Source organism: Streptomyces sp. NPDC018263, assembly GCF_055562575.1.
Genome location: NZ_JBVHFA010000001.1, coordinates 903516 through 958072 on the forward strand (window position 1 = coordinate 903516; position 54557 = coordinate 958072).

61 protein-coding genes and 4 tRNA genes (1 of these 65 only partly in view) are annotated in these 54557 nt (G+C 69.2%); 9 read left to right on the top strand and 56 right to left on the bottom strand.

Going from position 1 to position 54557, the window contains the following annotated elements; genetic code table 11:
* Nucleotides 1-117 precede the first annotated feature (117 nt).
* From rplO to ACZ3HQ_RS04370, 36 genes are all read right to left on the bottom strand, one after another.
* Nucleotides 118-573 (bottom strand): 50S ribosomal protein L15, encoded by a 456-nt coding sequence (gene rplO / locus ACZ3HQ_RS04195; RefSeq protein ID WP_031180865.1) that lies wholly within the window; start codon nt 571-573, stop codon nt 118-120.
* Nucleotides 574-575: 2 nt separating this feature from the next.
* A complete protein-coding gene (rpmD, locus tag ACZ3HQ_RS04200) occupies nt 576-758 on the bottom strand; it encodes a 50S ribosomal protein L30 (RefSeq protein ID WP_003974250.1) in 183 nt (60 codons plus the stop codon).
* Complete coding sequence (rpsE, locus tag ACZ3HQ_RS04205) at nt 758-1363, bottom strand: 30S ribosomal protein S5 (protein WP_007494753.1); 606 nt, start codon at nt 1361-1363, stop codon at nt 758-760. The genes rpmD and rpsE overlap by 1 nt, the downstream gene beginning before the upstream one ends.
* Before the next feature lie 68 nt (nt 1364-1431).
* Nucleotides 1432-1815 carry a 50S ribosomal protein L18 gene (gene rplR / locus ACZ3HQ_RS04210; RefSeq protein WP_030811697.1) on the bottom strand — a complete coding sequence of 128 codons (384 nt, stop codon included), beginning with the start codon at nt 1813-1815 and terminating at the stop codon, nt 1432-1434.
* A gap of 3 nt (nt 1816-1818) precedes the next feature.
* Nucleotides 1819-2358: a 50S ribosomal protein L6 gene (gene rplF, locus ACZ3HQ_RS04215; protein WP_030811694.1), complete on the bottom strand. Its 540-nt coding sequence runs from the start codon at nt 2356-2358 to the stop codon at nt 1819-1821.
* Nucleotides 2359-2382: 24 nt separating this feature from the next.
* Nucleotides 2383-2781 carry a 30S ribosomal protein S8 gene (rpsH, locus tag ACZ3HQ_RS04220; RefSeq protein WP_030811690.1) on the bottom strand — a complete coding sequence of 133 codons (399 nt, stop codon included), beginning with the start codon at nt 2779-2781 and terminating at the stop codon, nt 2383-2385.
* 212 nt (nt 2782-2993) lie between these two features.
* A complete protein-coding gene (locus ACZ3HQ_RS04225; protein ID WP_003948630.1) occupies nt 2994-3179 on the bottom strand; it encodes a type Z 30S ribosomal protein S14 in 186 nt (61 codons plus the stop codon).
* 5 nt (nt 3180-3184) lie between these two features.
* Nucleotides 3185-3742 (bottom strand): 50S ribosomal protein L5, encoded by a 558-nt coding sequence (gene rplE, locus ACZ3HQ_RS04230; RefSeq protein ID WP_007494758.1) that lies wholly within the window; start codon nt 3740-3742, stop codon nt 3185-3187.
* Nucleotides 3742-4065 carry a 50S ribosomal protein L24 gene (gene rplX / locus ACZ3HQ_RS04235; protein WP_018543913.1) on the bottom strand — a complete coding sequence of 108 codons (324 nt, stop codon included), beginning with the start codon at nt 4063-4065 and terminating at the stop codon, nt 3742-3744. The genes rplE and rplX overlap by 1 nt, the downstream gene beginning before the upstream one ends.
* A gap of 2 nt (nt 4066-4067) precedes the next feature.
* The gene (gene rplN / locus ACZ3HQ_RS04240; protein WP_003992364.1) at nt 4068-4436 is read right to left on the bottom strand and encodes a 50S ribosomal protein L14; all 369 of its coding nucleotides are present in this window, start codon (nt 4434-4436) and stop codon (nt 4068-4070) included.
* A gap of 113 nt (nt 4437-4549) precedes the next feature.
* A complete protein-coding gene (gene rpsQ / locus ACZ3HQ_RS04245) occupies nt 4550-4834 on the bottom strand; it encodes a 30S ribosomal protein S17 (RefSeq protein WP_030811683.1) in 285 nt (94 codons plus the stop codon).
* Nucleotides 4831-5055 (bottom strand): 50S ribosomal protein L29, encoded by a 225-nt coding sequence (gene rpmC, locus ACZ3HQ_RS04250; protein ID WP_007494763.1) that lies wholly within the window; start codon nt 5053-5055, stop codon nt 4831-4833. Before rpmC ends, rpsQ begins: the two co-directional genes overlap by 4 nt.
* Entirely contained in the window at nt 5055-5474 is a 420-nt protein-coding gene (gene rplP / locus ACZ3HQ_RS04255) for a 50S ribosomal protein L16 (RefSeq protein WP_030811678.1), read from the bottom strand. The genes rpmC and rplP overlap by 1 nt, the downstream gene beginning before the upstream one ends.
* Nucleotides 5475-5479: 5 nt before the next feature.
* Nucleotides 5480-6310 carry a 30S ribosomal protein S3 gene (rpsC, locus tag ACZ3HQ_RS04260; RefSeq protein ID WP_030811675.1) on the bottom strand — a complete coding sequence of 277 codons (831 nt, stop codon included), beginning with the start codon at nt 6308-6310 and terminating at the stop codon, nt 5480-5482.
* Entirely contained in the window at nt 6310-6657 is a 348-nt protein-coding gene (rplV, locus tag ACZ3HQ_RS04265; RefSeq protein ID WP_003974262.1) for a 50S ribosomal protein L22, read from the bottom strand. The genes rpsC and rplV overlap by 1 nt, the downstream gene beginning before the upstream one ends.
* Before the next feature lie 44 nt (nt 6658-6701).
* Entirely contained in the window at nt 6702-6983 is a 282-nt protein-coding gene (gene rpsS, locus ACZ3HQ_RS04270) for a 30S ribosomal protein S19 (RefSeq protein ID WP_003948639.1), read from the bottom strand.
* A 12-nt stretch (nt 6984-6995) separates the two neighbouring features.
* Nucleotides 6996-7832 (bottom strand): 50S ribosomal protein L2, encoded by an 837-nt coding sequence (gene rplB / locus ACZ3HQ_RS04275; protein WP_030811669.1) that lies wholly within the window; start codon nt 7830-7832, stop codon nt 6996-6998.
* Between the two features lie 40 nt (nt 7833-7872).
* Nucleotides 7873-8292: a 50S ribosomal protein L23 gene (gene rplW / locus ACZ3HQ_RS04280; protein WP_030811665.1), complete on the bottom strand. Its 420-nt coding sequence runs from the start codon at nt 8290-8292 to the stop codon at nt 7873-7875.
* Nucleotides 8292-8948 carry a 50S ribosomal protein L4 gene (rplD, locus tag ACZ3HQ_RS04285; RefSeq protein WP_467507823.1) on the bottom strand — a complete coding sequence of 219 codons (657 nt, stop codon included), beginning with the start codon at nt 8946-8948 and terminating at the stop codon, nt 8292-8294. Before rplD ends, rplW begins: the two co-directional genes overlap by 1 nt.
* Nucleotides 8949-8953: 5 nt before the next feature.
* The gene (gene rplC / locus ACZ3HQ_RS04290) at nt 8954-9598 is read right to left on the bottom strand and encodes a 50S ribosomal protein L3 (RefSeq protein WP_030811658.1); all 645 of its coding nucleotides are present in this window, start codon (nt 9596-9598) and stop codon (nt 8954-8956) included.
* Between the two features lie 17 nt (nt 9599-9615).
* Nucleotides 9616-9924, bottom strand: coding sequence for a 30S ribosomal protein S10 (gene rpsJ, locus ACZ3HQ_RS04295; RefSeq protein WP_003948644.1), 309 nt, complete (start codon nt 9922-9924; stop codon nt 9616-9618).
* Between the two features lie 905 nt (nt 9925-10829).
* Nucleotides 10830-12023 (bottom strand): elongation factor Tu, encoded by a 1194-nt coding sequence (tuf, locus tag ACZ3HQ_RS04300; RefSeq protein ID WP_030811655.1) that lies wholly within the window; start codon nt 12021-12023, stop codon nt 10830-10832.
* Between the two features lie 142 nt (nt 12024-12165).
* A complete protein-coding gene (fusA, locus tag ACZ3HQ_RS04305) occupies nt 12166-14292 on the bottom strand; it encodes an elongation factor G (protein ID WP_467507825.1) in 2127 nt (708 codons plus the stop codon).
* A 39-nt stretch (nt 14293-14331) separates the two neighbouring features.
* Nucleotides 14332-14802: a 30S ribosomal protein S7 gene (rpsG, locus tag ACZ3HQ_RS04310; protein ID WP_003992340.1), complete on the bottom strand. Its 471-nt coding sequence runs from the start codon at nt 14800-14802 to the stop codon at nt 14332-14334.
* 2 nt (nt 14803-14804) lie between these two features.
* The gene (gene rpsL, locus ACZ3HQ_RS04315) at nt 14805-15176 is read right to left on the bottom strand and encodes a 30S ribosomal protein S12 (protein ID WP_003948652.1); all 372 of its coding nucleotides are present in this window, start codon (nt 15174-15176) and stop codon (nt 14805-14807) included.
* A 338-nt stretch (nt 15177-15514) separates the two neighbouring features.
* Nucleotides 15515-15976, bottom strand: a complete 462-nt coding sequence (locus ACZ3HQ_RS04320; RefSeq protein ID WP_467507826.1) for a DUF1707 and DUF4190 domain-containing protein — start codon at nt 15974-15976, stop codon at nt 15515-15517.
* 245 nt (nt 15977-16221) lie between these two features.
* The gene (locus tag ACZ3HQ_RS04325) at nt 16222-20121 is read right to left on the bottom strand and encodes a DNA-directed RNA polymerase subunit beta' (protein WP_467507827.1); all 3900 of its coding nucleotides are present in this window, start codon (nt 20119-20121) and stop codon (nt 16222-16224) included.
* A gap of 97 nt (nt 20122-20218) precedes the next feature.
* A complete protein-coding gene (rpoB, locus tag ACZ3HQ_RS04330) occupies nt 20219-23704 on the bottom strand; it encodes a DNA-directed RNA polymerase subunit beta (protein ID WP_467507829.1) in 3486 nt (1161 codons plus the stop codon).
* A gap of 566 nt (nt 23705-24270) precedes the next feature.
* The gene (rplL, locus tag ACZ3HQ_RS04335; protein ID WP_031180872.1) at nt 24271-24654 is read right to left on the bottom strand and encodes a 50S ribosomal protein L7/L12; all 384 of its coding nucleotides are present in this window, start codon (nt 24652-24654) and stop codon (nt 24271-24273) included.
* A 116-nt stretch (nt 24655-24770) separates the two neighbouring features.
* Nucleotides 24771-25301, bottom strand: a complete 531-nt coding sequence (gene rplJ, locus ACZ3HQ_RS04340) for a 50S ribosomal protein L10 (RefSeq protein WP_366568353.1) — start codon at nt 25299-25301, stop codon at nt 24771-24773.
* Between the two features lie 283 nt (nt 25302-25584).
* Nucleotides 25585-26448: an SCO4651 family lipoprotein gene (locus ACZ3HQ_RS04345; protein ID WP_467507832.1), complete on the bottom strand. Its 864-nt coding sequence runs from the start codon at nt 26446-26448 to the stop codon at nt 25585-25587.
* 190 nt (nt 26449-26638) lie between these two features.
* Nucleotides 26639-27364, bottom strand: a complete 726-nt coding sequence (rplA, locus tag ACZ3HQ_RS04350; RefSeq protein ID WP_030811632.1) for a 50S ribosomal protein L1 — start codon at nt 27362-27364, stop codon at nt 26639-26641.
* Between the two features lie 108 nt (nt 27365-27472).
* Nucleotides 27473-27907, bottom strand: a complete 435-nt coding sequence (gene rplK / locus ACZ3HQ_RS04355) for a 50S ribosomal protein L11 (RefSeq protein WP_030811629.1) — start codon at nt 27905-27907, stop codon at nt 27473-27475.
* A 167-nt stretch (nt 27908-28074) separates the two neighbouring features.
* Entirely contained in the window at nt 28075-28932 is an 858-nt protein-coding gene (nusG, locus tag ACZ3HQ_RS04360; protein ID WP_467507834.1) for a transcription termination/antitermination protein NusG, read from the bottom strand.
* 80 nt (nt 28933-29012) lie between these two features.
* A complete protein-coding gene (secE, locus tag ACZ3HQ_RS04365) occupies nt 29013-29297 on the bottom strand; it encodes a preprotein translocase subunit SecE (protein ID WP_452743292.1) in 285 nt (94 codons plus the stop codon).
* 111 nt (nt 29298-29408) lie between these two features.
* A tRNA-Trp gene (locus ACZ3HQ_RS04370) sits at nt 29409-29481 on the bottom strand.
* Between the two features lie 259 nt (nt 29482-29740).
* Here ACZ3HQ_RS04370 and ACZ3HQ_RS04375 point away from each other — a divergent pair.
* The 3 genes from ACZ3HQ_RS04375 to ACZ3HQ_RS04385 all read left to right on the top strand — a co-directional run bounded on the left by ACZ3HQ_RS04375 (nt 29741) and on the right by ACZ3HQ_RS04385 (nt 32765).
* Nucleotides 29741-30967, top strand: coding sequence for a pyridoxal phosphate-dependent aminotransferase (locus tag ACZ3HQ_RS04375; RefSeq protein WP_350905676.1), 1227 nt, complete (start codon nt 29741-29743; stop codon nt 30965-30967).
* 125 nt (nt 30968-31092) lie between these two features.
* Nucleotides 31093-32136, top strand: a complete 1044-nt coding sequence (locus ACZ3HQ_RS04380) for an adenosine deaminase (protein ID WP_467507836.1) — start codon at nt 31093-31095, stop codon at nt 32134-32136.
* Entirely contained in the window at nt 32133-32765 is a 633-nt protein-coding gene (locus tag ACZ3HQ_RS04385; RefSeq protein ID WP_467507838.1) for an NAD(P)-dependent oxidoreductase, read from the top strand. The genes ACZ3HQ_RS04380 and ACZ3HQ_RS04385 overlap by 4 nt, the downstream gene beginning before the upstream one ends.
* Nucleotides 32766-32809: 44 nt before the next feature.
* On the opposite strand, the gene ACZ3HQ_RS04390 is transcribed toward ACZ3HQ_RS04385, so the two are convergent.
* The 6 genes from ACZ3HQ_RS04390 to ACZ3HQ_RS04415 all read right to left on the bottom strand — a co-directional run bounded on the left by ACZ3HQ_RS04390 (nt 32810) and on the right by ACZ3HQ_RS04415 (nt 35400).
* A complete protein-coding gene (locus ACZ3HQ_RS04390) occupies nt 32810-33865 on the bottom strand; it encodes a UDP-N-acetylmuramate dehydrogenase (protein WP_467507839.1) in 1056 nt (351 codons plus the stop codon).
* A gap of 91 nt (nt 33866-33956) precedes the next feature.
* Nucleotides 33957-34385, bottom strand: a complete 429-nt coding sequence (locus tag ACZ3HQ_RS04395) for a MaoC family dehydratase (RefSeq protein WP_467507841.1) — start codon at nt 34383-34385, stop codon at nt 33957-33959.
* A gap of 6 nt (nt 34386-34391) precedes the next feature.
* Nucleotides 34392-34844 (bottom strand): FAS1-like dehydratase domain-containing protein, encoded by a 453-nt coding sequence (locus tag ACZ3HQ_RS04400; protein ID WP_467507842.1) that lies wholly within the window; start codon nt 34842-34844, stop codon nt 34392-34394.
* A 109-nt stretch (nt 34845-34953) separates the two neighbouring features.
* A complete protein-coding gene (rpmG, locus tag ACZ3HQ_RS04405; protein ID WP_003948671.1) occupies nt 34954-35118 on the bottom strand; it encodes a 50S ribosomal protein L33 in 165 nt (54 codons plus the stop codon).
* A gap of 90 nt (nt 35119-35208) precedes the next feature.
* Nucleotides 35209-35281, bottom strand: a tRNA-Met gene (locus ACZ3HQ_RS04410).
* Between the two features lie 46 nt (nt 35282-35327).
* A tRNA-Thr gene (locus ACZ3HQ_RS04415) sits at nt 35328-35400 on the bottom strand.
* 211 nt (nt 35401-35611) lie between these two features.
* Here ACZ3HQ_RS04415 and ACZ3HQ_RS04420 point away from each other — a divergent pair.
* Both ACZ3HQ_RS04420 and ACZ3HQ_RS04425 read left to right on the top strand, forming a co-directional pair.
* Nucleotides 35612-36847, top strand: a complete 1236-nt coding sequence (locus ACZ3HQ_RS04420; protein ID WP_467507844.1) for an amidohydrolase family protein — start codon at nt 35612-35614, stop codon at nt 36845-36847.
* Between the two features lie 158 nt (nt 36848-37005).
* Entirely contained in the window at nt 37006-37662 is a 657-nt protein-coding gene (locus ACZ3HQ_RS04425) for an SDR family oxidoreductase (RefSeq protein ID WP_467507846.1), read from the top strand.
* Between the two features lie 83 nt (nt 37663-37745).
* Here the strand turns inward: ACZ3HQ_RS04425 and ACZ3HQ_RS04430 are convergent, their stop codons facing one another.
* On the bottom strand, nt 37746-37958 hold the full coding sequence (locus ACZ3HQ_RS04430; protein WP_130331399.1) for a hypothetical protein: 213 nt from the start codon (nt 37956-37958) through the stop codon (nt 37746-37748).
* A gap of 349 nt (nt 37959-38307) precedes the next feature.
* Between ACZ3HQ_RS04430 and ACZ3HQ_RS04435 the strand changes: the two genes are divergently transcribed.
* Nucleotides 38308-38820, top strand: coding sequence for a lamin tail domain-containing protein (locus tag ACZ3HQ_RS04435; protein WP_467507848.1), 513 nt, complete (start codon nt 38308-38310; stop codon nt 38818-38820).
* Nucleotides 38821-39033: 213 nt separating this feature from the next.
* A complete protein-coding gene (locus ACZ3HQ_RS04440) occupies nt 39034-42204 on the top strand; it encodes a tetratricopeptide repeat protein (RefSeq protein ID WP_467507849.1) in 3171 nt (1056 codons plus the stop codon).
* Nucleotides 42205-42235: 31 nt separating this feature from the next.
* Here ACZ3HQ_RS04440 and ACZ3HQ_RS04445 read toward each other — a convergent pair.
* Nucleotides 42236-42317: transfer RNA gene (locus ACZ3HQ_RS04445), tRNA-Tyr, on the bottom strand.
* 224 nt (nt 42318-42541) lie between these two features.
* Here ACZ3HQ_RS04445 and ACZ3HQ_RS04450 point away from each other — a divergent pair.
* Nucleotides 42542-43030 carry a YajQ family cyclic di-GMP-binding protein gene (locus ACZ3HQ_RS04450; protein WP_086693011.1) on the top strand — a complete coding sequence of 163 codons (489 nt, stop codon included), beginning with the start codon at nt 42542-42544 and terminating at the stop codon, nt 43028-43030.
* A gap of 70 nt (nt 43031-43100) precedes the next feature.
* A complete protein-coding gene (locus ACZ3HQ_RS04455; RefSeq protein ID WP_030811588.1) occupies nt 43101-43361 on the top strand; it encodes a hypothetical protein in 261 nt (86 codons plus the stop codon).
* A gap of 3 nt (nt 43362-43364) precedes the next feature.
* Here ACZ3HQ_RS04455 and ACZ3HQ_RS04460 read toward each other — a convergent pair whose 3' ends face one another.
* The 12 genes from ACZ3HQ_RS04460 to ACZ3HQ_RS04515 form a co-directional block, all read right to left on the bottom strand.
* Complete coding sequence (locus ACZ3HQ_RS04460; protein ID WP_467507852.1) at nt 43365-43631, bottom strand: GlsB/YeaQ/YmgE family stress response membrane protein; 267 nt, start codon at nt 43629-43631, stop codon at nt 43365-43367.
* 105 nt (nt 43632-43736) lie between these two features.
* Nucleotides 43737-44135, bottom strand: coding sequence for a YccF domain-containing protein (locus ACZ3HQ_RS04465; RefSeq protein ID WP_467507853.1), 399 nt, complete (start codon nt 44133-44135; stop codon nt 43737-43739).
* Nucleotides 44132-44995 carry a zinc metalloprotease HtpX gene (gene htpX / locus ACZ3HQ_RS04470; RefSeq protein ID WP_467507854.1) on the bottom strand — a complete coding sequence of 288 codons (864 nt, stop codon included), beginning with the start codon at nt 44993-44995 and terminating at the stop codon, nt 44132-44134. Before htpX ends, ACZ3HQ_RS04465 begins: the two co-directional genes overlap by 4 nt.
* Nucleotides 44996-45140: 145 nt before the next feature.
* Complete coding sequence (locus tag ACZ3HQ_RS04475; protein WP_467507856.1) at nt 45141-46664, bottom strand: NADH-quinone oxidoreductase subunit N; 1524 nt, start codon at nt 46662-46664, stop codon at nt 45141-45143.
* Nucleotides 46661-48235, bottom strand: coding sequence for a complex I subunit 4 family protein (locus ACZ3HQ_RS04480; protein ID WP_467507857.1), 1575 nt, complete (start codon nt 48233-48235; stop codon nt 46661-46663). The genes ACZ3HQ_RS04475 and ACZ3HQ_RS04480 overlap by 4 nt, the downstream gene beginning before the upstream one ends.
* A 6-nt stretch (nt 48236-48241) precedes the next feature.
* Nucleotides 48242-50236: an NADH-quinone oxidoreductase subunit 5 family protein gene (locus tag ACZ3HQ_RS04485; RefSeq protein WP_467507859.1), complete on the bottom strand. Its 1995-nt coding sequence runs from the start codon at nt 50234-50236 to the stop codon at nt 48242-48244.
* The gene (nuoK, locus tag ACZ3HQ_RS04490; protein WP_467507861.1) at nt 50233-50613 is read right to left on the bottom strand and encodes an NADH-quinone oxidoreductase subunit NuoK; all 381 of its coding nucleotides are present in this window, start codon (nt 50611-50613) and stop codon (nt 50233-50235) included. Before nuoK ends, ACZ3HQ_RS04485 begins: the two co-directional genes overlap by 4 nt.
* Nucleotides 50613-51209 (bottom strand): NADH-quinone oxidoreductase subunit J family protein, encoded by a 597-nt coding sequence (locus tag ACZ3HQ_RS04495; protein ID WP_467507862.1) that lies wholly within the window; start codon nt 51207-51209, stop codon nt 50613-50615. Before ACZ3HQ_RS04495 ends, nuoK begins: the two co-directional genes overlap by 1 nt.
* Nucleotides 51206-51859: a NuoI/complex I 23 kDa subunit family protein gene (locus tag ACZ3HQ_RS04500; protein WP_467507864.1), complete on the bottom strand. Its 654-nt coding sequence runs from the start codon at nt 51857-51859 to the stop codon at nt 51206-51208. The genes ACZ3HQ_RS04495 and ACZ3HQ_RS04500 overlap by 4 nt, the downstream gene beginning before the upstream one ends.
* Complete coding sequence (locus ACZ3HQ_RS04505) at nt 51859-52827, bottom strand: complex I subunit 1/NuoH family protein (protein ID WP_467507866.1); 969 nt, start codon at nt 52825-52827, stop codon at nt 51859-51861. Before ACZ3HQ_RS04505 ends, ACZ3HQ_RS04500 begins: the two co-directional genes overlap by 1 nt.
* Nucleotides 52824-54446 (bottom strand): NADH-quinone oxidoreductase subunit C, encoded by a 1623-nt coding sequence (locus ACZ3HQ_RS04510; protein WP_467507868.1) that lies wholly within the window; start codon nt 54444-54446, stop codon nt 52824-52826. The genes ACZ3HQ_RS04505 and ACZ3HQ_RS04510 overlap by 4 nt, the downstream gene beginning before the upstream one ends.
* Nucleotides 54443-54557, bottom strand: the 3' end of a protein-coding gene (locus ACZ3HQ_RS04515; protein ID WP_467507870.1) for an NADH-quinone oxidoreductase subunit B. It continues 503 nt past the right edge of the window; only the last 115 of its 618 coding nucleotides appear in the window; its start codon lies off the right edge, out of view; its stop codon occupies nt 54443-54445. Before ACZ3HQ_RS04515 ends, ACZ3HQ_RS04510 begins: the two co-directional genes overlap by 4 nt.

The following is a 54557-nucleotide window of genomic DNA, read 5'->3' on the forward strand; positions in this document are numbered from 1 at the left end:
CACCTTACCGGCGACACCGCTCCCCTAGGAACGACCAACCGGGGATACCCCATTGTGGGGTATCCCCGGTCGGGATCGTCTACGTCATCGAGAGACCTTGAGGGACCCTTGAGGGCCTCAGACCAGCTCGGTGACCGTACCGCCGGCAGCGGTGATCTTCTCCTTGGCGGAACCGGAGACGGCATCCACCGTCACCTGCAGCGCCACGGAGATCTCGCCCTGGCCCAGGACCTTGACGAGGCTGTTCTTGCGAACGGCACCCTTGGCCACCAGACCCTCGACGGTGACCTCGCCACCCTCGGGGTAGAGCGCGGCCAGCTTCTCGAGGTTCACGACCTGGAACTCGGTCTTGAACGGGTTCTTGAAGCCCTTCAGCTTCGGGAGACGCATGTGGAGGGGCATCTGGCCACCCTCGAAGCGCTCCGGAACCTGGTAACGGGCCTTCGTGCCCTTGGTACCACGACCGGCCGTCTTACCCTTCGACGCCTCACCACGACCCACACGGGTCTTGGCGGTCTTGGCGCCGGGGGCCGGACGGAGGTTGTGGATCTTGAGCGGGTTCTGCTCCGCCATGATCAGTCGACCTCCTCGACCGTCACGAGGTGGCGGACGGTGTGCACCATTCCGCGGAACTCGGGGCGGTCCTCCTTGACGACCTGCGTGTTGATCCCCTTGAGACCAAGGGAACGCAGGGTGTCACGGTGGTTCTGCTTGCTGCCGATGTAGGACTTGACCTGCGTGATCTTGAGCTGTGCCATTACGCACCAGCCCCGGCACGCGCACGCAGCAGAGCCGCGGGGGCGACGTCCTCGAGCGGCAGACCGCGGCGGGCCGCGACCTCCTCGGGACGCTGCAGGCCCTTGAGGGCCGCCACGGTCGCGTGCACGATGTTGATCGCGTTGTCGGAGCCCAGGGACTTCGACAGGATGTCGTGGATACCGGCGCACTCGAGCACCGCACGCACCGGACCACCGGCGATAACACCGGTACCCGGGGACGCGGGCTTGAGCAGCACGACGCCGGCAGCCTTCTCACCCTGGATGGGGTGAGGGATGGTGCCCTGGATACGGGGGACCTTGAAGAAGTGCTTCTTGGCCTCCTCAACACCCTTGGCGATGGCGGCCGGCACCTCCTTGGCCTTGCCGTAACCGACACCCACGGTGCCGTCACCGTCGCCCACCACGACCAGCGCGGTGAAGCTGAAGCGACGACCACCCTTCACAACCTTGGCGACACGGTTGATCGCGACAACGCGCTCAACGTAAGCGGTCTTCTCGGCGGCGGCTGCGCCGCCGTCACGGCCCTTCCGGTCCCGCCGCTCGCCGCCACCGGCACCGCCACCGCGGCGCTGGGGTCCAGCCATTGGAATTACCTCTCTCTGTTTCCGCTAGCTACGCGCCAACGATTTTGTCGCTGACGCGACGGGCGGCCCTAGAACTTCAGGCCGGCTTCGCGGGCGGCGTCCGCCAGGGCGGCGATGCGCCCGGCGTACTGGTTGCCACCACGGTCGAACACGACAGCCTCGACGCCTGCGGCCTTGGCACGCTCGGCGACCAGGGCGCCGACCTGCTTGGCCTGCGCGGACTTGTCGCCCTCGCCGCTCCGGACCGACGCGTCCAGCGTGGACGCCGAGGCCAGGGTGTGGCCCTTGAGGTCGTCGATCACCTGCGCCACGATGTGACGGTTGGAGCGGGTCACGACCAGACGCGGACGCTCCGCCGTACCGGAGATGTTCTTGCGAATCCGGATGTGGCGGCGCTTGATCGCGGCGCGCTTGTAGGCGTCGCCCTTGAGGATCTTCTGTCCGTATGCCATGGCTTACTTACCCGCCTTTCCGACCTTGCGGCGGATGACTTCGCCCTCGTACTTGACACCCTTGGCCTTGTACGGGTCGGGCTTGCGCAGCTTGCGGATGTTGGCCGCAACCTCGCCGACCTTCTGCTTGTCGATGCCCTCGACCTGGAAGCGGGTCGGGCTCTCCACCTTGAAGGTGATGCCCTCGGGCGCCTCGACGACGATCGGGTGGCTGTAGCCGAGCGCGAACTCGAGGTTCGAGCCCTTGGCCGTGACGCGGTAACCGACACCGCTGATCTCGAGCTTCTTCACGTAACCCTGGGTCACGCCGGTGATCATGTTCGCCACCAGCGTGCGGGACAGGCCGTGCAGGGCCTTGTTCTGACGCTCGTCGTTGGGACGGGTCACCGCGAGGGTGCCGTCCTCATCCCTGACGATGTCGATCGGCGCGACGACGGTGTGGGTCAGCGAGCCCTTGGGGCCCTTGACCGCGACCGTACGGCCGTCGATGGTGACGTCCACGCCGGCGGGAACCGTGATGGGGAGCTTGCCAATACGCGACATAGCTGTTTCCTCCGTTCCCTTCCGTTACCAGACGTAGGCGAGGACTTCCCCACCCACGCCCTTCTTGCCGGCCTGCTTGTCGGTGAGGAGACCGTGCGACGTGGAGATGATCGCCACGCCCAGGCCGCCGAGCACCTTCGGCAGGTTGGTGGACTTCGCGTAAACCCGGAGACCGGGCTTGGAGATGCGCTTGATCCCCGCGATGGAGCGCTCACGGTTGGGGCCGAACTTCAGCTCCAGGACGAGGTTCTTGCCGACTTCGGCGTCCTCGACCTTCCAGCCCGTGATGAAGCCCTCCTGCTGGAGGATCTCTGCGATGTGAGACTTGATCTTCGAGGACGGCATCGTCACGGAGTCGTGGTATGCCGAGTTCGCGTTCCGCAGACGCGTAAGCATGTCTGCGATCGGATCAGTCATGGTCATGAATTGGCCTTCGGCCTCTCTCGCCGGGGTTTCCTGGTGCGCCATCCCTCTCCCCGATCCGGGACGGGACGGGTGCGGCGCGGTGGACCTACGGCGTAGTAAGTCGTACGGGCGCGACAGACGCCCGACCCCGCAAGCCTACGGCATGTGGGGGCGGGCCCCTGTCGACCCAGTTGCTTACCGAGAGCTTCAGGAATCCCTGTTTAAGGGGATTACCAGGAGCTCTTGGTCACGCCCGGCAGCTCGCCACGGTGAGCCATCTCACGAAGGCACACGCGGCACAGGCCGAACTTGCGGTACACGGAGTGCGGACGGCCGCAGCGCTGGCAGCGCGTGTAGCCACGCACACCGAACTTGGGCTTGCGAGCAGCCTTAGCGATAAGAGCCTTCTTCGCCATCTCGCTCACGCCTCCTTGAACGGGAAGCCGAGGTGACGAAGGAGCGCGCGGCCCTCAGCGTCGTTGGTCGCCGTGGTGACCACGGTGATGTCCATACCCCGGACGCGGTCGATCTTGTCCTGGTCGATCTCGTGGAACATGACCTGCTCCGTGAGACCGAAGGTGTAGTTGCCACGGCCGTCGAACTGCTTGGGGGACAGGCCGCGGAAGTCGCGGATGCGCGGGAGCGCCAGCGACAGGGTGCGGTCCAGGAACTCCCACATGCGGTCGCCACGGAGCGTGACGTGGGCACCGATCGGCTGACCCTCGCGCAGCTTGAACTGCGCGATGGACTTGCGGGCCTTGGTGACGGCCGGCTTCTGACCGGTGATCGTGGTGAGGTCGCGGATGGCGCCCTCGATCAGCTTGGAGTCGCGGGCGGCGTCGCCCACACCCATGTTGACCACGATCTTGACGAGGCCGGGGATCTGCATGACGTTCTCGTACTTGAACTCGTCACGCAGCTTGCCCGCGATCTCCTCGCGGTACTTCGTCTTCAGACGCGGAGTGGTGGTGGTAGCCATCAGATGTCCTCACCCGTCCGCTTGGCAACGCGGATCTTGTTGCCTTCGTCGTCGAAGCGGTAGCCGACACGCGTGACGACCTTGTTGCCATCCTTCTCAACGACCAGCTGGACGTTGGAGACGTGGATGGGCGCCTCGGTCGTGACGATGCCGCCCGCCTGCGAACCGCTGGCGGTGGGGCCGGCCTTGGTGTGCTTCTTGACCCGGTTGACACCCTCGACCAGGACACGCTCGTCGCGCGGGTAAGCGGCAATGACCTTGCCCTGCTTGCCCTTGTCCTTACCGGTGATGACCTGGACCAGGTCGCCCTTCTTGATCTTCATGCTTACAGCACCTCCGGCGCGAGCGAGATGATCTTCATGAACTTCTTCTCGCGCAGCTCACGGCCGACGGGGCCGAAGATACGGGTGCCGCGAGGGTCGCCGTCGTTCTTGAGAATGACAGCGGCGTTCTCGTCGAAGCGGATGTACGAGCCGTCCGGACGGCGGCGCTCCTTGACGGTGCGAACGATGACCGCCTTGATGACGTCACCCTTCTTCACGTTGCCGCCGGGGATCGCGTCCTTGACGGTGGCGACGATGACGTCACCGATGCCCGCGTAGCGGCGACCGGAGCCACCGAGCACACGGATGCAAAGGATCTCCTTCGCACCAGTGTTGTCGGCGACACGCAGCCGCGACTCCTGCTGGATCACGTCTATCTCCTGTTTGTCTGCCGGTTCCCGGCCGGGGTCTCGTTCCTAGAAGGAACGGGAGCCCCGACCGAGCCTGGCGGAACTGTCCTGCGAGATTTTCCCCGCAGGAAGAATTACTTGGCCTTCTCGAGGATCTCGACGATGCGCCAGCGCTTCGTCGACGACAGCGGCCGGGTCTCCGCGAGGAGGACACGGTCGCCGACACCGGCGGCGTTCTGCTCGTCGTGAGCCTTGAGCTTGTTCGTACGGCGGATGACCTTGCCGTACAGCGCGTGCTTCACGCGGTCCTCGACGGCGACGACGACGGTCTTGTCCATCTTGTCGCTGACGACGAGACCCTCACGGGTCTTGCGGAAGCCGCGGGCCTCTGCGTTCTCAGTCACGTTCTTCTCGCTCATGCGTTCTCCACCGTCTCGATGCCCAGCTCACGCTCGCGCATCAGGGTGTAGATCCGCGCGATGTCCTTGCGGACCGCCTTCAGACGGCCGTGGTTCTCGAGCTGACCAGTCGCCGCCTGGAAGCGGAGATTGAACAGCTCTTCCTTGGCCTCGCGGAGCTTCGCAAGAAGCTCCTCGTTGCCCAGCTCGCGCAGCTCGGACGCCTTGGTACCGGCCGACATCACGCTTCACCTGCCTCGCGCTTGACGATCCGGCACTTCATCGGCAGCTTGTGGGCCGCACGAGTGAGGGCCTCACGCGCAATCTTCTCGTTGGGGTACGACAGCTCGAACATGACGCGTCCGGGCTTGACGTTGGCGATCCACCACTCCGGGGAACCCTTACCGGAACCCATGCGGGTCTCGGCAGGCTTCTTGGTGAGGGGACGGTCCGGGTAGATGTTGATCCAGACCTTGCCGCCACGCTTGATGTGGCGGGTCATGGCGATACGAGCCGCTTCGATCTGACGGTTCGTCACATACGCCGGGGTCAGCGCCTGGATGCCGTACTCGCCGAACGCGACCTGCGTGCCACCCTTGGCCATACCACTGCGCTTCGGGTGGTGCTGCTTGCGGTGCTTGACCCTACGGGGGATCAGCATGACGGTCAGGCCTCCGTTCCGGTGCTCTCAGCCGGAGCGGCGGCAGCGGGAGCCTCGGCCTTGGGGGCCTCGGCGCCGGCAGCCTGCTGCGGCTTGCGACCGCGCCCACCACGCTCGCCGCCACGGCCACCACGGGCCGGGCGGTCGGCGCCGCCACGGGCCGGGCGGTTACCCGCACGGGCCGCAGCGTTCTCGGCGCGGACCTCGGCGATGTTCTTGACGTCGCCCTTGTAGATCCAGACCTTCACGCCGATGCGGCCGAAGGTCGTCTTGGCCTCGAAGAAGCCGTAGTCCACGTTCGCGCGGAGCGTGTGCAGGGGCACACGGCCCTCGCGGTAGAACTCCGAGCGGGACATCTCGGCGCCGCCGAGGCGGCCACCGCACTGGATCTTGATGCCCTTGGCGCCGGCCTTCATCGCCGACTGCATGCTCTTACGCATGGCACGGCGGAAGGAGACACGCGAGGAAAGCTGCTCGGCGACGGCCTGGGCCACGAGCTGAGCATCCGTCTCGGGGTTCTTGACCTCGAGGATGTTGAGCTGGACCTGCTTGCCCGTCAGCTTCTCGAGCTGACCGCGGATCTTGTCGGCCTCCGCACCACGGCGGCCGATGACGATGCCCGGACGCGCGGTGTGGATGTCCACGCGGACACGGTCACGGGTGCGCTCGATCTCCACCTTGGAGATGCCCGCGCGCTCCATGCCCTGCGTCAGCATGCGACGGATGGCCACGTCTTCCTTGACGTAGTCCTTGTACAGCTTGTCGGCGTACCAACGCGACTTGAAGTCGGTCGTGACACCGAGCCGGAACCCGTGCGGGTTTACCTTCTGGCCCATTACCGGGTTCCTTCCTTGCTGCTGACGACCACGGTGATGTGGCTGGTCCGCTTGCGGATCCGGTAGGCACGGCCCTGGGCGCGCGGCCGGAACCGCTTCAGGGTCGGGCCCTCGTCGACGTAGGCCTCGGAAATGAAGAGGCTGTCGGCGTCGGTGTGGTCGTAGTTGTGCGCGGCGTTGGCGATGGCGCTGTCGAGCACCTTGCCGACCGGCACGGAGGCTGCCTGCGGAGCGAATCGCAGAACAGCCTGAGCCTCCGTGGCATCCATGCCACGGATAAGGTCCACCACGCGGCGGGCCTTCATGGGCGTAACGCGGATGTACCGCGCCTGGGCCCTGGCTTCCATGGTTGTCCCTCTCAGTTACTTACGTGTCTGAATGCGATCCGCTACTAGCGGCGCTTCGACTTCCGGTCGTCCTTGACGTGGCCGCGGAAGGTGCGAGTCGGCGAGAACTCGCCGAGCTTGTGGCCGACCATCGACTCGGTGACGAACACCGGGATGTGGGTCTTGCCGTTGTGCACCGCGATCGTGTGGCCGAGCATGGCCGGGACGATCATCGAGCGACGGGACCAGGTCTTGATGACGTTCTTGGTGCCGGCTTCGTTCTGGACATCCACCTTCTTGATCAGGTGGTCGTCGACGAAGGGCCCCTTCTTCAAGCTACGAGGCATCTCAACCCGTCCTTAGCGCTTCTTGTTCGTCTTGCGGCGGCGGACGATGTACTTGTTCGACGCCTTCTTGGGCGAACGAGTACGGCCTTCCTTCTTGCCCCACGGGGACACAGGGTGGCGACCACCGGAGGTCCGGCCCTCACCACCACCGTGCGGGTGGTCGACCGGGTTCATGACCACACCACGGACGGTCGGGCGAACGCCCAGCCACCGCTTACGGCCGGCCTTACCCCAGTTGATGTTGCTCTGCTCGGCGTTGCCGACCTCACCGACGGTGGCGCGGCAGCGCACGTCGACGAGACGGATCTCGCCGGACGGCATGCGGAGGTGGGCCATGGAGCCCTCCTTCGCAAGGAGCTGCACGGACGCACCGGCGGAGCGGGCGAACTTGGCACCGCCACCGGGACGGAGCTCGATCGCGTGGATCGTGGTACCGACCGGGATGTTGCGGAGCGCCAGGTTGTTGCCCGGCTTGATGTCGGCGCCCGGACCGTTCTCGACGCGGTCACCCTGCTGCAGGTTGCGCGGGGCGAGGATGTAGCGCTTCTCGCCGTCCGCGTAGTGCAGCAGCGCGATGCGCGCGGTGCGGTTGGGGTCGTACTCGATGTGCGCGACCTTCGCCGGCACGCCGTCCTTGTCGTGACGACGGAAGTCGATCACTCGGTAGGCGCGCTTGTGTCCGCCACCCTGGTGGCGAACGGTCACACGACCGGCGTTGTTACGGCCGCCCTTGCTGTGCAGCGGGCGGACCAGCGACTTCTCCGGCGTGGACCGCGTGACCTCGACGAAGTCGGCGACGCTGGCGCCACGACGGCCCGGCGTAGTCGGCTTGTACTTGCGGATTCCCATTTCTCAGTCCTCGTCCGATATCGGACGATCCAGACCGCCGTCAGGCGGTCGGACCGCCGAAGATGTCGATACGGTCGCCCTCGGCGAGGGTCACGATCGCACGCTTGCTGCCGGCACGCTGACCGAAACCGGTCTTCGTGCGCTTGCGCTTGCCCTGGCGGTTGATCGTGTTGACCCCGGTGACCTTGACGTCGAAGACCGCCTGGACGGCCTGCTTGATCTGGGTCTTGTTGGCGTTCGGGGCGACGATGAACGTGTACTTGCCCTCGTCGAGGAGCGCGTAGCTCTTCTCCGAGACGACCGGCTTGAGCAGCACGTCACGGGGGTCCGTGAAGGACTTGCTCAGCGGGGTCTCGACGGTGTTCTTGCCCTCGGTGGCGTGACGCTTCGCCTTGGCGACGCGCGCGGCCTTGGCGGCCTTGGCGGCCTTCGAGGCGATGCTCGGGTGGCGCGTAGCCATCAGGCTTCGCTCCCTTCGGTGTCATTGGCCTTCGGGCCGGACACGAAGGACTCGAAAGCGGCCTGGGTGAAGACCACGTCGTCCGAGACGAGAACGTCGTACGTGTTCAGCTGGCCCGGCTCCAGGATGTGGACCTGGGGCAGGTTGCGCGCGGAAAGCAGCGCGGCCTCGTCGGAACGCTCGATGACCAGGAGCACGTTCTTGCGCTCGCTGACCTTGCCGAGGAAGTTCTTCGCGGCCTTGGTGGAGGGGGTGTCGCCCTCGACCACGCCGGTGATGACGTGGATACGAGCGTTGCGGGCCCGGTCGGTGAGGGCGTGGCGCAGGGCCGCGGCCTTCATCTTCTTGGGGGTCCGCTGCGAGTAGTCACGCGGCGTGGGGCCGTGGACGACGCCACCGCCGGCGAACTGCGGCGCACGGGTCGAACCCTGGCGCGCGCGGCCGGTGCCCTTCTGGCGGTACGGCTTGCGGCCACCACCGCGGACCTCGCCACGACGCTTGACCTTGTGCGTGCCCTGACGGGCCGCGGCAAGCTGCGCGACGACGACCTGGTGAAGCAGCGGAACGCTGATCTTCTCGACGTCGAAGATCTCGGCCGGGAGCTCTACGGTCCCGGCGTTGTCGCCGGAGGGCGACAGAATGTCAATGGTGCTCATAGTCCTCAGGCCCCCTTGGCCGCGGTGCGGACCAGGACGAGGCCGCCGTTCGGACCAGGAACCGCGCCCTTGATGAGGAGCAGGCCCTTCTCCGCGTCAACGGCGTGAACGGTCAGGTTCTGGGTGGTGACCCGCTCGTTGCCCATGCGACCCGCCATGCGCATGCCCTTGAAGACACGACCGGGGGTGGCACAGCCACCGATGGAACCGGGCATGCGGTGCACACGGTGGGCACCGTGGGACGCCTTGCCACCCTTGAAGTTGTGGCGCTTCATGACACCCGCGAAGCCCTTGCCCTTGCTCTTCGCGGTGACGTCGACCTTGACGCCCGACTCGAAGACCTCGGCAGTGATCTCCTGGCCCAGCGTGTAGTCGCTGGCGTCGGAGGTGCGGAGCTCCACCAGGTGGCGGCGCGGGGTGACGTCGGCCTTGGCGAAGTGGCCCTTGAGGGGCTTGTTCACCTTGCGCGGGTCGATCTCGCCGAAGGCGATCTGGACCGACTCGTAGCCGTCGACGTCGTTCGTACGGACCTGGGTGACGACGTTGGGGCCGGCCTTGACGACGGTGACCGGAACAACACGGTTGTTCTCGTCCCACACCTGCGTCATGCCGAGCTTCTCGCCCAGGATGCCCTTGATCTGCTTAGCCATTCTCAGATCACCGACCCTTAGAGCTTGATCTCGATGTCGACACCGGCCGGGAGGTCGAGTCGCATCAGGGAGTCAACGGTCTTGGGCGTCGGGTCGAGGATGTCGATCAGGCGCTTGTGCGTGCGCATCTCGAAGTGCTCGCGCGAGTCCTTGTACTTGTGCGGCGACTTGATGACGCAGTACACGTTCTTCTCAGTGGGCAGCGGCACCGGGCCCGCGACCGACGCACCAGTGCGCGTCACCGTCTCGACGATCTTCTTCGCCGAGGAGTCGATGACCTCGTGGTCGTAGGCCTTGAGCCGGATGCGGATCTTCTGTCCCGCCATGGCTACTCAGTAGTCCTGTCTTCTCTCACGCTCTGGAACCCGGCGGTTTCACACTGCCTTCTCTCCGACCCACGCGGTCGGGCGTGTCGCACTGCCGCTGACGCGGATGCCCATCACTGGAACACCCCTTCAGGGAATGCACACGGCCCTGCCGGAACCGCGGGCCGGGGGCGGAAGGCCCACCGGGCGCCTGGTCGGTATTGCGCCCACGCTTCCCGGAAGATTCCCGTACGTCCAACCCCAGGGGGTTGACGAGTACTGTGGGACTCGCTTCCGGTCCTCCCGGCGGGAGGCGCGCAGCATCAACACTCGACCGAGCAACTCCGACAGTCTGCCATATGGCCCACCCCCCTGGCCAATCGAGCCGAGTAGATTACCCCGATAGTGACGCAGGTCAAACTCCCCCCGCCCCCGGCTCTTCCCCTCAACTCCCGTTGGACGAACCCGAACCAGCCACAAAGCAGGGCGAAGTGACGGAAATGGCTGCCAGCCCCTCACCCTTGGCCTTGTCCAGCAGACACCGGTGAGTTGATACCTGACCCGCACCCGCACCCGCCCGCCGGCACTGCGCTCGTCGGCCACACAGGCCCCCACCGGCCGGAGCCCGGTACGCCGGAGCGTTCGGCCGCGGCGTCATGCCATCCACCGCCTGATGCACGATCTGCTGCGCCCGGAGAGTCGCCGCGCGCTCGTCCAGCGCCCCGGCGGCCGCCGACGCCCCCGGCTCCCCTCCCCAGGCCTCCGACGCCCCCGGCTCCCCTCCCCCGGCCTCGCCCGCGCCGCAACGCCCCGCGGGGCGCCCGGGCGTGGCTGTGCGCCCCGCTCCCGCAACAGCAAAGAGGCCCGCGCGACCGAAGTCGTGCGGGCCTCTCTGGGTCAGTCAAGGACCCTCAAGCAAGGAGTACTTACTTGACGATCTTGGTGACCTGGCCGGCGCCCACCGTGCGGCCACCCTCGCGGATGGCGAACTTCAGGCCCTCTTCCATGGCGACGGGCTGGATGAGCGAAACGGTCATCTCAGTGTTGTCGCCCGGCATGACCATCTCGGTGCCCTCGGGGAGGGTCACGACGCCGGTCACGTCCGTGGTGCGGAAGTAGAACTGCGGGCGGTAGTTGTTGAAGAACGGCGTGTGGCGGCCACCCTCGTCCTTGGACAGGATGTAGGCCTGGGCCTCGAACTCGGTGTGCGGGGTGACCGAACCGGGCTTGATGATGACCTGGCCGCGCTCGACGTCCTCGCGCTTGATGCCGCGGAGCAGCAGACCGACGTTCTCACCGGCCTGGCCCTCGTCGAGCAGCTTGCGGAACATCTCGATGCCGGTGACCGTGGTGGTGGTCTTCTCCGGCTTGATGCCCACGATGTCGACGGTCTCGTTGACCTTGAGGACACCGCGCTCGATACGACCGGTGACGACGGTGCCACGACCGGTGATCGTGAAGACGTCCTCGATCGGCATCAGGAACGGCTTGTCGACGTCACGCTCGGGCTGCGGGATGTTCTCGTCCACGGCCTTCATGAGCTCGAGGACGGTGTTGCCCCACTCCTTGTCGCCCTCGAGCGCCTTGAGCGCCGAGACCTTGACGACCGGCAGGTCGTCGCCCGGGAACTCGTACTCGGAGAGGAGCTCACGGACCTCGAGCTCGACGAGCTCCAGGATCTCCTCGTCGTCCACCATGTCGGCCTTGTTCAGGGCGACGACGATGTACGGAACGCCGACCTGGCGGGCCAGGAGCACGTGCTCCTTGGTCTGCGGCATCGGGCCGTCGGTGGCGGCGACCACGAGGATCGCGCCGTCCATCTGCGCGGCACCGGTGATCATGTTCTTGATGTAGTCCGCGTGACCGGGGCAGTCGACGTGGGCGTAGTGACGCGTCTCGGTCTGGTACTCGACGTGCGCGATCGAGATCGTGATACCGCGCTGGCGCTCCTCGGGAGCCTTGTCGATCTGGTCGAAGGCCGAGGCCTCGTTCAGGTCCGGGTACGCGTCGTGCAGCACCTTGGTAATGGCGGCCGTGAGGGTCGTCTTACCGTGGTCGATGTGACCGATGGTGCCGATGTTGACGTGCGGCTTAGTCCGCTCGAACTTCGCCTTCGCCACTGGGTCCTCCTGTGGAGTGGTTCTGGTACGCCTTACTCATCGGCGCCAGGTGATCTTTGCTGGGATGCCGCCCGCCGGGATCCTTCCGAGTGGTCCGACCCCGGCGGTCGGTGTCAAGCCTAAAGCGTGTAAACGGGGTGCGTTACTCGCCCTTGGCCTTCGCGATGATCTCCTCGGCGACGTTCCGGGGAACCTCGGCGTAGGAGTCGAACTGCATCGAGTAGCTTGCGCGACCCGAGGTCTTGCTGCGGAGGTCTCCGACGTAGCCGAACATCTCCGAGAGGGGCACGAGGCCCTTCACGACGCGGGCACCGGCCCGCTCCTCCATGGCCTGGATCTGGCCACGGCGGGAGTTGATGTCGCCGATGACCTCACCCATGTAGTCCTCGGGCGTGGTGACCTCGACGGCCATCATCGGCTCGAGGAGCACGGGAGAAGCCTTGCGCGCGGCCTCCTTGAAGGCCTGCGAACCGGCGATCTTGAAGGCGAGCTCGGAGGAGTCGACCTCGTGGTAGCCACCGTCGAGAAGAATGACGCGGACGCCCGTCATCTCGTAGCCGGCCAGGATGCCGAACTGCATGGCCTCCTGCGCACCGGCGTCCACCGAAGGGATGTACTCCTTCGGGATGCGGCCACCGGTGACCTTGTTCACGAACTCGTACGAGGTGTCGCCACCCTCGATCGGCTCGATCGCGATCTGCACCTTGGCGAACTGACCGGTACCACCGGTCTGCTTCTTGTGGGTGTAGTCGAGCCGCTCGACGGCCTTGCGGATCGTCTCGCGGTAAGCCACCTGCGGCTTGCCGACGTTCGCCTCGACCTTGAACTCACGGCGCATGCGGTCGACCAGCACCTCGAGGTGCAGCTCGCCCATACCGCCGATGATGGTCTGGCCGGTCTCCTCGTCCGAGTGGACCTGGAAGGAGGGGTCCTCCTCCGCGAGACGCTGGATGGCGACACCCAGCTTCTCCTGGTCACCCTTGGACTTGGGCTCGATGGCGACCTGAATGACCGGCGCCGGGAAGTCCATGGACTCCAGGATCACCGGGTTCTTGTCGTCGGACAGCGTCTCACCGGTGGTGGTCTGCTTCAGGCCCATGACGGCGACGATGTCGCCGGCGCCCACCGACTCGATCTCCTCACGCTTGTTCGCGTGCATGCGGTAGATCTTGCCGATGCGCTCCTTCTTGCCCTTGACGGAGTTCAGCACCGAGGTGCCGGACTCCAGGCGGCCCGAGTAGACCCGGACGAAGGTGAGCTTGCCCAGGTGCGGGTCGCTCATGATCTTGAACGCGAGCGCGGACAGCGGCTCGTCGTCGGACGGCTTGCGCTTGACGACGACCTCGGCGTCCTTGACGTCGTGACCCTCGATGGCCTCGACGTCGAGCGGGGTCGGCAGGTAGCGCACGACCGCGTCGAGCAGGGGCTGGACGCCCTTGTTCTTGAACGCGGTGCCACAGAACACCGGGGTGACCGTGACGCCCTCGGACTTGCCGGACGCGATGGTGATGCGGCGGATCGCGGCGTAGAGCTGCTCCTCGGTGGGCTCCTGGCCCTCCAGGAAGAGCTCCATGATCTCGTCGTCGTGCTCGGCGACGGTCTCGACCAGCTTGCCGCGGTACTCCTCGGCAGCCTCGACGTGCGTGGCCGGGATGTCGACGACGTCGTACATCTCGCCCTTGGCCGCCTCGGCGGACCACACGAGCGCCTTCATGCGGACGAGGTCCACAACGCCCTGGAAGTCCATCTCGGCACCGATCGGGAGCTGCATGACGATCGGGACCGCGCCGAGGCGGTCCTTGATCATGTCCACGCAGCGGTGGAACTCGGCGCCGGTACGGTCCAGCTTGTTGACGAAGCAGATGCGCGGCACGCCGTAACGGTCGGCCTGACGCCACACCGTCTCGGACTGCGGCTCGACACCGGCCACACCGTCGAACACCGTCACGGCGCCGTCGAGGACGCGGAGCGAACGCTCCACCTCGACGGTGAAGTCGACGTGACCCGGGGTGTCGATGATGTTGATGGTGTAGTCACTGCCCTCGAGGGGCCAGTGGCAGGTGGTCGCAGCGGACGTGATCGTGATGCCACGCTCCTGCTCCTGCTCCATCCAGTCCATCGTGGCGGCGCCGTCGTGGACCTCACCGATCTTGTACGACACACCGGTGTAGAACAGGATCCGCTCGGTGGTGGTCGTCTTGCCCGCGTCGATGTGGGCCATGATCCCGATGTTGCGGACCTTGGCCAGGTCAAGTGAAGTGGTAGCCATAAGGCTTCGGTCTTCTCTCGGTCTCGATGTGGGTAGCGACTACCAGCGGTAGTGCGCGAAGGCCTTGTTGGACTCGGCCATCTTGTGCGTGTCCTCGCGCTTCTTGACGGCCGCACCGAGGCCGTTCGAAGCGTCGAGAAGCTCGTTGAGCAGACGCTCGGTCATCGTCTTCTCGCGACGGGCGCGGGAGTAACCGACGAGCCAGCGCAGCGCGAGCGTGTTGGCGCGACCGGGCTTGACCTCGATCGGCACCTGGTACGTCGCACCGCCGACGCGGCGGGACTTGACCTCGAGGGTCGGCTTGATGTTCTCCAGCGCGCGCTTCAGCGTGATGATCGGGTCGTTGCCCGTCTTCTCACGCAGACCCTCCATGGCGCCGTAGACGATGCGCTCGGCGGTGGAGCGCTTGCCGTTCAGCAGCACCTTGTTGATGAGGGAGGTCACCAGAGGAGAACCGTAGACCGGGTCGATGATGACCGGGCGCTTCGGGGCGGGGCCCTTACGAGGCATTCTTACTTCTCCTTCTTGGCGCCGTAGCGGCTGCGGGCCTGCTTGCGGTTCTTGACACCCTGGGTGTCGAGCGAGCCGCGGATGATCTTGTAGCGAACACCCGGCAGGTCCTTCACACGGCCGCCGCGCACGAGCACGATGGAGTGCTCCTGCAGGTTGTGTCCCTCACCCGGAATGTAGGCCGTGACCTCGATGCCGCTGGTCAGACGCACACGCGCGACCTTACGCAGGGCCGAGTTCGGCTTCTTCGGGGTGGTCGTGAACACACGCGTGCAGACGCCACGACGCTGGGGCGAACCCTCGAGTGCGGGCGTCTTGTTCTTCTCGACCTTGTCCTGCCGGCCCTTACGGACCAGCTGCTGGATCGTAGGCACTACTTCTCCGGTTTCTGTGTGCCGAATGGTGAAGCTAACCTGGAACGACTTCCGACCCACGCGGTCGGGTGTGTCGAACCCGCGGACTCCCGCCGCAAAGGGAAGAGCGCGGATTTCGGTGGCCACTGACGGCTCGCCGTGCGGTGAGTGGCACACACGGGAGCCAGGGCACACCCCAGGCACAAGGTCTGAGCGTACCTATCGCACGGACTTCGGTCAAAACAAATGCGAGGCGGCCCCCCGTGACGGACAGGGCATGTCAAGTCCCAACGCCGTCGACGATCTTCGATTTCACGTAGCGCACACACCGCGCCACGCCGCTGTCACCGGCCCGGCCGTCAGTCCAGCACGTCCACCGCGATCAGCAGCAGCCAGAACAGCGCCCACCCGCCGACGGACAGCCAGCCCAGAACGAGGCCGGTCAGGGCCAGTCCGTCACCGTCCTCGCCGGTGCGCCGGATCTCCGCGCGGGCGGTGTGCCCGAGCACCACGGCCGGGATTCCGGTGAGCCCCGCGGTCAGCAGGCACAGCAGCCCGCACACCGCGGACCCGACCGCCCTGCCGTTCTGCGCCGGCCGCGGTGTGGCCAGGAACACCTGCGGTACGGCCGCCACGGGCCCCGCATACGGCGCCGGGCCCTGCGGCAGGTCGGCCACCACCAGGGCCAGCTCCCCCACCGTACGGGCCGCGTGGACCCGGCTCACCCGGCGGTCGAACTCGTCCTTCTCCAGCCGCCCTTCGGCGAACCCGGCGCGCAGTACGTCCACCGCCCGGTCCCGGTCGGCGTACGAGGCGAGCATGAACGCCGCTCCCCCGCCGGGCCCCTGGGGGGGCGCCGGCCAGGGCACAGGGGGCCAGTTCTGCGGGCGCGGCGGCTGCCACGACGGCTGTGACGACGGATGCGACACGGAGCACCTCCCGAACCCCCGACCGGGGTTCTTCCATGATGCGCCCAAATGTCCGCCGGGCGGGCGGAAAACGCCGAAGGGCGGCACCCCCAGGGGGATGCCGCCCTTCAGTTCAAGCGTGCCTCACGGCTGCCCGCCTACTGGTTGTACGGACCGTAGTCGTAGTCCTCCAGCGGAACGGCCTGGCCGGAGCCGGCGCCGAACGGCGAGTAGTCGATGTCGTCGTAGCCGACGGCCGAGTACATCGCGGCCTTGGCCTCCTCGGTCGGCTCGACCCGGATGTTGCGGTAGCGGGACAGACCCGTACCGGCCGGGATGAGCTTACCGATGATGACGTTCTCCTTGAGGCCGATCAGGGAGTCGGACTTGGCGTTGATCGCCGCGTCCGTCAGAACCCTGGTCGTCTCCTGGAAGGAGGCCGCGGACAGCCACGACTCGGTCGCCAGCGACGCCTTGGTGATACCCATGAGCTGCGGACGGCCGGAGGCCGGGTGTCCGTTCTCCTGGACCACACGACGGTTCTCGGTCTCGAACTTCGAGCGCTCGACCAGCTCGCCGGGCAGCAGCTCGGCGTCGCCGGACTCGATGATCGTCACGCGGCGGAGCATCTGCCGGATGATGATCTCGATGTGCTTGTCGTGGATCGACACACCCTGCGAGTTGTAGACCTTCTGGACCTCGCCGACCAGGTGGACCTGGACGGCACGCTGACCCAGGATGCGCAGCACGTCGTGCGGGTTGGTGGCACCCACGGTGAGCTGCTGGCCCACCTCGACGTGCTCACCGTCACGGACCAGGACCTTGGCGCGCTTGGAGATCGGGAACGCCGTCTCGTCGCTGCCGTCGTCCGGGGTCACGACGAGCTTCTTGGTCTTCTCGGTCTCCTCGATCCGCACGCGGCCGGAAGCCTCGGAGATCGGGGCGACACCCTTCGGGGTACGGGCCTCGAAGAGCTCGACCACACGGGGCAGACCCTGGGTGATGTCGTCACCGGCCACACCACCGGTGTGGAAGGTACGCATCGTGAGCTGGGTACCGGGCTCACCGATGGACTGGGCGGCGATGATGCCGACCGCCTCACCGATGTCGACCAGCTTGCCGGTGGCCAGCGAACGGCCGTAGCACATCGCGCAGGTGCCGACGGCGGACTCGCAGGTCAGGACCGAGCGGGTCTTGACCTCCTCGACGCCGGCCGCGACGAGCTGGTCGATGAGGACGTCACCGAGGTCGACGCCCGCCGGGGCGAGCACCTTGCCGTCGACGACGATGTCCTCGGCGAGGCAGCGCGCGTACACGGACGTCTCGACGTTGTCCGCCTTGCGCAGCACACCGTCGGCGCCGCGCTCGGCGATCGACAGCTTGAGGCCGCGCTCGGTGCCGCAGTCCTCCTCGCGGATGATGACGTCCTGCGAGACGTCCACCAGACGACGGGTGAGGTAACCCGAGTCGGCGGTACGCAGGGCGGTGTCCGCCAGACCCTTACGGGCACCGTGGGTGGAGATGAAGTACTCCAGCACGGACAGGCCCTCACGGAAGGACGCCTTGATCGGACGCGGGATGGTCTCGTTCTTGGCGTTCGACACCAGACCACGCATACCGGCGATCTGCCGCATCTGCATCATGTTTCCTCGGGCACCCGAGTCAACCATCATGAAGATGGGGTTCGTCTTGGGGAAGTTCTCGTTCATCGCCTCGGCGACCTCGTTGGTCGCCTTGGTCCAGATGTTGATGAGCTCCTGAGTGCGCTCTTCCTTGGTGATCAGACCGCGCTCGTACTGCTTCTGGACCTTCTCGTCCTGCGCCTCGTAGCCCTTGACGATCTCCTTCTTCGCCTCGGGAACGACGACGTCGGAGATGGCCACGGTGACACCGGAACGGGTCGCCCAGTAGAAGCCCGCCGCCTTCAGGTTGTCGAGCGTCGCCGCCACGATGACCTTGGGGTAGCGCTCGGCCAGGTCGTTGACGATCTCGGAGAGCTGCTTCTTGCCCACCGAGTAGTCGACGAACGGGTAGTCCTCGGGCAGCAGCTCGTTGAAGAGCGCGCGGCCCAGCGTGGTGCGCAGGCGGAACGAGTCCCCCTGCTGCCACTCGGGCTCGCCCTCCTCGCGCGCCGGCGGCGTCCAGCCACGCGGCGGGATGGTGCCCACCGGGAAGCGGATGTCGATCGGCGACTGCAGGGCCAGCTCGCCGGCGTCGAACGCCATGGTCGCCTCGGCCGTGGAGCCGAACGCGCGGCCCTCGCCCTTGGTGTCACGGAGTTCGCCGTCGGTGGTGAGGAAGAACAGACCGAGGACCATGTCCTGGGTCGGCATCGTCACCGGACGGCCGTCGGCGGGCTTGAGGATGTTGTTCGAGGACAGCATCAGGATGCGGGCCTCGGCCTGCGCCTCCGCGGAGAGCGGCAGGTGCACGGCCATCTGGTCACCGTCGAAGTCCGCGTTGAACGCGGTGCAGACGAGCGGGTGGATCTGGATGGCCTTGCCCTCGACGAGCTGCGGCTCGAAGGCCTGGATGCCGAGGCGGTGCAGGGTGGGAGCACGGTTCAGCAGAACCGGGTGCTCGGCGATGACCTCTTCGAGGACGTCGTACACGACCGTGCGGCCGCGCTCCACCATGCGCTTGGCGCTCTTGATGTTCTGCGCGTGGTTCAGGTCGACCAGGCGCTTCATCACGAACGGCTTGAACAGCTCCAGCGCCATCGCCTTGGGCAGACCGCACTGGTGCAGCTTGAGCTGCGGGCCGACGACGATGACGGAACGCGCCGAGTAGTCGACTCGCTTGCCGAGCAGGTTCTGACGGAAACGACCCTGCTTGCCCTTGAGCATGTCGCTCAGGGACTTCAGCGGGCGGTTGCCGGGACCGGTGACCGGGCGACCACGACGACCGTTGTCGAAGAGGGCGTCCACGGCCTCCTGGAGCATGCGCTTCTCGTTGTTCACGATGATCTCGGGCGCGCCGAGGTCGAGAAGCCGCTTCAGGCGGTTGTTGCGGTTGATGACACGGCGGTACAGGTCGTTCAGGTCGGAGGTCGCGAAGCGGCCACCGTCGAGCTGCACCATCGGACGCAGGTCCGGCGGGATGACCGGGACGCAGTCCAGGACCATGCCCTTGGGGCTGTTGGAGGTCTGCAGGAACGCGGAGACGACCTTGAGGCGCTTGAGCGCACGGGTCTTCTTCTGGCCCTTGCCGGTACGGATGATCTCGCGGAGGCGCTCGGCCTCCTCCTCCAGGTCGAAGGACTCCAGGCGCTTCTGCAGCGCCGCGGCACCCATCGAACCGTCGAAGTACGTGCCGAAGCGGTCACGCAGCTCGCGGTAGAGCAGCTCGTCGCCCTCCAGGTCCTGGACCTTGAGGTTCTTGAAGCGGTTCCACACCTCGTCGAGGCGGTCGATCTCGCGCTGCGCGCGGTCGCGGAGCTGCTTCATCTCGCGCTCGGCGCCCTCGCGCACCTTGCGGCGCACGTCCGCCTTGGCGCCCTCGGCCTCCAGCTCGGCCAGGTCGGTCTCGAGCTTCTTGGCGCGGGCCTCCAGGTCGGAGTCGCGGCGGTTCTCGATCTGCTGACGCTCGACGGAGACGTGGGCCTCCAGCGACGGCAGGTCGCGCTGACGGCGCTCCTCGTCCACGTACGTGATCATGTACGCGGCGAAGTAGATGACCTTCTCGAGGTCCTTCGGGGCGAGGTCGAGCAGGTAGCCCAGCCGCGACGGAACGCCCTTGAAGTACCAGATGTGGGTGACGGGAGCGGCGAGCTCGATGTGGCCCATCCGCTCACGGCGCACCTTGGCGCGCGTGACCTCGACGCCACAGCGCTCACAGATGATGCCCTTGAAGCGGACACGCTTGTACTTGCCGCAGTAGCACTCCCAGTCCCGGGTCGGACCGAAGATCTTCTCGCAGAAGAGTCCGTCCTTCTCGGGCTTGAGGGTGCGGTAGTTGATCGTCTCGGGCTTCTTGACCTCGCCGTGGCTCCACTGGCGGATGTCATCCGCGGTGGCCAGGCCGATCCGGAGCTCGTCGAAGAAGTTGACGTCGAGCACTATGCGTCAATCCCTCTCAGTGTCGTAAGTCTGTGGTCTGAAACGGGGGCCTGGGGGTCGGCGGGGTCCTCGGGGAGAGGACCCCGCCGGACTCCCGTCAGACCTCTTCGACGCTGCTCGGCTCGCGCCGGGACAGGTCGATGCCGAGCTCCTCCGCAGCGCGGAAGACGTCCTCGTCGGTGTCGCGCATCTCGATGGACATGCCGTCGCTGGACAGCACCTCCACGTTGAGGCAGAGCGACTGCATCTCCTTGATGAGCACCTTGAAGGACTCGGGGATGCCGGGCTCGGGGATGTTCTCGCCCTTGACGATGGCCTCGTAGACCTTCACGCGGCCGGTCACGTCGTCGGACTTGATGGTCAGCAGCTCCTGGAGGGCGTAGGCGGCGCCGTAAGCCTCCAGCGCCCACACCTCCATCTCACCGAAGCGCTGGCCACCGAACTGGGCCTTACCACCCAGCGGCTGCTGGGTGATCATCGAGTACGGACCGGTCGAGCGGGCGTGCAGCTTGTCGTCGACCAGGTGGTGCAGCTTGAGGATGTACATGTACCCGATGGAGATCGGGTCCGGGAACGGCTCACCGGAGCGGCCGTCGAACAGCCGGGCCTTGCCGGTCGGCTGCACCATGCGCTCACCGTCCCGGTTGGGGATGGTGTGCTGGAGCAGGCCGGCCAGCTCGTCCTCGCGCGCGCCGTCGAACACCGGGGTGGCGACGTTGGTGCCGGGGTCGACCTGGTCGGCGCCGATCGCCTGGAGGCGCTCGGCCCAGTCCTCCGCGAGGCCGGAGACGTCCCAGCCGCGGCTGGCGAGCCAGCCGAGGTGGATCTCCAGGACCTGTCCCGGGTTCATTCGGGACGGGACACCCAGCGGGTTGAGGATGATGTCGACCGGGGTGCCGTCCTCCAGGAACGGCATGTCCTCGATCGGCAGGATCTTGGAGATGACGCCCTTGTTGCCGTGACGGCCGGCGAGCTTGTCACCATCGGTGATCTTGCGCTTCTGCGCGACGTAGACGCGGACGAGCTGGTTGACGCCCGGGGGCAGCTCGTCGCCCTCCTCGCGGTCGAAGACGCGGACACCGATGATCTTGCCGGTCTCGCCGTGCGGCACCTTCAGGGAGGTGTCGCGGACCTCGCGGGCCTTCTCACCGAAGATGGCGCGCAGCAGGCGCTCCTCCGGCGTCAGCTCGGTCTCACCCTTGGGCGTGACCTTGCCGACGAGGATGTCGCCCGCGGTGACCTCGGCGCCGATGCGGATGATGCCGCGCTCGTCGAGGTCGGCCAGGACCTCCTCGGAGACGTTCGGGATGTCCCGGGTGATCTCCTCGGGGCCGAGCTTGGTGTCACGGGCGTCGACCTCGTGCTCCTCGATGTGGATCGAGGAGAGGACGTCGTCCTGCACGAGGCGCTGCGACAGGATGATCGCGTCCTCGTAGTTGTGACCCTCCCACGGCATGAACGCCACGAGCAGGTTCTTGCCCAGGGCCATCTCGCCGTTCTCGGTGGCCGGACCGTCGGCCAGGACCTGGCCTTCGATGATCCGGTCGCCCTCGTTGACGATGACCTTCTGGTTGACCGACGTGCCCTGGTTGGAGCGCGAGAACTTGTGCAGGCGGTACGTGATGTACGTGCCGTCGTCGTTGGCGGTGGTGACGTAGTCCGCGGAGACCTCCTGGACCACACCCGCCTTCTCGGCCTTGACCACGTCGCCGGCGTCGACGGCGGAGCGGTACTCCATGCCGGTGCCGACGAGCGGGGCCTCGCTCTTGATGAGCGGCACGGCCTGGCGCATCATGTTCGCGCCCATGAGGGCACGGTTGGCGTCGTCGTGCTCGAGGAACGGGATCATCGCGGTGGCGACGGACACCATCTGGCGCGGCGACACGTCCATGTAGTCGACGTCGTCACCGGGGACGTAGTCGACCTCTCCGCCACGACGGCGGACCAGGACGCGGGCCTCCTCGAACCGCATGTCGTCGTTGAGCGTGGCGTTGGCCTGCGCGATGACGAAGCGGTCCTCCTCGTCGGCGGTCAGGTAGTCCACCTCGTCGGTGACCTGGCCGTCGACGACCTTGCGGTACGGGGTCTCGACGAAACCGAACGCGTTGACCCGGCCGTAGGAGGCGAGCGAGCCGATCAGACCGATGTTCGGGCCTTCGGGCGTCTCGATCGGGCACATGCGGCCGTAGTGCGAGGGGTGCACGTCGCGGACCTCGAAGCCGGCCCGCTCACGGGAGAGACCACCCGGACCAAGAGCCGACAGACGGCGCTTGTGGGTGAGACCCGACAGCGGGTTGTTCTGGTCCATGAACTGCGACAACTGGCTGGTGCCGAAGAACTCCTTGATGGAGGCGACGACCGGCCGGATGTTGATCAGGGTCTGCGGCGTGATCGCCTCGACGTCCTGGGTGGTCATGCGCTCGCGCACGACCCGCTCCATACGGGCGAGACCCGTACGGACCTGGTTCTGGATCAGCTCACCGACGCTGCGCAGACGGCGGTTGCCGAAGTGGTCGATGTCGTCGGTCTCGACGACGATCGACTGACCGCTGTCGCCGACCGTCTCGGTCTCGCCGGCGTGCAGCTTGACCAGGTACTTGATCGTCGAGATGACGTCCTCGGTGGTCAGCACACCCTCGCTGAGCGGGGCGTCGGCACCGAGCTTCTTGTTGACCTTGTAGCGGCCGACCTTGGCGAGGTCGTAGCGCTTGGGGTTGAAGTAGAGGTTCTCGAGCAGCGTCTGCGCGGCCTCACGGGTCGGCGGCTCGCCCGGACGCAGCTTGCGGTAGATGTCGAGCAGCGCGTCGTCCTGGCCCTGGGTGTGGTCCTTCTCCAGGGTGGCGCGCATGGACTCGTACTCGCCGAACTCCTCGAGGATCTGCTCGGTCGTCCAGCCGAGCGCCTTGAGCAGAACGGTGACCGACTGCTTGCGCTTGCGGTCGATGCGGACACCGACCATGTCGCGCTTGTCGATCTCCATCTCCAGCCAGGCACCCCGGGACGGGATGATCTTGGCGGAGAAGATGTCCTTGTCGGACGTCTTGTCGATGGAGGAGTCGAAGTAGACACCCGGCGAGCGGACGAGCTGCGACACCACGACACGCTCGGTGCCGTTGATGACGAAGGTGCCCTTGTTCGTCATGAGCGGGAAGTCGCCCATGAAGACGGTCTGGGACTTGATCTCGCCGGTCTCGTTGTTGGTGAACTCGGCGGTGACGAAGAGCGGCGCGGCGTACGTGAAGTCGCGGTCCTTGCACTCGTCGATGGAGTTCTTCGGCGGCTCGAAGCGGTGGTCGCGGAACGTCAGCGACATCGACCCGGAGAAGTCCTCGATCGGGGAGATCTCCTCGAAGATCTCCTCCAGACCGGACTTGGTGGGAACGTCCTGACCGTTCTCGAGAGCCTTCTCGACGCGAGCCTTCCAGGCGTCGTTGCCGAGCAGCCAGTCGAAGCTCTCGGTCTGGAGCGCAAGAAGGTTCGGAACCTCGAGGGGCTCCTTGATCTTTGCAAAGGAGATGCGCAGCGGGGCGGTGCTGGCGCCGTTGTTCGTATTCGCGGTCGAGGCAGTGCGCGAGGCGGCCAAGAGGGGGTCCTTCCGAGGGCTCGGACTCACTACGCGCGTACCGGTCCCTCTCTCAGGCTCACGACGGGAAACCCCAGCTCAGGGAAGTTCGGCGTCGGTGCTCGAGTGAGGGCAGACCCCTGGTGACGGGCAGGGGACAGCTAACAGGCAGCGCAAAGGGTCAGTGTAGCCACTTGGCACACTGATGTCCAGTCCCGGTTTCGGAGACCCTCGTTTTTCTCAACGCCCTCGTCTTCGACGCCCTCGGCCCGTTGCCCTCGACGCAGGATGATCCTGCCCGCTTCGCCGCCGATCCATGCCTCGGATTCGGATCGTTGTGACGACGCGTCCTGAGAATTGCGCGCTGCGTGCGGTTCGTCAAGGCCCCCCAGCCGGAACGGCGCCTTCCGGAGACACAACGAAGATCACCATACCCCTCGCCACGACGAGTGCAAGGCAACCGTGGTCCCCCCTCGGATACGCCGAAGAGCGACCACCCGGATGGATGATCGCTCTTCGGTGCGTTCGCGTTACAGCCTCTTCAGGCCGCGGTCACGCGTGCGAGGTTCGCGGAACCCCGTGAGGTGTTACTTGACCTCGACGGAGGCGCCGGCGGCCTTGAGGGACTCGGCAGCCTTCTCCGCGGCCTCCTTGGTGACCTTCTCGAGGACCGGCTTCGGGGTGCCGTCGACGAGGTCCTTGGCCTCCTTCAGACCCAGGGAGGTCAGCTCGCGCACGACCTTGATGACCTGGATCTTCTTCTCGCCGGCGCCGGTGAGGACGACGTCGAACTCGTCCTGCTCCTCGGCAGCCTCGGCCGGGGCGCCGGGGGCGGCCGGGCCGGCAACGGCGACCGCAGCGGCGGCGGTGACGTCGAACTTCTCCTCGAAGGCCTTCACGAACTCGGAGAGCTCGATGAGGGTCATCTCCTCGAACTGGGCAAGCAGCTCGTCCTGGGTGAGCTTCGCCATGATGGCGGTCCTTCCACTCGATCGGCGGGTGCCGTATGTACTGGATGTGGCGGGCGTACGTCGGCCCGCTGCGACCCCGGCCGCCTCATGCGGCAAGGGTCAGAAAGCGAGCCGAATTACTCGGCACCGCCCTGCTCGGCCTGCTTGGCACGGAGCGCGTCCACGGTGCGGACGAGCTTCGAGGGCAGCGCCTGGAAGAGCTGAGCAGCCTGGGACTGCTTGCCCTTGAAGGCACCGGCCAGCTTGCTGAGCAGAACCTCACGGGACTCGAGGTCCGCAAGCTTCTTGATCTCGTCGGCGGACAGCGCCTTGCCGTCAAGGACACCGCCCTTGATGACGAGATTCGGGTTGTCCTTGGCGAAGTCACGGAGACCCTTCGCCGACTCCACCGGGTCACCGGTGACGAAGGCGACAGCCGTCGGACCGTTGAACAGGTCGTCCAGCGTGGTGATCCCGGCCTCGTTGGCCGCAATCTTGGTCAGCGTGTTCTTCACCACGGCGTACTTGGCGTTCTCACCGAGCGACCGGCGCAGGGTCTTGATCTGCGCCACGGTGAGACCGCGGTACTCGGTAAGCACAGCAGCGGTGGAGTTGCGGAACGCTTCCGTCAACTCGGACACTGCGGCAGCCTTGTCGGGCCTCGCCATAGAGCCTCGGCCTCCTTCCGGGTGATTCTGACCGCGCGGACCCGAAGGAGGAGACTGGGAAAAACAAACGCCCCGGCGCAGGCGCTCGGGGCGGACTCGACCGGGCGCTTACGCGTGAGCGCGTATGCTCCGGGAGTTCTTCCACTGACACCTGCGCGGGTCGCCCACTTTGCAGTAGGTCCTTCGGCCACCACACCCTCAGGTGAGCGTGCGGCAACGACCAGCGGTCTTTGGCTTCTCGATGAGAGTACGGGACTCGGGCGCCGACGGGCAAATCCGGTGTTCAGCGGCCTTTGGCGACGCCCTGGGAGCGGGCCAGCTCCGTGAAGTCGCGGGTGTCGGAGGCGGGGGGTGCCTCCGCGGTGATACGGACGCCGTAGTCGCGATAGTAGGCGGTGCTGACCAGGCTGCCCTGGGCGGTGTCGGCCCGCTCCACCTTCTTGACCAGCAGGTTCCGGTGGTCGATCCACAGGTCGACCGTCTCCGTGCTCACCCCGGCCTGGTCGAGCTGCCGCTTCAGCCCGGCCAGCTCGCGCGCGCTCAGCCCGCTGTCCCGGCCCGCCAGGTCGGCGACCCGGACCCGCCCCCGGTAGTGCGTGGCGGTGACGCCCTCGACCCGCTCGGCGCCGACCCGGCGCACGTCCCCCGAGGCCAGCAGCATCTTCACCGACTGGTTGGGGGTGGTGTTGCGCATCTGGTCCTTCAGGTACATCCCGAAGCCGTCGCCGCCGCGCGCCAGGTCGGCGTACGCGTACTTGATCCAGTGCTTGCCGCCGGCCCGCTTCGCGAAGGTGTCGCTCATCCGCGCGTAGTAGGCGTCCGGGAGATAGCGGGCTTCGAGGGACGGGGTGCCGGCCTTGCGCATCGCGGCCGCGAGGGCGCCGCCGGTGTAGCGGATGGTGAGATGGCCGGTGACCCCGTCCTGCCAGCGCAGGGCGCCGTCGGAGGACAGCGAGAGGGCCTTGCCGTAGCCGAGCGTGGAGCGCACCCGGACCGACTCGGCGCGGTCGGTGGACCGCTCGGCGGAGCGCAGGGCGGCCAGCGAGCGGGCCCTGCCGTCCTCGTGGGCGTCGCCGCACGCGGCCGGGGTGGAGAGCGCGAGCGCCATCGCCGCGAACCCCGCCCGGCGGACGGTCGTGCTCCTCATCCGCTCCCCCACCCCTGTACGCGCCTGTCCGCACCGTAACCCAGGGAGAGGCGCGGCCGGGAGGGGACGGGAAACGGAGAAAAGGGGAAAAGGGGAAAAGGGGAAAAGGGGAGGACCCCGCACCCGTGAGGGGTGCGGGGTCCTCGACCTGCGTGCGCGTCGCGGACGCGGCTAGCCGGTGAGCCAAGGCTCAGACGGCGGCCGGGTCCTCCTCGACGAGGAGGTTGCGGGTGCGGTTCTGGTCCACCAGGATGCCGGGGCCCATCGTGGTGCTGATGGCGGCCTTCTTGATGTAGCGACCCTTGGCGGCGGACGGCTTCAGGCGGAGGATCTCCTCCAGCGCGGCGCCGTAGTTCTCCACCAGCTTGTCGTCGTCGAACGACGTCTTGCCGATGATGAAGTGCAGGTTCGAGTGCTTGTCGACGCGGAACTCGATCTTGCCGCCCTTGATCTCGGTCACGGCCTTGGCCACGTCCGGGGTCACGGTGCCGGTCTTCGGGTTCGGCATCAGACCACGCGGGCCGAGGACGCGGCCGAGGCGGCCGACCTTGCCCATGAGGTCCGGGGTGGCGACGACGGCGTCGAAGTCCAGACGGCCCTTCGCCACCTCGTCGATCAGCTCGTCGGCACCGACGATGTCGGCGCCGGCGGCACGCGCGGCCTCGGCACGGTCACCGGTCGCGAAGACCAGGACCCGAGCGGTCTTACCAGTGCCGTGCGGGAGGTTCACGGTGCCGCGGACCATCTGGTCGGCCTTGCGCGGGTCGACACCCAGGCGGAAGGCGACCTCGACGGTGCCGTCGAACTTGGTCGTGGAGGTCTCCTTGGCGAGACGGACGGCCTCGAGCGGGGCGTACAGCTTCTCCCGGTCGACCTTGGCGTCCGCAGCGCGGAGAGCCTTGCTGCGCTTGCTCACAACTTGCTCCTGTGTGTTCTGAAAAAGGAGTCGTGGTGTACGGGCCGAGCAGGCCCTACCACGTGCGACCGCCCGTTCGGCAGCCGCGGGGTTCTACGAAGGTGGGGCTCAGCCCTCGACCGTGATGCCCATGGAGCGCGCGGTACCGGCGATGATCTTCGCCGCGGCGTCCAGGTCATTGGCGTTGAGGTCGGGCATCTTCGTGGTGGCGATCTCGCGGACCTGCGCGTCGGTGATCTTCGCGACCTTGGTCTTGTGCGGCTCGCCGGAGCCCTTCTCGACACCAGCGGCCTTGAGGATCATCTTCGCGGCCGGCGGGGTCTTGGTCACGAAGGTGAAGGAACGGTCCTCGTAGACCGTGATCTCCACCGGGATGACCCAGCCACGCTGCGACTCGGTCGCGGCGTTGTAGGCCTTGCAGAACTCCATGATGTTGACGCCGTGCTGACCGAGCGCGGGGCCGACCGGCGGGGCCGGGTTCGCCGCACCGGCGTTGATCTGGAGCTTGATGAGCCCCGTGACCTTCTTCTTCTTGGGAGGCATAGCTCTCCGGGTCCTTTCGATTCGGGTCCTGCCCGCGTAAGGGGACCAACCCGGACGCAGGCATACCGCACAACGATAGCGGGTATAGATGTGCGGCTAAAAACCGTGCAGGTCAGAACGGCTGCGAGAGCCGGTCTGACCTGCACGGAAGCATGTGCCCAGAAAAACTAGTTCTTCTGGATCTGGTCGAAGCTCAGCTCGACCGGGGTCTCGCGGCCGAAGATCTCGACGAGGCCCTTGACCTTCTTCGAGTCGGCGTTGATCTCGTTGATCGTGGCCTGGAGGGTGGCGAAGGGGCCGTCGGTGACGGTGACCGAGTCGCCGACCTCGAAGTCCAGGACCTGGACCTCGACCTTGCGCTGCGGGGCGGGCTTGCCCTCGGCCTCGGCGGCCTCGCGGGCGGCCTTCTCCTCGGCCTCCGGGGCGAGCATCTTGACGATCTCGTCCAGGGTCAGCGGGTACGGGTCGTAGGCGTTGCCCACGAAGCCGGTGACGCCGGGGGTGTTGCGGACGACGCCCCAGGACTCGTTCGTCAGGTCCATGCGGACCAGGACGTAACCCGGCAGCTTGTTCTGCTTGATCGTCTTGCGGTCGCCGTTCTTGATCTGGACGACCTCTTCCTGCGGCACCTCGGCCTGGAAGATGTAGTCCTCGACGTTCAGCGAGACGGCGCGCTGCTCCAGGTTCGTCTTCACGCGGTTCTCGTAACCCGCGTAGGTGTGGATGACGTACCACTCGCCGGGCAGCGTGCGCAGCTCCTCGCGGAGCGCGGCGATGGGGTCGACCGGCTCGGCGGGCTCTTCCTCGACGGCCTCGACGGTCTCCTCGGCCTCGACGACGGTCTCGCCGTCGTCCTCGGAGTCCTCGGCGGAGTCGTCGGTCTCGACGACATCCTCTTCGGCCTCGGCGGCAGCCTCGAACTCGTCCTGCTCGTCCGCGCCCTCGACGATGTCGAGCTCGGCGTCCACCGCCTCGGCGGTTTCACGGCGAGGCTCGGTGGCGTCGTTCAGGTTCGGGTCAGACACGATGGCTGCTTCTTCCTGGATACATAGGGGTGGAACATGCGAAAAAAGGCGCCGGTACCACGGCGCCCTTCGCTCTTGGCTCAGCCGAAGACGTACTTGGCCGCGTGGTCGAGGCCATAGTCAATCACGGTGACCAAGCCAATCATGATGACGACGAAGACGATCACAACGGTCGTGTACGACGTCAGCTGATTGCGGGTCGGCCAGACGACCTTGCGGAGTTCCGCGATGATCTGGCGGTAGAAGGTGGCAAGACGCTTCAGCGGGCCCTTCTTGGCACGCTTACCGCCCTTGCGGGGCTTCTTGGCATCCGACAGCTCGTCCTGGGCGTCAGGCGTGTCGATGGAGCCCACGGCGTCCGTCATGCGTCCTCACCTGATCCCGGAATCGTGGCCGTGCCGCGCCCGGTGAATTCAGAGCCGCACGGCGGTGCATTGCTGTACGTACATGCGCACACATCCTGGCGGTGTGTGTAGCAGGGCCGGAGGGACTTGAACCCCCAACCGCCGGTTTTGGAGACCGGTGCTCTACCAATTGAGCTACGACCCTTTGGTGTCCCCCAACCTACCGCATCCGCCCGACCGCCCGGTCAAGAGCGCTCGCACGGTGGCTGCTGGAGGCCAACGAGGCATGAGTGTACGTGCTCCACGGCCCGGCGTCGAACAGAAAGTGCCCGGCCGGACGCCCGGAGTGGAAGATCGTCCAGGCCGCGGCCCGGATTCGGACCCTTGTTCCGCCGGCCGCCCGTTGCTGTTCAGTCCGTGAAACCCGTGTGCCCGCCGTGTTTCCGGTCTGGAACGATGGGCGTATGAGCGCTGCAACCCCTCCCACCGAGCGCCGGGTCTCCGCCCGAGTCGGCGCGATCTCCGAGTCCGCCACCCTCGCCGTGGACGCCAAGGCCAAGGCCCTCAAGGCCGCCGGGCGTCCGGTGATCGGCTTCGGCGCCGGTGAACCCGACTTCCCGACCCCGGACTACATCGTCGAGGCGGCCGTAGAGGCTTGCCGGAACCCGAAGTTCCACCGCTACACCCCGGCCGGCGGCCTGCCGGAGCTGAAGGCGGCCATCGCCGCGAAGACCCTGCGGGACTCCGGCTACGAGGTCGACGCCTCCCAGATCCTGGTGACCAACGGCGGCAAGCAGGCCATCTACGAGGCGTTCGCCGCGATCCTCGACCCGGGCGACGAGGTCATCGTCCCGGCCCCGTACTGGACCACGTACCCGGAGTCGATCCGGCTCGCGGGCGGTGTCCCGGTGGAGGTCGTGGCCGACGAGACGACCGGCTACCGCGTCACCGTCGAGCAGTTGGAGGCGGCCCGCACGGAGAAGACGAAGGTCGTCCTCTTCGTCTCGCCGTCCAACCCGACCGGCGCGGTCTACAGCGAGTCCGAGGCCGAGGCCATCGGCCGCTGGGCCGTCGAGCACGGCCTGTGGGTGCTGACCGACGAGATCTACGAGCATCTGGTCTACGGCGACGCCACCTTCACCTCGCTCCCGGCGATCCTGCCGGAGCTGCGGGACAAGTGCATCGTGGTCAACGGTGTCGCCAAGACGTACGCCATGACCGGCTGGCGGGTGGGCTGGGTCATCGGCCCGAAGGACGTGGTCAAGGCCGCGACCAACCTCCAGTCGCACGCCACCTCCAACGTCTCCAACGTGGCGCAGGCCGCCGCGCTGGCCGCCGTCTCCGGCGACCTGAAGGCCGTGGCGGAGATGCGCGAGGCGTTCGACCGGCGCCGCCGGACGATCGTGCGGATGCTGAACGAGATCGACGGCGTGCTGTGCCCGGAGCCCGAGGGCGCCTTCTACGTCTACCCGTCGGTGAAGGACCTGCTGGGCAAGGAGATCCGGGGCAAGCGGCCCGAGACCACGGTCGAGCTGGCCGCGCTGATCCTGGAGGAGGCCGAGGTCGCGGTCGTCCCCGGCGAGGCGTTCGGCACGCCGGGCTACCTGCGGCTGTCCTACGCGCTGGGTGACGAGGACCTGATCGAGGGTGTCAGCCGGATGCAGAAGCTGCTGGCGGAGGCCCGCGACTGAGGTCGCTGTGCGGCGGGGTCCGGTCTGCTCTTGAGAGTGGGCTGGACCCCGTTTCTGTGTACGAGCATGACCACTGAAGGGGAACCGGCTACCGGTGCGGCCCCCCGGTGCGGCAGGATCTCTGGATGGAGCGTGTACGTGATCTCTCGGAGCTTCCCAAGGCCCATCTGCATCTGCACTTCACCGGCTCGATGCGCCCCGGCACCGTCCTGGAGCTGGCCGACAAGTACGGCGTACGGCTGCCCGAGACCCTGACCGAGGCCCTGACCAGCGGCGAACCGCCCAAGCTGCGGGCCACCGACGAGCGCGGCTGGTTCCGCTTCCAGCGGCTGTACGACGCCGCGCGCTCGTGTCTGAGAGAACCCGAGGACATCCAGCGGCTGGTGCGGGAGGCCGCCGAGGAGGACGTCCGGGACGGCTCGGGCTGGCTGGAGATCCAGGTCGACCCGACCTCGTACGCCCCCCGGCTGGGCGGGCTGATCCCGGCGCTGGAGATCATCCTGGACGCGGTGGACACCGCCTCCCGCGAGACCGGGCTCGGGATGCGGGTGCTGGTGGCCGCGAACCGGATGAAGCACCCGCTGGACGCCCGCACCCTGGCCCGGCTGGCGGTGCGGTACGCGGACCGGGGCGTCGTCGGCTTCGGCCTCTCCAACGACGAGCGGCGGGGCATGGCCCGCGACTTCGACCGGGCCTTCCACATCGCCCGCGAGGGCGGCCTGCTGTCGGCGCCGCACGGCGGTGAGCTGACCGGCCCGGCGTCGGTGCGGGACTGCCTGGACGACCTGCACGCCACCCGAATCGGGCACGGGGTGCGCGCGGCGGAGGACCCGCGCCTGCTGAAGCGGCTGGCGGACCGGGGCGTCACCTGCGAGGTCTGCCCGGCCTCCAACGTGGCGCTCGGCGTCTACGAGAAGCCCGAGGACGTCCCCCTGCGCACTCTGTTCGAGAGCGGTGTCCCGCTGGCCCTCGGCGCCGACGACCCCCTCCTCTTCGGCTCCCGGCTGGCCGCCCAGTACGAGATCGCCCGCCACCACCACGGCTTCACCGACGCGGAACTCGCCGAACTGGCCCGGCAGTCGGTGCGCGGCTCGGCGGCGCCCACCGAGACGAAGGAACGTCTGCTGGCGGGCGTCGACGCGTGGCTGACCGAGCCGGTGAGCGCATGAGGCTGACCGTTTTCGGCGCCACCGGCGGTGTGGGGGGCGAGATCGTCCGGCAGGCCCTGGACACGGGGCACGAGGTGACGGCCGTCGTCCGGGACCCCGCCCGGCTCACCGTCACCGGGGACCGGCTGCACGTGGTCCGGGCCGACATGTCCGGCCCGGAGGCGCTGCGCGCGGCGGTCGCGGGGCGGGACGCGGTCCTGTCGGGGCTGGGGGCGCGCTCCCGCAAGGCCGCGGGCGTCACGGCCCGGCTGACCCGCGCGGTGCTGGCCGCGATGGCGGCGGAGGACGTGCGCCGGCTGGTGATCGTCAGCGCCGCCCCGGTGGGCCCGGCCCCCGAGGACGACGGCGCCCTGGACCGCGCGGTGCGGTCCGTGGTGTCGGCCGTCTTCAAGGACGTCTACGCCGACCTGCGCGAGACGGAGGCGGAGCTGGCCCGCAGCACCGCCGAGTGGACCTCGGTACGCCCGCCGCGCCTGCTGGACCGGCCCCTGACCGGCCGCTACCGCACGGTGGTCGGCGGCTTTCCGCGGGGCGGCCGGACCATCGGCCGCGCGGACGTGGCGCACGCGATGCTGGCGGCGACCGATGACCCGGCGACGGTCCGGCAGGGCGTCGGGGTGGCGTACTAGCCGGCGTATCAGTCGGGGTATCGGCCGGGCTATCGGTCGGCGTACTAGATGCTGACGCCCACGGTCACCGGCTCGTTGACCAGCGTCACGCCGAACACGTCCCGGACCCCGGCGACGACCTCGCGGGCCAGCGCCAGCAGATCCTCGGTGGTGGCCTCGCCCCGGTTGGTGAGGGCCAGGGTGTGCTTGGTGGAGATACGGGCGGGCCCGGTGCCGTACCCCTTGGTGAAGCCGGCCTTGTCGATCAGCCAGGCCGCCGAGGTCTTCGTGAGCCCCTCCCCCGCCGGGTAGGCGGGCGGTACGGCGTCCGCGCCGAGGTGTTCGCGCACCCGGTCCCGGAAGGCGGCGAACCGCTCCTCGTCCAGGATCGGGTTGGTGAAGAAGGACCCGGCGGACCAGGTGTCATGGTCCTCGGGGTCGAGGACCATGCCCTTGCCCGCGCGCAGCCTCAGCACGGTCTCGCGGGCGTCGGCCAGCGACACCCGGTCGCCGGGCTCGACGCCGAGGACGCGCGCGGTCTCCGCGTACCGGACCGGCGCCGACAGGCCGGCCGCGTCCTCCAACTCGAAGCGGACGCGGAGCACGACATAGCGCTCGGGGTCGGCCTTGAAGCGGCTGTGGCGGTAGGAGAAGGCGCACTCCTCGCCGGTGAGCGTGACGGTCTCGCCCGCGCGGCGGTCGTAGGCGGTCACCTCGGTGATGGTGGAGGAGACCTCCTGGCCGTACGCGCCGACGTTCTGGATCGGGGTGGCGCCCGCCGAGCCGGGGATGCCGGCCAGGCACTCGATGCCGGCGAGCCCCGCCTCGACGGTGCGGGCGACGGCGTCGGTCCAGACCTCGCCGGCGGCCAGTTCCAGGGTGGTGCCGCGCAGTACGACGCCACGGGTGGCGATGCGCAGGGCGGTGCCGTCGAAGCCCTTGTCGCCGATGACCAGGTTGGAGCCGCCGCCGATGACCAGCAGCGGGGTGCCGTCGGCGTCGGCCTCGCGGACGGCTTCGATCACCTCGGCGTCGGTGGTGGCGGTGACCAGCCGGGTCGCGGGACCGCCCAGCCGGAAGGTGGTCAGCGGGGCCAGGGGGGCGTCGTGGAGTACGTGCACGGGGGCAAGACTACGAGACGCGGGAAACGGTAAGGGGCGCCCGCCATTGCGGACGCCCCTTACTTCCGCCGCGGTGAGGCGGCGCCGTGCGTCAGGCCAGCCGGACGACCGCCCGGGACATGCCGAGCACCTTCTGGCCGGCGCTGGTCGCGGTGAGGTCGACGCGGACGGTGTTGTCGTCCAGCTTGGCCGCGACCTTCGCCGAGACCTCGATCAGCGCGCCCTTGTCGTCGTCGGGCACGACGACCGGCTTGGTGAAGCGGACGCCGTACTCCACGACGGCGGCCGGGTCACCGGTCCAGTCGGTGACGACGCGGATGGCCTCGGCCATGGTGAACATGCCGTGCGCGATGACGTCCGGCAGGCCCACCTCCTTGGCGAACCGCTCGTTCCAGTGGATGGGGTTGAAGTCCCCGGAGGCGCCCGCGTAGCGCACCAGGGTGGCGCGGGTCACGGGGAAGGTCTGCGCCGGGAGTTCGGTGCCGACCTCGACGTCGTCGTACGCGATCTTCGCGGTCATCGCTGCTCAGACCTCCTCGGCCGCGCGGGCCACCAGCTTGGTCCAGGCGGTCACCACGTGTTCGCCGGACGCGTCGTGCACCTCGCCCCGGATGTCCAGGATGTCGTTGCCCGCCATGGACTTGATGGCCTCGATGGTGGAGGTCACGGTGAGCCGGTCACCGGCGCGTACCGGGCGCGTGTAGGCGAACTTCTGGTCGCCGTGCACCACGCGGCTGTAGTCCAGGCCGAGCTGGGGGTCCTCGACGACCTGTCCGGCGGCGCGGAAGGTGATGGAGAACACGAAGGTCGGCGGGGCGATCACATCGGCGTGCCCGTACGCCTCGGCGGCCTCCGGGTCGCGGTACGCCGGGTTGGTGTCGCCGACGGCCTCGGCGAACTCGCGGATCTTCTCCCGGCCCACCTCGTAGGGCTCGGTGGGCGGGTAGGTACGCCCCACGAAGGACTGGTCGAGCGCCATGGGCCCGGTACCTCCTGGTCTAGCGGAGTGACGCGTGGGAAACGCGTGGGGAAAACGACTTGAGGCCGCCCCCCATACTGCTGGGGGCGGCCTCAAGTACGAGCCTGATTTATCGCGTTTCGCGGTGCGCGGTGTGCGCATTGCAACGCGGGCAGTGCTTCTTCATCTCAAGACGGTCCGGGTTGTTACGCCGGTTCTTCTTGGTGATGTAGTTCCGCTCCTTGCACTCCACGCAGGCCAGCGTGATCTTCGGGCGGACGTCGGTGGCAGCCACGTGAGTGCTCCTAGGACGAACGGATGGGCTAGTTCAACGCATGTAAGAGTAGCCGATCGAAGGACCGACCCCGCAATCGGCTACTGTCAGTAGCGGTGACCGGACTTGAACCGGTGACACAGCGATTATGAGCCGCTTGCTCTACCGACTGAGCTACACCGCTTTGATGAGATCGGAACCCGCCTTGCGACGGGTACCTCTCACACCAGAGCCCCAAAACGGAATCGAACCGTTGACCTTCTCCTTACCATGGAGACGCTCTGCCGACTGAGCTATTGGGGCGAGCGAGGAAGACATTACACGGTCCGCCGCCGATCGCCCAAATCCGTATCCGGGCGCCCATCGCGGGCCGTCCCACCAGCCCCTGACGCCCCTCCGGGACCGTGCCACGCCGGTACGACTATTGCCCTCCTGCGCGGTCCGCGCGGCCGCCGACCCTACCCTCGGACACTCTGCGTGATCTTGCTCCGCGTCCCCCGCCCTCAGGAGTCCGATGACCGACAGCCGGCCGCCCAGTCCCGCCCCCGAGCAGGGCGCCCTCGTGCTGTGCGGGGCGCGGCTGACCGACGGGCGGACGGTGGACGTACGGCTGGGCGGCGGCCGTATCGAGGCGGTCGGCACGGCGGGCACCCTGGCCCGCGGCCCGGCCCGTGCCGGCGCCCCGCGGGTCGACCTGCGCGGCTATCTGCTGCTCCCGGCCCCCGCCGAGCCGCACGCCCACGGCGACACCTGCCTCACCGCCGAAGCCCCCGGCCCGCCTCCGGCCGCCCCCGAGGACGTGGCACGCAGAGTGACCGAGGCGACCCTGCTCCAGCTCGGCCACGGCGCGACGGCGGTACGGGCCCAGGTGCGGATCGGCGATGTGCAGGGGCTCGGCGCGCTGGGGGCGGTGCTCCAGGCCCGCCGTTCGCTGCGCGGGCTCGCGGAGCTGACCACGGTGGCGATGCCGAGGCTGCTGACCGGGGTCGCCGGTGCGGACGGTCTGGCGATGCTGCGGGACGCGGTGAAGATGGGCGCCGACGTGGTGGGCGGCTGCCCCGACCTGGACCCCGACCCCATCGGCTACGTGGAGGCGGTGCTGGAGGTGGCCGCCGAGCAGGGCTGCCCGGTGGATCTGCACACCGACGCGGCGGACTCGGCCCGGCTGTCGCGGTTCGCGGCGATGGCGGGGGGCCTGCGGCCCGGTGTGGCGCTCGGCCCGTGCGCGGCCCTCGCCCGGCTGCCCGCCGAGACCGCGCACCGGGTCGCGGACCGGCTGGCGGCCGCCGGGATCGCGGTGGTCTGCCTCCCCCAGGGCGGCTGCGCCGGCACCGACCGCCGGGGCACCGCGCCGGTACGGCTGCTGCGCGCGGCCGGGGTGCGGGTCGCTGCGGGCGGCGGCGCCCTGCGGGACCTGGCCAACCCGGTGGGCCGGGGCGACCCCCTGGAGGCGGCTTACCTCCTCGCGTCGGTCCACGGGATGCGTCCGGCCGACGCCTACGACACGGTGAGCGCGTCGGCGCGGGCGGTGCTGGGGCTGCCGGAGGTGCGGGTGGAGGCGGGGTTCCCGGCGGAGCTGCTGGCGGTGCGCGGGGAGGAGTTGGCAGGGGCGCTGTCGCTGGCGTACAGCAGGATCGTCGTGCACCGGGGGCGGGTGGTGGCCCGGACCAGCGCGGTGCGGGAGTACTGCAACTCGGCGGCCGAGGCGGAGCTGGGGCTGCCCCGGCAGGGGCGCAAGAAGTTGTCGTAACAGCGTTTTTTCCACGGGGAGTTGGCCCGTCTGTGGCACGGGTGGGTGTCGTGTGCGCCCCCGGTTGCCGTCGTGCGCCGTGGTCCCTCGGGGGGACGTTCTCCGGGCGGGGCCGGCTCGTGGGGCGGATGGGTCCCGGCGGGCGTACGGTCGTAGCCATGCGCATTGTCATCGCTGGAGGTCATGGTCAGATCGCACTGCGGCTGGAGCGGCTGCTCTCGGCGCGCGGGGACGAGGTCGCGGGCATCATCCGCAAGCCGGAACAGGCGGCGGAGCTGCGGGCGGCCGGTGCCGACCCGGTCCTGCTGGACCTGGAGTCCGCGTCGGTGGAGGAGGTCGCGGAGGCGCTGCGGGGTGCCGACGCCGCCGTGTTCGCGGCCGGTGCCGGGCCGGGCAGCGGTACGGAGCGCAAGGAGACGGTGGACAAGGGCGCGGCGGTGCTGTTCGCCGACGCGGCGGTGCGGGCCGGGGTCCGGCGGTTCGTGGTGGTGTCCTCGATGGGCGCGGACCCCCAGAAGACCGGCACCGAGGTCTTCGACGTGTACCTGCGGGCCAAGGGCGAGGCGGACGCGTACGTCACCGCGCAGGACGCCCTCGACTGGACGATCCTGCGCCCCGGTTCGCTGACGGACGAGCCGGGCACGGGGCTGGTCAGGCTGGCGGCGCACACCGGGCGGGGCTCGGTCGCGCGGGACGACGTGGCGGCCGTGCTGGCGGAGCTGGTGGAGTCCTCGTCGACGGCGGGGCTGACGCTGGAGCTGATCGAGGGGTCGGTGCCGGTGGCGGTGGCAGTGAAGGCGGTCGCGGGGAACTGAGGGAGCCTCAGCAGGGCTGTGGCGCCGGCGGGAACGCGGTGTGCCTGTGCCGGTGAGGCGGCTTCAGCGGGGCTGCGGCCGTGTCAGAACAGCGGGAGCTGGCCGGGGAAGTCGGGGACGACGTAGCCGTCCAGCGTGGGCTGGGCCGCGCCGATCTGGGCGTGCTGCCGGGAGCCCGCGCAGGACACCATCTCCTGGCTCTCCCGTGCGCCGGGCGGGTCGTGGCGCGCGAAGCGGCCGGCGACGACGGCGATCTCGCGGTGGCACACGGGGCAGGTTCTGCGGCGCGACGACATGGGACCAGTGTGCCCTGCGGGTCCGACAGCGCTGTTACTCACTTTCGGGTGACGGGTCCGGGGTGGCCGGGGTGGCGTGAGCCGGCCGACCGGGGACTCAGCCCAGTGATCACAAGGGTTCCGCCCCGTTCGGGACGTCAACTTGGTGCATTCTTCCTATGAATGGACGTTACAGCCAAGAGTCACGGAAACATGGTTGATCAGTAACGGGGTTCACGTTTCCACCACATCTCCTCCGCATCCCGCCAAAGTGGTGTCTGCGCGGCCAGCAGGTCGCCATCCGCACATCGCACGCTTTCCGCCCGCGGTTCGCCCCGTGGGCGGGTGCCCGCACCTTGCAGGAGACCCTGTGACTTCGTCTTCCGTGACCGCCCGTCGCCTGGCCGCCGCCGCTCTCGCTGCCGGGGCGCTGGTCGGAGCGGCGGCCCTGCCGGCCACCGCCGCGGACCGCTCTCACCGCGAGAACGTCGAGATCAGCCGCGTGCAGTACGACTCCCCCGGCTGGGACAACGGCTCCAACCGCTCCCTCAACAAGGAGTGGGTGGAGGTCACCAACAACTCCCGCCACCGCGTGAACCTCGACGGCTGGAGGCTGACGGAGGACCGGCGCGGGGTCACCTACACCTTCCGCCACTTCAGCCTCGGCGGCCACCAGACCGTCCGCGTCCACACGGGCGTCGGCCGCGACACCGCCCGCGACCTCTTCCTGGACCGCCGCAACTACGTCTGGGACAACCGCCGCGACACCGCCACCCTCCGCAACGACTTCCGCCGCGTGGTGGACAGCGTCTCGTGGGGCGAGCGCAACCACCGCTGGGACGACAACCGCAACCACAACGGCCGGGGCCACGACCACCGCTGATCCGGCGCCCTGACGGGCGTACCCGGACTCACCGCGACCGGCGCGGGCCCTTCTGGGGGGTCCGCGCCGGTTGTCGTGGTCCGTCCCGGAGACAGCGGGCCCGGCGTGGGAGAGCATGGTGCGGACGTCGGGCCACTGCGAGGGGGGTTGCCGGTGACGGGGCGGGGGATTTCCCGGCAGGAGCTGATTCGGAGGCGCCGCCGGAGCAGCCTGGTGGGGCGCCGGCAGGAGCAGGCCGCCTTCGAGGAGGCCCTGCGCCGGCCGCCCGACGAGGCGGCCAACTTCCTGTTCCACATCCATGGCCCGGCCGGGGTGGGGAAGTCCACGCTGGTCCGGCAGTTGGAATCGGCGGCCCGCGAGGCGTCGGCCGTCACCGCCTACGTCGACGAGTCGGTGGCCGACGCCATCGAGGCCATGGAGTCGATCAGCGCCCAGCTCGCGCAGCAGGGCGGCGAACTCAAGGCTTTCGACAAGCTGTTGTCCACCTACCGCCAGCGCCGGCACGAGGCGAGCACCAGCGCGGGCGAGATGCTCGCCGGCACGGCCGAGCCCGGCCAGGGCAACGAGCAGCCGGCGCCGTCCCCGTCCAGCATGATCGGCTCGCAACTGGCGCTGGTCGGTCTGGGCATGATCCCCGGCGTGGGCGCCTTCACCGGCGCCGTCGACCCGAACCAGGTCGCCGCGGGGGCCGACCGGTTCAAGGCGCTGCTGAGCAACCGGCTCCGCAGCCCCGAGGACGTCCAACTGGTCCTCTCGCCCCTTCAGGTGCTCACCCCGGTCTTCCTGAAGGGCCTGACGGAGACCGCCGCGCGACGGCCGTGGCTCGCGCTCTTCTTCGACACCTACGAACGCACCGGGCCGCTGCTGGACGCGTGGTTGCGCGACATCCTGGTGACCGAGCGGTACGGGCAGATGCCCGCCAACGTGCTGGTCGTGCTGGCCGGGCAGCCCCAACTCGACGCCCAGTGCTGGGGCGACTGGCTCGATCTGGTCACCGATCTGCCGCTGGAGGTGTTCACCGACACGGAGGCCCGGCAGCTCCTGGCGGCCAAGGAGGTCACCGACGACAAGGTCGTCGAGGCGATCCTGGAGCTCTCGGGGAGGCTGCCCGTGCTGGTCTCGACCCTGGCGGACGCCCATCCCTCCAGCGTCACGGAGGTGGGCGACCCCAGCGACACGGCCGTGGAGCGGTTCCTCAAGTGGGAGACGAACCCGGCCCGTCGTGCGGCCGCCCTGGCGTGTGCGCTGCCGCAGGAGGTGGACGAGGACGTCTACCGCACGGTGGTGGAGGACGAGCAGGCGCGGGAGGAGTTCAGTTGGCTCCGTACCCGCCCCTTCTTCATCCACCGCGCCGGCCGCGGGCACTACCACGACGTGGTGCGCTCGGCGATGCTCCGCCTCCAGCGTCAGCAGTCCCCGCAGCGCTGGAAGGAGCAGCACAGCGCCCTGGCGGCGGCGTTCGGCCGGCGGTGCCGCGACCTGGAGGGGGATCTGTCGTCCACCGACGACCCGTGGGAGGACGAGCGCTGGCGCGGCCACAAGCTCCAGGAGACCTACCACCGGCTGTGCGCCGACCATCACGCCGCCCTGCCCGCCGCCCTCCGTGAGCTGGTCGACGCCTACGACCACGACGTCACCACGCTCCGCCGCTGGGCCCAGACCCTGTCCCGGGCCGGCCAGGACGCGGACGCGCCGGCCGTGCGGAAGTGGGGCCGGGACATCGCCGCCGCCCTGGAAGAGCCGCGTCCCGGTGCGGCGGTCCTGGCGTTGCTCCTCTCCCGGGGCAACCTGGACGCCGCCGGCCAGAGCCTCGTGCACACCATCCGGGGCTGGGAGAGCCGCCGCGACGGGGACTACGAGCAATCGGCCACCGAGTACACCCGGGCGATCGAGCTCGATCCGACGCCCCGCGCCATCCGGGGCCGCGGCGAGGCTTTCCGCCGGGCGCGGCGGTACGAGGAGGCGCTCGCGGACTTCGACCGGGCCATCGGACTCGATCCCACGATGCCCTGGGCCGTCCGCAGCCGCGGCCAGACCTATCTGGCCATGGGCCGCTACGAGGCGGCGCTCGGTGAATTCGACCGCGCCATCGAACTCGAGCCCGGCAACAAGTGGAGCATCAAGTACCGCGGCGAGACCTTGCGGATGGCCAAGCGGTACGAGGAAGCGCTCGCCGAGTTCGGCCGGGCCATAGAACTCGACCCCGGTGACGCGTGGTCCCTGGCGAGCCGCGGCCAGACGCATGACCAGATGGGGATGAGCCAGGAGGCACTGGCCGACTACACGCGGGCCATCGAGATCGACCCCACGTACACATGGGCTCTGACGAACCGCGGAATCATTCACCGGAACCTGAAGAGGTACGAGGAGGCCCTGGCCGACCACCACCGTGCCGTCGAGCTCGACCCGGACTACAAGTGGGCGTACGTCAACCGCGGCCAGACGCACCAGGCGACGGGCCGGCACCAGGAAGCGCTGGCCGACTACACGCGCGCCCTGGAGATCGACCCGGCGTACGCATGGGCCCTGACCAACCGGGGGAACCTGCACCGGGATCTCAAGGAGTACGAGAAGGCGCTGGCGGATTACGGTCACGCCGTCGAACTCAGCCCGGAGGACACCTGGCCCCTCGTCAACCGGGCTCAGACCTGGCATGCGATGGGGCGCTACGAGGACGCCGTGGCCGATTACACCGGCGTCATCGAGATCAGCCCCAAGGCGTGGTATTTCCTCTCCCGCAGCCGCTCGCACCGCGCGCTGGCGCGCTGGGACGAGGCCATCGCCGACCTGGCCCACGCGATCGACCTGGACTCGACCGGCGCGCTGCTCCACGCGGAACGTGGCTGCGCCCTGCGCCTGTCGGGACGGCACCACGAGGCACTCGCCCACCTCGACCGAGCCGTCGAACTCGCCCCGGAGAGTCCCTACTCCCTCACCAACCGCGGTGTCACCCACCGGCTGCTGGGGCGCGTCGAAGAGGCGCTGGCCGATCTCGACCGCGCGATCGAGATCCGCCCGGAGGACGGGTGGGCGCACTACGAGAGGGCGGTCGTGCTCTTCCTGTCCGGTGACCAGGAGTACGAGGACGAGTGCCGTCGCTCGGTGGACCTCTGCTCCTCCGACGCGGGCGAGGGTGACCGTCACCGGGTCGCGGCCCTGGGCAACCTGGTCCTCGTCCACTGCCTGCTGTCCGCCTGGCCCGACGCCCAGGCCCACCTCACCGCCTTCCTGCACGCCCACCCGAACCCCGGAGAGCGCCACGAACTCCACACGGTCCTACTGACCCTCCGAGCCGTGGTCCCGGCCTCGGAGCAACCGGTGACCGCCCTGGCGGAACGCCTGCGGCCGGCCCCGGAACACGACCAAGGGCCCGTGACCTGCTGAGTTAGCAGGTCACGGGCCCTTGATTCCCGTGTGGCGGCGCCAGGATTCGAACCTGGGAAGGCTGAGCCGGCAGATTTACAGTCTGCTCCCTTTGGCCGCTCGGGCACACCGCCGGGGGTTGTTGGAAGGAGGCCCGCCTTGGCGGTGCTCCCTGGCAACGACGTAAACAATACCTGATACGCGGGGGTGCTCCGCCACCCGGTTGATCGCCGTCCTCGGGGGCCGGGGGTGGCTAGGCTGGGGCGGATGCGGTCCGGCTGGATGCCGGGCTCGGCGGCCGGCGCCCCGGCGCACGGTCCGCACCCCGTTCCGCCCCCGATGCAAGGAGCCACAGGACATGGCCGACTCCAGTTTCGACATCGTCTCGAAGGTCGAGCGGCAGGAGGTCGACAACGCCCTCAACCAGACCGCCAAGGAGATCTCCCAGCGCTACGACTTCAAGGGCGTGGGCGCCTCGATCTCGTGGTCCGGCGAGAAGATCCTCATGGAGGCCAACTCCGAGGACCGGGTGAAGGCCGTGCTCGACGTCTTCGAGTCCAAGCTGATCAAGCGTGGCATCTCGCTGAAGGCGCTGGACGCGGGCGAGCCCCAGTTGTCCGGCAAGGAGTACAAGATCTTCGCGTCCATCGAGGAGGGCATCTCCCAGGACAACGCCAAGAAGGTGGCGAAGATCATCCGCGATGAGGGCCCCAAGGGCGTCAAGGCGCAGGTCCAGGGCGAGGAGCTGCGCGTCAGCTCCAAGAGCCGCGACGACCTCCAGACCGTCATCGCCCTGCTCAAGGGCAAGGACTTCGACTTCGCGCTCCAGTTCGTGAACTACCGGTAGTTCCGGCCGCGCACCCGGCCCCGCCCCGGCTTCCCCGGCGGCGGGGCCCCGTATGTGCGATCGTTCCGGCATGAGCAGTGACTACGACCGCGTGCGTACCGGTATCGAGTTCATGACTGCCTACGTCTCCGGGGACGAGCTCCTGACGGAGTATCTGGAGGAGCGGCGGCAGGAGGACCCCGGGGCGACGGACACGCTGCTGGACGGGACGGCGGCGCTGTGTGCGGCGCTGCTGCACACGCTGGCCCGTACGACGCGGCGGTCCGAGCACGAGATCCTCCAGGAGCTGGCCCGCGGCACGCACCGCAGTGAGCGGCGGTCCGAGGACTGAGGCTCAGTCCCGCGAGTTGCCGAAGATCACCCGGTACAGGATCAGCAGGACCAGCGAGCCGCCGATCGCGGCGGCCCACGTCGCGCCGTCGTAGAAGTGCCTGGAGACCGGGTGGTCCAGCCAGCGGGACGAGATCCAGCCGCCGAGGAACGCGCCCGCGATGCCGATCAGGGTCGTGCCGAGGAAGCCGCCCGGGTCACGGCCCGGCAGCAGCAGCTTGGCGATGGCTCCGGCCAGCAGGCCCAGGATGATCCAACCGAGAATGCTCATGCCAGGAACCTGCCCTTCCGCGCCGCGTGCGCACACCCGCGCTCCGTAAGAAGCCGGTGTGCCCCGTCCCCTGCCAGGACGCCGCGCGGGCCGGTTCCGGTTGCCTCAGGCGACGCGCGCCCCGAACGGCTCGTCGGTACGGACGATCTCGCGGCCCAGCGGGAGCAGCGAGACCGGGATCAGCTTGAAGTTGGCGACGCCGAACGGGATGCCGATGATCGTCAGGCACAGCGCGATGCCCGTGGTGATGTGGGCCAGGGCCAGCCACCACCCCGCCAGCACCAGCCAGAGCACGTTGCCGACGCACGACGGCGCGCCCGCGTCCCGGCGCTCGACGGTGGTGTACCCGAAGGGCCACAGGGCGTAGACGGCGATGCGGAAGGCGGCGATCCCGAAGGGGATGCCGATGACCGTGACGCAGAGCAGCACGCCGGCGAGTACATAGCCGAGGAACAGCCAGAAGCCGCTCAGGACGAGCCAGATGATGTTCAGAAGGGTCTTCACCGGTTTCGACCTGCCATCTTCTCCAGTCGGGCGATCCGCTCGGCCATGGGCGGGTGGGTGGAGAACATCCGGGACAGTCCCTGGCCGGGCCGGAACGGGTTGGCGATCATCATGTGGCTCGCGGTCTCGATACGCGGCTCCGGGGGCAGCGGGAGCTGCCGCGTGCCGCCCTCCAGCTTGCGCAGCGCCGACGCGAGGGCCAGCGGGTCGCCGGTGAGCTGGGCGCCGGACGCGTCCGCCTCGTACTCGCGGGAGCGGCTCACGGCCATCTGGATCAGGGTGGCCGCGAGCGGGCCGAGCAGCATGGTCAGGAGCATGCCGAAGAGGCCGGGGCCCTCGTCGTCGTCCGAGCGGCCGACCGGGATCAGCCACGCGAAGTTGACCAGGAACATGATCACCGAGGCGAGGGCGCCGGCCACGGACGAGATGAGGATGTCGCGGTTGTAGACGTGGCTCAGCTCATGGCCGAGGACACCGCGCAGCTCGCGCGGGTCGAGCAGGCGGAGGATGCCCTCGGTGCAGCAGACGGCCGCGTGGCGCGGGTTGCGGCCGGTGGCGAAGGCGTTGGGCGCCTCCGTGGGCGAGATGTACAGCCGGGGCATGGGCTGGCGGGCCTGCGTGGACAGCTCGCGCACGATCCGGTACAGCTCGGGCGCCTCGAACTCGCTCACCGGGCGCGCCCGCATCGCGCGCAGGGCCAGCTTGTCGCTGTTCCAGTACGCGTACGCGTTCGTGCCGAGCGCGACCAGGACCGCGACGATCAGCCCCGTACGCCCGAAGAAGCTGCCGATGACGATGATGATCGCCGACAGTGCCCCGAGGAGTACTGCCGTCCTGAGCCCGTTGTGCCGGCGGTGCACCCTGACCCTCCCGATCGTGCGGCGTGGGAACCCTTCGGTCCAGTGGACCCTCCCGATCTGGTCAACGCCAGGCGAAGGCCGCGAGTTCCCAGGTGGGCGCGGTGGCGCCGAGACCCGTACGAGTGAGCGAGGTCCGCCGCGCCCGTCAGAAGAGGGTCGTGGCGGCGAAGCGCAGCACCAACTGGGGTGCGCCCGAGAGGGCCACGCCGACGGCCGCGGTGAGGGCGAGCGCGACGGTGAGCGGGGCGGGGACGCGGTGACGTACGGGCTCGCCCTCGGGGGCGCGGAAGAGCAGGGCCGTCCACCGGAGGTAGTAGTAGAGCGCGATCACGACGTTGACGGCCATGACCACGGCGAGCCAGCCGAGCCCGGCGTCCACGGCCGCCGAGAACACCGTGACCTTGGCGAACAGGCCGATCACGCCCGGCGGGAGCCCGGCCAGGCACAGCAGGAAGAAGGCCAGGAGGACGGCGGTGACGGGGTTGGTGGCGTACAGGCCCCGGTAGTCGGCGAGCCGGTTGAGCGGCTTCGTACGGCCCACCAGGGCGGCCACCGCGAAGGCGCCGAGGTTCACGGCGGCGTACATCAGGGCGTAGGCGACGGTCGAGCCGATCGCCCGCTGGCCGTCGCGCGTGTATCCGGCGGCGGCGATCGGCACCAGGAGGTAGCCGGCCTGGCCGATGGAGGACCACGCGAGGAGGCGTACCGCGCTGTACGCGCGCGTGGCCCGCTGCCGGAGGGCACCGGCGTTGCCCGCGGTCATGGTGAGCGCGGCCAGGACGGCGAGGGCGGGGCCCCAGACGTCGGCGTACGACGGGAAGGCGATCACGGTGACGAGGATCAGGCCGGAGAAGCCGACCGCCTTGCCGACGACCGAGAGGTAGGCGGCGACCGGCAGCGGCGCGCCCACATAGGTCTCGGGCACCCAGAAGTGGAAGGGCACGGCGGCGGTCTTGAAGGCGAAGCCGACCAGGGTGAGGACGACGCCGGTCTGGACGAGGGTGTGGAGCTGGCCGTCGACGCCGGGCAGGCGGCGGGCGATCTCGGTGAGGTGCAGGGTGCCGGTGGCGGCGTAGACGAAGCTGACGCCCATCAGGCTGACGGCGGTGGCGGTGACCGAGGAGAGGAAGAACTTCAGGGCCGCCTCGGCCGAGCGGGCCTCGCCGTGCCGGATGCCGACCAGGGCGAAGGCGGGCAGGGAGGCGACTTCCAGGGCGACGATCAGGGTGGCGAGGTCGCGGGAGGCGGGCAGCAGGGCCGCGCCGGCCGCCGAGGAGAGCAGCAGGAACCAGAACTCCCCGGCCGCGACGCGCCGCCGGTCGTCCTGGACGCCGGTCACGGACAGCAGGGCCGCGAGGAGGGCGCCGCCGAGGACGAGGAACTGGATGACGACCGTGAAGTGGTCGGCGGTGTAGCTGCACGCGCGCGTGGAGCCGGTCAGGCAGAAGGTGGCGCGGTTGCCGTCCAGCAGCGGCAGCAGCATGAGCCCGGCGGCGGCCAGGCCGGCGACGGAGAGCCACCCGAGGAGCGGCTTGCGGGCCTCGGGCAGGAACAGGTCGGTGACGAGCACGGCGAGGGCCGTGACGGCGACGATGACGGGCGGGGCGATGGCCGGCCAGTCGACGGACTGGATCAGGGCGTTCACCGCCGGTGCGGCCAGGGCGCTCATCGGGTCCCTCCTGCGAGGAGCTGCTGCACGGCCGGGTCGCTGAGGCCGAGCAGGGCCCTGGGCCAGAGTCCGGCGAGGACGGTGAGGACGACGAGCGGGGTCCAGGCGGCGAACTCGTAGCCGCGTACGTCGGCGAGTTCGGGCAGGTCCTGGCGCGGGTCGCCCATGCAGACGCGGCGGACCACGACCAGCAGGTACGCGGCGGTCAGCAGGGTGCCGAAGGCGCCGATCGCCAAGAAGACCAGGTAGGCGGCCCGGCTGAGCCCGGCGGCGGGCTGGAACGCGCCGAACAGGGCGAGCATCTCGCCCCAGAACCCGGCGAGTCCGGGCAGCCCGAGCGAGGCGACGGCGCCGAAGGCGAGCAGCCCCCCGAGCCGCGGGGCCCTCCCGTACAGGGCGCCCCCGCTGTGCGCGGCCAGGGTGTCGAGGTCGGTGCTGCCCGTGCGGTCCTTCAGGGCGCCGACCAGGAAGAAGAGGAGGCCGGTGATGAGGCCGTGGGCGATGTTGGCGAACAGGGCGCCGTTGACGCCGGTCGGGGTCATGGTGGAGATGCCGAGGAGCACGAAGCCCATGTGGCCGACGGACGAGTACGCGATGAGCCGCTTCAGGTCGCCCTTCGCGCCCCGCTTGGCGAGCGAGAGGCAGGCCAGAGACCCGTAGATGATCCCGACCACGGCGAACGCGGCGAGGTACGGCGCGAACACCCGGAAACCGTCGGGCGCGACCGGGAGCAGGATGCGGACGAACCCGTACGTGCCCATCTTCAGCAGGACCCCGGCGAGCAGCACCGAGCCGACGGTCGGGGCGGCGGTGTGGGCGTCCGGGAGCCAACTGTGCAGGGGCCACATCGGCGCCTTCACCGCGAGGCCGATCCCGATCGCCAGAACGGCGATGACCTGCACGGATGTGGTCAGCGACCGGCCGTTGTCAGTGGCGAGTGCCACCATGTCGAATGTGCCCGCTTTGATCCCGATCAGCAGCAGGCCGAGCAGCATGATCACGGAGCCGAGCAGCGTGTACAGGATGAACTTCCACGCGGCCCGGGCCCGGCCCTCGCCGCCCCAGCGGGCGATGAGGAAGTACATCGGGATCAGCACGGTCTCGAAGGCCAGGAAGAACAGGACGAGGTCGAGCACGGCGAAGGAGGCGAGGGTGCCCCCTTCGAGCAGCAGGACCAGGGCGGTGAACGCTTTCGGGGAGGGCCCCGCGGGCGGCTTGAAGTAGGAGTGGAGCGCGCAGAGGAAGGTCAGCAGCGCGGTCAGGAGGAGAAGGGGGAGGGAGATGCCGTCGATGCCGAGGTGGATGCGCACGTGGAGTGCGGGAATCCAACTGATGTCGGTCGTGGCCTGCATCTTCGAGGGGTGGTCGTGGTCGAAGCCGAGCGCGAGGACGATCGCGGCGACGAGGACCACGCCGGTCACGGTCACGCCGTGCCGGAGCACGGCCTGGCCGGGGGACTTGCCCCTGAGTCCGGGCGGGGCGGGCAGAAGGGCGGCGGCCGCGCCGAGGAACGGCACGGCGACGACGAACGCCAGAAGGAACTGCATCACTGATTCGCTGATACCGATCACGCCCGCTCACGCTCCCGAGGCGACGAGGAGGACGGCGACCGTCAGGACGACGGTGCCGGCGAGCAGCGCGCTCACATAGGTCTGCACATTGCCGGTCTGCGCCCGCCGTACGGCCGCGCCGAGCAGCCGGGGCAGGGCGGCGGCGCCGCGTACGTAGGTGTCGACGACCTCGCGGTCCAGGAAGCGGACCAGACTCGCCGCGCCCAGCACCGGGCGGACGAACAGCGCCGAGTACACGGCGTCCAGGTGGAAGCCCGAGGCGGCGGGCCCGTACAGCGGGCCGAGCAGCAGGCGGCCGGGGTCGGCCGGGTCGGGGGCCTCCGCGATGTCGCCGTACGCCGGTTCGTGGGCGGCGATGGCCTCGGCCTCGACCAGGCCCGCGTCGCCCTCCGGATGGGCGGCGACGGCGCCCAGCGGGACGCGGGGCGCCCGGGCGGCGACGCGCTGCCAGGCGCCGTAGGCCAGCAGACCGCCGACCACCGCGAGGCCGGTGCCGAGGACGGAGGTGAGCAGGGTGGGCGCGAGGCTGCCGCCGTCGAACCAGCCGGGCAGCGGGCGGTAGGCGAGCGCGCCGAAGGCCAGCGAGGGCACGGCCAGCACCCAGAGCACCACGGTCATGGTCAGCGGCTGCCGCCCGTGGTCCGGGGCCTCGGCGCCCCGGCCCCGGAAGGCCAGCAGCCAGAGCCGGGTGGCGTAGGCGGCGGTGAGCAGGGCCGTGGCGAGCGCGGCGACGAGCACGATCCAGCCGGCGGCGCCCGGTGCCGGGCCGGGGTGGCCGGTGGCGAGGCGTTCGGCGGCGCCGAGGACGGACTCCTTGGAGAAGAACCCGCTGAACGGCGGGATCGCGGCCAGCGCGAGCAGGGCCACGGTCATCGTCCAGAAGGCGTCCGGGACGCGGTCGCGCAGGTGGCTCATCCGGGACATGGCGGCCAGCGAGTTGGTGCCGGCGGCGTGGATGACGGCTCCGGCGGCGAGGAACAGCAGCGCCTTGAAGGCGCCGTGGGAGAGGAGGTGGAAGACGGCGGCACCGCGGTCGCCGACGGCGAGGGCACCGGTCATGTAGCCGAGCTGGCCGATCGTCGAGTAGGCGAGGACGCGCTTGATGTCGTCCTGGGCCAGCGCGGCGAGGCCGGAGCCCAGCATGGTGACGGCGGCCATCACCGCGAGGACCGTCATCGCGGCGGCGGACGCCTCGAACACGGGGAGGAGACGGGCGACGAAGTAGACACCGGCGGCGACCATGGTGGCCGCGTGGATCAGCGCGGAGACGGGCGTGGGGCCCGCCATCGCGTCGGGGAGCCAGGTGTGCAGCGGGAACTGCGCCGACTTGCCCGCCACGCCCGCGAGGAGCAGCAGCGCGATCAGGGTGGGGTGGTCGAGTCCGCCGCTCGCCACGGCGCCGAGGACGCGGGTGATGCGGAAGGACCCGGCGTCGGTGCCGAGCGCGAACAGGCCGATCAGGAACGGCACGTCACCGAGCTTGGTGACCAGGAACGCCTTGAGGGAGGCGGCACGGGCCTCGGGGGTGCCCCAGTAGTGGCCGACCAGGAAGTAGGAGCAGATGCCCATGACTTCCCAGCCGACCAGCAGCACGATCAGGTCGCCGGAGTAGACGACGAGGAGCATCGCGGAGGTGAAGAGGGAGACGAGGGCCGCGTAGGAGGGGTAGCGGGGGTCGTCGCGCAGGTAGCCGGTGGAGTAGACCTGCACGCAGGTCGCCACGAAGGCCACCAGGATCGCGACGAGCGCGGCGAAGCCGTCGATGTGCAGCGCCAGGTCCACGGGGACCGAGCCGGTGGGCGTCAGCAGGGTGTACGCGTCGACGGCCCGGCCGCCGCCCTGGCGGGCCGCGACCAGCGCGGCCAGCACGAGCGAGGCCAGCGGCGGCAGTACGGCGAGCGGGCGGACGAAGCCGGGCGCGGTGCGGCCCAGCAGGAGTCCGGCGACGGCACCGAGGAAGGGCAGGAGGGGGACGAGGGCGGCGAGGGTGGTGGTGGTCACGCGATGGCCTCAGCCTTCTCGGTCCCGGAGGCGTCGGGGTGGTCGGGGTCGTCGCCGGGGGTCTCGGCGGTGTCGCGGAGCCTGTCGATGTCGGCGGTGCCCCGGTCGCGGTAGACGGCCAGCACGATCGCCAGGCCGATGCCGATCTCGGCGGCCGCGACGGCGATGGTGAACAGGGTCAACGCCTGGCCGGAGTGCAGGGTGTCCTTCGCGGCGCGGCTGAGCCAGACGTCGAAGGCGACGAGGTTGAGGTTGACGGCGTTGAGCATCAGCTCGACGGACATCAGGACCAGGATCGCGTTGCGGCGGGCGAGGACGCCGTAGAGGCCGGTGCAGAAGAGGAGGGCGGCGAGTACGGCGGGGTAGGCGAGGTGCATCAGCGGGCGCCTTCCTTCTCGCCGGGGGTCTTGGTGAGGCTCGGGGCCGTCTGGTCCGCCTTGACCTTGCGGGACAGGACGATCGCGCCGACCAGGGCCGCGAGGAGCAGGACGGACAGCGCCTCGAAGGGCAGGACCCAGTGCCGGAAGAGGCTCTCGCCGGTGACGCGGGTGGTGCCGGCGGCCGGGCCGTCCAGGTCGATCCAGGTGGCGCGGAACGCGTCCGTCACCACCCAGACCAGGGCGCCCGCCGAGCCCGCCGCGACGACGAGCGCGGGCAGCCGGTTGCCCGAATCGGCGTCCGGGGAGCGGCCGATGGGGGCCCGCGTGAGCATCAGCCCGAAGAGGAGGAGGACGACGACGGAGCCGACGTAGATGAGGACCTGTACCCAGGCGATGAACTCGGCGGTGAGCAGGAGGTATTCGACGGCCAGCCCGCCGAGGGTGACCACCAGCCAGAGGGCGGCGTGCACCAACTGGCGGGTGGTGACGGTGATCAGCGCGGCGCCGAGGGTGACCAGGCCGACGAGGAGGAACGCGATCTCGACGCCGGTCGGGGACAGGAAGCCGTGCGGGGCGGTGGCGGCGAGGCTCACTGTTCTCCCTCCTGGTCGGGGTTCTGGTCTGTGGCCTGTTCGTCCTGCTCGGCGGCCTGGGCTTCCTCGGCGGCCTGGGCGGCCTGGGCGGCCTGGGCGGCCTGGGCGGCGGCCAGTTTGTCGGCGGTCTTGCGGGCGGCGGCGATCTCCTTCGGCTCCTCCGCGTGCGGGTCCAGCGCGGGCGGGGCCGGTACGGTCCACATCCACTCGCGGAGCTTGTCGCGCTCGTGGGTCAGTTCGCGGATGTCGGTCTCGGCGTACTCGAACTCCGGGGACCAGAACAGCGCGTCGAAGGGGCAGACCTCGATGCAGATGCCGCAGTACATGCAGAGTGAGAAGTCGATGGCGAACCGGTCGAGGACGTTCCGGCTGCGCTCGCGGCCACCGGGGGTGGCGGCCGGGACGGTCTCCTTGTGGGAGTCGATGTAGATGCACCAGTCGGGGCACTCACGGGCGCAGAGCATGCAGACCGTGCAGTTCTCCTCGAACAGGCCGATCACTCCGCGCGTGCGGGGCGGGAGATCGGGCTGGACGTCCGGGTACTGCTCGGTGACCGTCTTCTTCGTCATCGTGCGCAGGGTGACGGCGAGGCCCTTGGCCAGGCCGGAGAACGGGACTCTGGGCCGGGTGGGCGGGAGCTGCTCAGCCATCAGGCGGTCACCACCTTGACTACGCCGGTCAGGGCGATCTGGGCGAGGGCGAGCGGGACGAGGACGGTCCAGGACAGCTTCTGGAGCTGGTCCTCGCGCAGCCGGGGGTAGGTGACCCGGAGCCAGATCACCAGGAAGGCGAGGATCGCGGTCTTCACCAGGGTCCACACCCAGCCGAGCCCGTCGGCGCCCCAGGGACCGTGCCAGCCGCCGAGGAAGAGCACGGTGGTCAGGCCGCACAGGACGACGATCCCCGCGTACTCCGCGAGCAGGAACAGGGCGAAGCGCAGGCCGGTGTACTCGGTGTACGCGCCGAAGATGATCTCCGAGTCGGCCACCGGCATGTCGAACGGCGGGCGTTGCAGCTCGGCGAGGCCGGCGACGAAGAACACCACCGCGCCGGTGAGCTGCCAGGGCAGCCACCACCAGTGGAAGGCGCCCACGATGCCGGGCAGCGAGACCGTGCCGGCCGCCATCGCCACGGAGGCGGCGGCGAGCAGCATCGGGAGTTCGTAGGCGAGCAACTGGGCGGCGGTGCGCAGGCCGCCCAGCAGGGAGAACTTGTTCGCGCTGGCCCAGCCCGCCATCAGCGAGCCGAGGACGCCGACGCCCATCACCGCGAGCACGAAGAAGACGCCCGCGTCCAGCACTTGGCCGACGGCGCCCGCGCTCGGGCCGATCGGGATGGCCAGCAGTACGAGGAGGTACGGCAACAGGGCGACGGCCGGGGCGAGTTGGAAGACGCGACGGTCGGCGCCCGTCGGCACCACGTCCTCCTTCTGTGCGAACTTCACTCCGTCCGCGACGAGTTGGGCCCAGCCGTGGAAGCCACCCGCGTACATCGGGCCCAGCCGGCCCTGCATGTGCGCCATCACCTTGTGCTCGGTCTGGCCGATGACCAGCGGGAACGTGAGGAACACGACGAACACGACGACGAGTCGCAGGGCGACGTCCAGCACGTCGTTCACTGTGCGCCTCCTGCGGGGTCGTCGGGGGTGTCGGTGGGTTCTCGCTCGGGAGCGGGGGGTGCCTTCGGTGGTTCGTCGGCCTCCTCGAAGGCGGGACGGGCGTGATGCCAGGGCGCGTCCGCGCTGCGACGCTGCGCCGGCTGGGCCGACTTCTTCGGCTCGGCCGGCCCGGTCGGCCCGCTCGCTCCGCTCGGTTCCGAAGGCTCGGTCGGCTCTGCCGGTGCTGAGGGCTCGGCAGGCTCGGGTGTCCCGGTCCGCTGCGAGGCCGACCCCTGCGAGGCACTCCGCATCCGCCGCGGCGGAGCCCCGACACCCGGCTCTGCCGAACCCTGGCTGGCCGAACCCTCGCTCGCGCTCCGCATATGCCGGGGCGCGGCCGTACCCGGCTCGGGGGCACCCTGGCCGGCCGACCCCTCGCTGGCGCTCAGTGCCCGGCCCCGCGCGGCAGTCCCCGCACCGGCCTCCGGCGGAGCCGCCTGGCTCGCAGAGCCCTCGCTCGCGCTCCGCATCCGCCGAGCCGGACCTCCGGCACCCGGCTCGCTCGCACCCTGACTGGCCGAACCCTCGCTGGCACTCCGCATCCGCCGGGGCGCAGCCGCACCCGACTCCGGGGCAGCCTGACTCGACTCCGGGGCAGCCTGACTCGCAGAGCCCTCGCTCGCGCTCCGCATCCGCCGGGGCGCAGCCGCACCCGACTCCGGGGCGGCCTGGCTCGCCGAGCCGTCGCCCGCACTCCGCATCCGCCGAGGCGCAGCCGCACCCGACTCCGGGGCGCCCTGACTCGCAGACCCCTCGCCCGCACTCCGCATCCGACGAGGCGCAGCCCCGGCACCCGGCTCGCTCGCACCCTGACTGGCCGAACCCTCGCCCGCACTCCGCATCCGCCGAGGCGCAGCAGCCGTACCCGGCTCCGGGGCGGCCTGGCTCGCAGAGCCCTCGCTCGCGCTCCGAGCCCGCCGAGGGCGCGCGTTCTCCTCCGCCCCGGCCGCCCGTCGAGCCGGACGCTCCCCCGCGGCCGCGCCCCGCGCGGGACGCGACGGCGCGGGCGGCAACTGGCCCTTCAGTGGGCCCCACTCGTTCGGGTCGGGCACCCCCGGTGGCAGCATCTGGCGGCGCTTCGGGCCGCCGTGCTCCGACTCGCCCGGCTCCTTCGCGCCCGGCCACGCCTTGGCGACGCGGGCGGCGAGGACGAAGTCCTTGCGGAGGGGGTGGCCCTCGAAGTTCTCCGGCAGGAGCAGGTGGTCCAGCGCGGGGTGGCCCGTGAAGTCGACCCCGAACATCTCGTGGGTCTCCCGCTCGTGCCAGGCGGCGCCCGCGTACACACCGACGGCGCTCGGCAGCACCGGCGCCTCGTGCGGGACGGTCGTACGCACCAGCAGCCGGCGCACCGGGTGCAGGGCGACGACGTGCGCGGAGACCCGGAAGCCCGTGCCGGGTTCGTCGACCGCGCTCAGCCAGTCGAAATAGGTGCAGGTCAGCGTCGTACGGGCCGTCTCCAGCGCGGTGAGCCACGCGGCCGGGGGCACGTCGACGGTGAGGACGTCGTACGACTCCTCGGCGGTGGCGTCGGGGCCGAAGAGTTCGTCCACGGGGGCGGGGAGCCAGCCGGGTGTGGTCATCGCGCGTCCCCCTCCGCGGAAGGAGCGGCGGGCGGACGCACCAGGTCGCTCTGGAGCGCGGCGGCGGACGGCCGGGCGGCGCCGCCCTTGCCGTACCGCTCCGCCAGGGAC

Excerpts from the sequence above, each read along its gene's own strand:
- rplX (WP_018543913.1), bottom strand. The coding sequence starts at position 4,065 with ATGAAGATCAAGAAGGGCGACCTGGTCCAGGTCATCACCGGTAAGGAC.
- rplF (WP_030811694.1), bottom strand. The coding sequence starts at position 2,358 with ATGTCGCGTATTGGCAAGCTCCCCATCACGGTTCCCGCCGGCGTGGAC.
- ACZ3HQ_RS04345 (WP_467507832.1), bottom strand. The coding sequence starts at position 26,448 with ATGAGGAGCACGACCGTCCGCCGGGCGGGGTTCGCGGCGATGGCGCTC.
- rplB (WP_030811669.1), bottom strand. The coding sequence starts at position 7,832 with ATGGGAATCCGCAAGTACAAGCCGACTACGCCGGGCCGTCGTGGCGCC.
- rpsS (WP_003948639.1), bottom strand. The coding sequence starts at position 6,983 with ATGCCTCGTAGCTTGAAGAAGGGGCCCTTCGTCGACGACCACCTGATC.
- ACZ3HQ_RS04460 (WP_467507852.1), bottom strand. The coding sequence starts at position 43,631 with ATGAGCATTCTCGGTTGGATCATCCTGGGCCTGCTGGCCGGAGCCATC.
- rplK (WP_030811629.1), bottom strand. The coding sequence starts at position 27,907 with ATGCCTCCCAAGAAGAAGAAGGTCACGGGGCTCATCAAGCTCCAGATC.
- rplO (WP_031180865.1), bottom strand. The coding sequence starts at position 573 with ATGGCGGAGCAGAACCCGCTCAAGATCCACAACCTCCGTCCGGCCCCC.
- rplW (WP_030811665.1), bottom strand. The coding sequence starts at position 8,292 with ATGGCTACGCGCCACCCGAGCATCGCCTCGAAGGCCGCCAAGGCCGCC.
- nuoK (WP_467507861.1), bottom strand. The coding sequence starts at position 50,613 with ATGCACCTCGCCTACCCCGCCGTACTCGCCGCCCTCCTCTTCTGCACC.
- rpsG (WP_003992340.1), bottom strand. The coding sequence starts at position 14,802 with ATGCCTCGTAAGGGCCCCGCCCCGAAGCGCCCGGTCATCATCGACCCG.
- ACZ3HQ_RS04375 (WP_350905676.1), top strand. The coding sequence starts at position 29,741 with ATGAGCGCTGCAACCCCTCCCACCGAGCGCCGGGTCTCCGCCCGAGTC.
- ACZ3HQ_RS04450 (WP_086693011.1), top strand. The coding sequence starts at position 42,542 with ATGGCCGACTCCAGTTTCGACATCGTCTCGAAGGTCGAGCGGCAGGAG.
- rpmC (WP_007494763.1), bottom strand. The coding sequence starts at position 5,055 with ATGTCGGCCGGTACCAAGGCGTCCGAGCTGCGCGAGCTGGGCAACGAG.
- rpmD (WP_003974250.1), bottom strand. The coding sequence starts at position 758 with ATGGCACAGCTCAAGATCACGCAGGTCAAGTCCTACATCGGCAGCAAG.
- rplE (WP_007494758.1), bottom strand. The coding sequence starts at position 3,742 with ATGGCTACCACCACCACTCCGCGTCTGAAGACGAAGTACCGCGAGGAG.
- ACZ3HQ_RS04430 (WP_130331399.1), bottom strand. The coding sequence starts at position 37,958 with ATGTCGTCGCGCCGCAGAACCTGCCCCGTGTGCCACCGCGAGATCGCC.
- ACZ3HQ_RS04475 (WP_467507856.1), bottom strand. The coding sequence starts at position 46,664 with ATGAGCGCCCTGGCCGCACCGGCGGTGAACGCCCTGATCCAGTCCGTC.
- ACZ3HQ_RS04225 (WP_003948630.1), bottom strand. The coding sequence starts at position 3,179 with ATGGCGAAGAAGGCTCTTATCGCTAAGGCTGCTCGCAAGCCCAAGTTC.
- rpsH (WP_030811690.1), bottom strand. The coding sequence starts at position 2,781 with ATGACCATGACTGATCCGATCGCAGACATGCTTACGCGTCTGCGGAAC.
- ACZ3HQ_RS04500 (WP_467507864.1), bottom strand. The coding sequence starts at position 51,859 with ATGGCTGAGCAGCTCCCGCCCACCCGGCCCAGAGTCCCGTTCTCCGGC.
- rplV (WP_003974262.1), bottom strand. The coding sequence starts at position 6,657 with ATGGAAGCCAGGGCCCAGGCGCGGTACATCCGCGTTACGCCCATGAAG.
- secE (WP_452743292.1), bottom strand. The coding sequence starts at position 29,297 with ATGACGGACGCCGTGGGCTCCATCGACACGCCTGACGCCCAGGACGAG.
- ACZ3HQ_RS04320 (WP_467507826.1), bottom strand. The coding sequence starts at position 15,976 with ATGCTCGCCTCGTACGCCGACCGGGACCGGGCGGTGGACGTACTGCGC.
- ACZ3HQ_RS04380 (WP_467507836.1), top strand. The coding sequence starts at position 31,093 with ATGGAGCGTGTACGTGATCTCTCGGAGCTTCCCAAGGCCCATCTGCAT.
- rplC (WP_030811658.1), bottom strand. The coding sequence starts at position 9,598 with ATGGCTAAGCAGATCAAGGGCATCCTGGGCGAGAAGCTCGGCATGACG.
- rplP (WP_030811678.1), bottom strand. The coding sequence starts at position 5,474 with ATGCTGATCCCCCGTAGGGTCAAGCACCGCAAGCAGCACCACCCGAAG.
- ACZ3HQ_RS04425 (WP_467507846.1), top strand. The coding sequence starts at position 37,006 with ATGCGCATTGTCATCGCTGGAGGTCATGGTCAGATCGCACTGCGGCTG.
- ACZ3HQ_RS04420 (WP_467507844.1), top strand. The coding sequence starts at position 35,612 with ATGACCGACAGCCGGCCGCCCAGTCCCGCCCCCGAGCAGGGCGCCCTC.
- ACZ3HQ_RS04400 (WP_467507842.1), bottom strand. The coding sequence starts at position 34,844 with ATGGCGCTCGACCAGTCCTTCGTGGGGCGTACCTACCCGCCCACCGAG.
- fusA (WP_467507825.1), bottom strand. The coding sequence starts at position 14,292 with ATGGCTACCACTTCACTTGACCTGGCCAAGGTCCGCAACATCGGGATC.
- ACZ3HQ_RS04395 (WP_467507841.1), bottom strand. The coding sequence starts at position 34,385 with ATGACCGCGAAGATCGCGTACGACGACGTCGAGGTCGGCACCGAACTC.
- rplD (WP_467507823.1), bottom strand. The coding sequence starts at position 8,948 with ATGAGCACCATTGACATTCTGTCGCCCTCCGGCGACAACGCCGGGACC.
- rpsC (WP_030811675.1), bottom strand. The coding sequence starts at position 6,310 with ATGGGCCAGAAGGTAAACCCGCACGGGTTCCGGCTCGGTGTCACGACC.
- rpsJ (WP_003948644.1), bottom strand. The coding sequence starts at position 9,924 with ATGGCGGGACAGAAGATCCGCATCCGGCTCAAGGCCTACGACCACGAG.
- rpsQ (WP_030811683.1), bottom strand. The coding sequence starts at position 4,834 with ATGAGCGAGAAGAACGTGACTGAGAACGCAGAGGCCCGCGGCTTCCGC.
- ACZ3HQ_RS04510 (WP_467507868.1), bottom strand. The coding sequence starts at position 54,446 with ATGACCACACCCGGCTGGCTCCCCGCCCCCGTGGACGAACTCTTCGGC.
- rplL (WP_031180872.1), bottom strand. The coding sequence starts at position 24,654 with ATGGCGAAGCTCACCCAGGACGAGCTGCTTGCCCAGTTCGAGGAGATG.
- rplJ (WP_366568353.1), bottom strand. The coding sequence starts at position 25,301 with ATGGCGAGGCCCGACAAGGCTGCCGCAGTGTCCGAGTTGACGGAAGCG.
- rpsE (WP_007494753.1), bottom strand. The coding sequence starts at position 1,363 with ATGGCTGGACCCCAGCGCCGCGGTGGCGGTGCCGGTGGCGGCGAGCGG.
- rplR (WP_030811697.1), bottom strand. The coding sequence starts at position 1,815 with ATGGCATACGGACAGAAGATCCTCAAGGGCGACGCCTACAAGCGCGCC.
- ACZ3HQ_RS04455 (WP_030811588.1), top strand. The coding sequence starts at position 43,101 with ATGAGCAGTGACTACGACCGCGTGCGTACCGGTATCGAGTTCATGACT.
- ACZ3HQ_RS04385 (WP_467507838.1), top strand. The coding sequence starts at position 32,133 with ATGAGGCTGACCGTTTTCGGCGCCACCGGCGGTGTGGGGGGCGAGATC.